Below are 57671 nucleotides of genomic sequence, written 5' to 3' on the forward strand. Positions count from 1 at the left end.
AGAGCATTGTTTTGGTGTGCCGTCAAGGGTGGCGTACGCTGCCGAAAGCTAACATATCTGCAATTTTCAAGGTTCCGATGGAGCCTTTTTTTCAGCTCCATTTTTTCATAGGCTACTTTACACTACCAATTTAATAAAAAGAATACTCCTTGATGGAATATATTATATAAAAAATAGAGATACCTGTTTTTTACAAGTATCCCTATATTCTATCAATTATCTGATAGCTCTCTATTCATTTTCATATTTAAGATTCTTTGTGTCCCTCGTACCGAGGTCTAACGCTACAATAACAGTTATCTTGTTCACAATCTCTTTTTTTCTGTGATTTTCATTAACTGTATTGAAATTATAATATTCTGCAAAGTGTGTAAATTCAAGGATTTCTACATATGATCGTCTTGTATCTCTTCCATCGGGTCGATGTGACTTACCGCCCCATACATATCTCTTCCGACTACCTTTTTATCTTCTCTTTCCTTCTCAATAAGATCACTCAGCACTCTCTTTACCTGCGTAGACTTCGCAATATTCTCCAGACGGATAACTGGGGTGGAACGGTCTTTTGTGTGAAGCTCAATCGTTCCTGTTCCAAAAATACGCTGTGGAAGACTGCGGTATAATGTAATATCTGTAATACGATATAACAGACACTCATCTTCTCTTGAAGAAAGAAATCCGCTATTTACATATAATCTTCCATTCCCCACTGTATATTTTGTAAAACTAATCGGGAACCATAAATGATGCTTTCTGTCCTCCCAGATATTTGCTGTAACTTCTCTGATTTCTCCATTTTCTGCTTTTCCCATAATATGCCTCCTTCTATATTTTCGTTCTTTTATCCAACATATCACATTCTCATTTTCCATGCAAGTATGCCTGACGTTTTGACATTCCCTTCTTATCTATGGTATCATGAAAAGGTTGCAAATCCTACTATTTTTCAGATATTTTTGCCGCAATATCATTCTATACTTTTATATTTTTCATGCAAAGCAGATACATTTCTTTTGCATGGATTATTTAAAAGTATAAATATTATTTCAGGAGGAATTTTACTATGGCTTTTGATGGCGTTGTAATAGCCAATATTGTATATGATATGAACCGCCTGCTTACCGGCGGACGCATCTACAAAATCTATCAGCCGGAAGCGGACGAACTGCTTCTTGTTGTAAAAAATAATAAAGAAACCTATCGACTACTGATTTCTGCTGGAGCAAGTCTTCCACTTATCTATTTTACTACAAAGACAAAGGCAAATCCTATGACCGCCCCAAACTTCTGTATGCTGCTTCGAAAATATATCAGCAACGGAAGAATTATCGAAATCACACAACCTGGTATGGAACGAATCGTTGAGATCACAATCGAACATTTAAATGAACTTGGTGATACCTGCCGTAAAAAAATGGTTATCGAAATCATGGGAAAACACAGTAATATTATTTTTATTGATGAAAAAAACATGATTATCGACAGTATCAAACATATTTCCAATCAGGTAAGTTCTGTAAGAGAAGTTCTACCAGGAAGAACTTATATCGCCCCTCCAGGAAAAGGTAAGATTTCTCTTAATGATCTATCTGTTGAATGGATGGAAAATACACTGCTTGTCAAACCAGTTTCTGTACAAAAAGCAGTCTATGGCAGTATTTCCGGTATCAGTCCTGTGCTTGCCAATGAAATCTGCTACCGTGCCGACATCGATGGAGATTCTGCTGTTGCTTCTCTTACCCCAGTGCAGCAAAGTTCCCTTTACGGTGAACTCGTCCGTCTGAAAAATCAGATAGAAACACACGCTTTTTCTCCAAATATTATTTACGAAGGAAAAGCTCCAAAGGAATTCGGTGCGTTTACATTTTCCATGTTCAGTGATTTAACTACGGAAGAATATCCTTCCATCTCTGAAGTATTAGAAACCTTTTACGCACAAAAAGAAGTTGTGACCCGTATCCGCCAAAAGTCCGTTGACCTACGCCATATCGTGCAAAATGCGTTAGAGCGTACTGCGAAAAAATATGACCTGCAGCTAAAACAGTTAAAAGATACAGACAAAAAAGAAAAATATAAAATATACGGAGAGCTTCTTCACACTTACGGCTATGAAGCAGCCCCTCATCAAAAAGAATTAAAATGTATAAACTATTATGATGGCAAAGAAATCACCATTCCACTTGATCCCGACTTAAATGCAATGGAAAATGCCAAAAAATATTTTGACCGCTATGGAAAGTTAAAACGTACTTATGAAGCATTAAGCACTCTTACAAAAGAAACCTTTGCCGAACTATCACATTTGGAATCTGTAAGTAACGCTTTAGAAATCGCCCGCGATGAAAATGACCTTGCTATGATCAAAGAAGAATTAATCGAGTGCGGTTACATGAAACGCCATGGCAGAAATCAAAAAAAACATCAGGGCAAAAGTAAACCGCTTCACTATATTTCTTCTGATGGATTCCATATGTATGTCGGAAAAAACAACTTCCAGAACGACGAATTATCTTTTAAATTCGCTAACGGAAAAGATATGTGGTTTCATGCTAAGAAAATGGCAGGTTCTCACGTCATCGTAAAGCTCGGAACCGTAAATGAACTTCCTGACCGTACCTACGAAGAGGCCGCAAGACTTGCCGCTCACTACTCTAAAGGGAAAAACGCTCCGAAGGTTGAGGTCGATTACACTGAACGACGAAACTTAAAGAAACCACCTCAGTCAAAACCAGGATACGTCATTTATCATACGAATTACTCCATGCTCATTGATCCGGATATCAGCGGTATCAAAGAAATTTCTGACCTGTAGATTTGATGTAGACGAAAAAAGAAAAAATACCTTATCCCATCTGCTCTGTAGTCGCTGTATTTAAGATGCTCATCCGCATCTTAAATACGCTCCCAAGCCGCATCTGGGATAAGGTATTTTTTCTTTTTTCTGACTATGCTAAATCCACAGTTGGGCAACGTGGAATGTACCAGAAGAATATGACTTTCCAGGAAATTAAATTCTAAAGGATTGACGCATTTCTTCTGGAGATTTTATCTGAATAAGAATCGTAGATTTCTGGACAAACCCCTCTCTCTTATTTTTTAACTGATTTGTAGAATGAGGTTAGACAGCTGCTGTACATAGAACTTTTTGCTGAATTGTAAGGAAAATATAGCAAAGAAAGGAAGATTAAATACAATTCAATCACATACAACAATTTGAATGTCAATCCTTTAGCATTTAATTCCCCGATAATCCTTAACCTTCTGGAGAATCCCCATTCTCACTAACTGTGGATTTAGAGTAGTCAGAAAAAAGAAAGAATACCATATCCCAGATGCGGCTTCGGAGCCTATTTAAGATGCGGACGAGCATCTTAAATATAGCGACTACAGAGCAGATGGGATATGGTATTCTTTCTTTTTTCGTCTACATCAAATCTACAAATCAGAATATAATTTTTCGTATTTTCTGGAAGATGCTTTCCATGAATAGTTTTTCCTCATTCCTTTTGCAGTAAGGTTTTTCCATTCTTCTGGATTCTTTTTATAAACATCTAAGGCTGCAAGAATTGCATCTAAAAAGGCTTCCGCATTATAATCTGTAAATCCAAAACCTGTTCCTGTTTTGCTCTTTGGATTATAGATGCTTACGGTATCTTTAAGACCTCCTGTCTTTCTTATGATCGGAACTGCTCCGTAACGAAGGGACATAAGCTGACAAAGTCCACATGGTTCAAAGCGTGATGGCATTAATATCGCATCACAGCCAGCATAGATGTATTTTGCCATTTCATCGGTATAGTCTAATTGTACATATACTTTATCCGGATACTGTTCCTGATAGGAAAGAAACATATTTCGATATTCCTCTTCCCCATCGCCTAATACGTAAAGCTGTACCGGCTTCTTCATGAGACGTTCCATCATATAAGAAAAGAGTGCAAAGCCTTTCTGTTCAGTCAATCTTGAAACAATTCCTAATGTAAATGCTGTTCTCTTCTTTGGAAGACCTGTTTTTGCCTGAAGAGATGCTTTATTCTTTTTCTTTCCTTTATCAAAGGTTTTATCATCATAATGGCAAGGAATGTATTCATCTGTAGAAGGATTATAGATATCATAATCAATTCCGTTGACAATTCCGCAAAGATCATCACTTCTATGCTGTAGCACACTATCTAATCCTTCTCCATATTCTGGCTGTTTAATCTCCTCCGCATATGTTTTACTTACTGTTGTGATCTTATCTGCAAAAACAAGTCCACCTTTTAAAAGATTTGCCGAATTATTATATTCTAGTTTGTCGTAAGTAAACATATCGTCAGGAAGACCGGTTATATCTTTTAAACGGTCGATTTCCGTAATTCCCTGAAACTTTAAATTATGTATTGTCATCACAGTTTTAATATTACGATAAAATGGGTCGGCACAATAAAATGCTTTTAAAAATACCGGCACTAAAGAAGACTGCCAGTCGTGGCAATGAATAATATCCGGTTCAAAATCAAGATAGGATAACATCTCAAGTACTGCTTTAGAAAAATAACTGAACTTCTCTATATCTACCCACATGTCATAATATGGGGAATCTCCGCAAAAATAAAAGTTATTTTCAATGAAATAATAAATAATTCCTTCATAACTTAATGTTTTTACGGTCACTGTCTGCATTCTCCAGCCAAGATACATAGGAAAAGTCACAACCGTTTCCATCTGATCACGCCACTTTTTATCAATACAATGATACCCCGGTAAAACAACCCTTACATCATATTTTTTATGATTTAACTGCTTTGGCAGAGAGCCGACTACTGCACCTAATCCTCCTGTCTTTACAAACGGATCACATTCTGCACTGGCAAATAGTATCTTCTTCATAGTTTTCTCCATCCTGTTTTTTATTTTTAGTAAGGCAAAATACCTTTTGACCCTAACATCATAACATAAAAGAAATAGCTATACAATTACGATTTCTTTCGTTAAAGAACAGGAAAGAGAATTCTTCTTTTTTTGTCTCCCCTAGTTTAATTATGCATTCATTCTATATTCTAATCGTAGTTTATCTGCGATAAGTGCAATAAATTCCGAGTTTGTTGGTTTTCCTTTTCCTGCACTAATCGTATAGCCAAACATATCTTCAAGAACATCAATCTGCCCCTTGTTCCATGCTACCTCGATTGCATGACGGATTGCTCTCTCTACGCTGCTTGAAGTTGTTTTATACTTTTTAGCAATTGTTGGATAGAGAAGCTTTGTAATATAATTCAATAGATTGATATCATTTACTGTCATCATAATCGCTTCTCTTATATATTGGTATCCTTTGATGTGAGCCGGTATACCGATTTCTCTTATAATATGTGTCACATCATTTTCCAATGTATTTTCCGTATATTGATTCATGCCATATTTCTGCATCGCATATCTTCTCTCTTTTTCCTTTATTTGCAGCTCTGCTTTTCTTCGTACAAGCATTGCCTGAAAAATACGGTGTATCACACTGTCTAAATTATAAGGCTTCATTATATAATAATGTACTCCTAATTTACAGGCATATTCTACCATTGATTGATTTCCCATAGAGGAAATGACGATAAATATCGGTTTTTTCTTAATACTTCTGTTTCCATTTGTTTTTTCAATAACAGTAAATCCGTCCATAACTGGTAAGATAACATCAATAAGAACAATATCCGGAACTTCATCAATAATGACTCGGTAAGCATCTTTTCCGTTATCTGCAATATTTAACAACTGTATTTTTTCATTATTTTCTAAAAATTTTTTTAAATTATTTCGGGCAAATTCTGAATTATCTGCTACTAGCACTTTGATCTTTTTTTCGTTTTTCATATTCATTTTCCTCCCCATTCATCTAATGTACTCCAGCCATAAAAGCAAGTATAAGAAAGACTCCTAGAGTACATTCTAATCTTTCTATTATAATTTTTTATTTTACTTCCTTTATTTTAAATCACATGACAGCAGAACTTTTTATTTTTCCTTTATATTCCAAACGAATTTTGTCCGCAATTAACGCAATAAATTCTGAATTGGTTGGCTTTCCTTTTCCTGCCTGAATAGAATATCCAAATAATTCATTAATTGTATCCATCTTCCCTCTATTCCATGCCACTTCAATCGCATGGCGAATTGCCCTCTCTACTCTTGATGGTGTCGTATTATGCATTTTTGCGATTGTTGGATACAACTGTTTCGTAATAGAATTTAATATGTCCATATCATTTACTGACATAATGATAGAATCTCTTAAGTACTGATACCCTTTAATATGTGCCGGCACCCCTATTTCATGAATAACATTCGTTACAATAATTTCTAAACGGTATTTTTCATCCTGATGTTCTTCTTCTAGCTTAATAAACTTTTCCTGATCAGATAGGAGTTTTCCATTTTTTATCTGACGTATTTTTTTAATTAACGAAGTCCGTTCAAAAGGTTTCAGTATAACATACTCAGCGCCTAATCCTATTGCTTCTTCCATTACTTCTTCCTGCCCTAATGCTGTCAAAATAATAAATGCCGGTTTTTTTAAGCTGCTTTCATCTTTGTTTATTTCTTCAAGAACTTTCAACCCATCCATTTTAGGCATAATGATATCTAACAGTACAACATCCGGATGACTTGTCCTTATCATAGACAAAGTGTCAAGACCATCCGAGGCACTCCCCACAAGTGTCATATCCTTCTCTTTAGAAATAATCTCCTGTAAATTCTGACGAATTCGCTCATTATCATCCGCAATCGCTACATTAATATTTGACATATAACATCCTCCTGTAAATTACATTCAAGAATGCCTCGGCATTCTTGCTGCGAGATGCGCGTCATGCAAAGCATGACATATTTCTTTTGCGCATCTCTGCAATCCTGCCGGAGGCTATATCAGATGGGGGATTGACTCCCACCACTGATACTAATTTGCTCCTCGCCACCTGAAGAGGTGGGAGTCATCTCACATCTGATATATTACAGCAAGAATACCTGGGCATTCTTGAAAGTTAGATAACGCAAAAAACTATTTGTTTTTACCGCAATTACCTTGATTCTTTAATATATTATGATGTTATTTTTGCTATTATACCAAAAATAAAGGAGTTTACAGACGAATCAACGAAACGCAAAGATTCGATTGTTAATTTTTATTGACTTTTTAAATTTTATGTGTTAAAGTTTTTGTAGTTTACACAATTAAAGTATAAAAGTAAATCTATTATTCATGTACTCTTAGAATCTTCTTGTACTACTAATGAAAAATCACCCATAAAAGTACTGATACCATAAAGACTTCAAGCGTACATATTACAAAGAGAGGAAAAATGTATGAAGTTACTAATCTTAATCGCTTATTTTATTGTACTTATTACAATCGGTTTTGTCTGTCGGCAGAAGGCAACCGATGTAAATGGCTTTGTTCTTGGAGGACGTTCTGTTGGACCATGGCTTACTGCCTTTGCTTACGGAACTTCTTATTTTTCTGCTGTTGTTTTTGTCGGTTATGCCGGACAGTTTGGCTGGCGTTTCGGTATCGCAGCAACATGGGCCGGTATCGGTAATGCTCTTATAGGCTCCCTCCTTGCATGGGTGATTCTCGGACGGCGTACCCGAATCATGACACAGCACCTTGACTCTGCAACAATGCCGCAGTTCTTTGGAGAACGTTTCCAAAGTAATTCTCTGAAAATAGCCGCATCAATCATCATTTTTATTTTCCTGATTCCGTATACCGCTTCCCTTTATAACGGTCTTTCCCGTTTATTTGGAATGGCATTTCATATTGATTATTCTGTATGCATTGTCCTCATGGCAATTCTTACTGCGATTTATGTTATCGCAGGTGGATATATGGCAACAGCAATCAACGACTTTATTCAGGGAATTATCATGCTTGCCGGAATTGCAGCTATTATCATTGCTGTACTTAACAGCAAAGGTGGATTTATGGCAGCTTTAGATGGTCTTGGACATATAAGTGATCCGGCTGTATCCTCCACTCCTGGAATTTTTGGATCTTTCTTCGGACCTGATCCACTTAGTCTGCTTTCTGTTGTAATCCTCACTTCTCTTGGTACATGGGGACTTCCACAGATGGTTCAGAAATTTTATGCAATTGACAATGAAGATTCCATCAAAAAAGGAACCATCATCTCTACCTTTTTTGCATTAGTTGTTTCTGGAGGATGTTACTTCTTAGGTGGCTTTGGCCGTCTTTTCTCTGATAAAATCGATATTGCTGCTAACGGATATGACTCTATCATTCCGACAATGCTTGAAAACTTACATCCTTTATTGATTGCTCTTGTTGTTATTCTTGTATTATCCGCCTCAATGTCTACCTTATCTTCTTTGGTCATTGCCTCAAGTTCCACACTGACAATCGACCTGATCAAAGATAATATCGTAAAAGAAATGAGTGATAAAAAACAAGTATTTTGTATCCGCGTACTTATTGTCATCTTTATTGCAATTTCTGCAATCATCGCGATCATCCAGTACAAGAGCGCCGTTACATTTATCGCACAGTTAATGGGAATCTCCTGGGGTGCACTTGCAGGCTCTTTCCTTGCACCGTTCCTCTACTCCCTCTACTGGAAGAAAACAACAAAGGCAGCTTGCTGGACATCTTTCATATTCGGGTGTATAATCATGGTTCTGAATCTCGTTGCAGGATCTCATTTTCCAACATTATTGCAGTCCCCGATTAACTGTGGTGCATTTGCAATGCTCGCCGGATTAATCATTGTACCTGTTGTCAGTCTTTTTACAAAGAAACCAGACACTGCACTAATTGAAAATACCTTTGCCTGCTACGACAAGACCAATACAGTAACACAAAAAACCGCACTTGGAAAATAATCATACGAGAGGATGGAATCTTATGGCAGGTAAAAACATAAATATTGTATCTAAAACTTTAGCGGAGTCTTATATCCGTAAACAGATAAAAGCATTAAAACAAGATCCGGCACAGACCATCCATACTTTAACAAAACAGCTTTTAGAAAAACCAGACAGTCCTTTGGAAAAGTATCTTCTACATATCACGCCTGAAAAACTTCAGGATACACAAAGCGGATATTACCAGCTTTTCCATGATATCCTTCCTAAAATAAATACGGAACATCTGGTTACTTTAGCAATGAATATTGGATATAATAGTCTTTTTACCGCCTCAAAAAATACACAGCTACACTCCCCAGAGAGCATTTTTAATGCTCTCTGGGCTTTTAAGTTGTCAATTGATGGAATCTGTTATGAAAAAAAAGCAGCACAATATAAAGCACAGATTACCAGCGCAAAAAAGAACGGAACCCACTGTTTTATACTTTTTATCGAAAAAAATGCATGGAAACTACTTCCATTCATAAAAAAAGAAAAAGACTGTGCATTCTTCTTGTTTTGCCCCGCTTCCTGCTTAACAGAAAAATTCCTCGATGCCGCAAAGCTGACAAAAAATCTTTTTATTTCTGTTGCTTATAATAAAAATAATCATAAACACCCGACACCTTCCACCGATGTATTTAAGCAGCTTAGAATCCGAAAACTCCCCTATGCCGTACATTATTATTATTCTGCATCAGATATAGAGAACTTTAAATCTAGGGAAATCTTTAAAGAATTAAGTAAGGAAAGACCTCTGTTCTCCTTCTTTCTTTCAAAAAAATCTGACTCTGGTCAGGATACTGTAACAGAAGAAGACAAAAAGGCTGTTTATGAAATAATCATAAAAGAAAGATATTGGTTAACATATCCTTCAATTCCATTTGCTATTTGATTCATTGGGAAGAGAGCAGACGAAAATAAAAATAGTAGCCCATTGCAACTGTAAAGATATCACTGCGTAGAAAATGCCTGTCCGGCATTTTTACTTGCTCTCACATTACATTTGCAATGGGCTACTATTTTTATTTTCTGTTTGTTGGCTCCAGAAGGAATGTATTCAATAATTTTTAGGAGAGATGAGAATGATCGCTGGCGATGGCATCTTGACAGCATCGTGGAGACAGTATCATAATAAGCCACGACCTTCTGACCTCTCCCCCTTCATCTCCCCAAAGACTATTTCATTCATTCCATGTGGAGCCAAAACACAGAAAAAAAGAAACAATGTCATATCCCAGATGCGGCTTCGGAGCGTGTTTAAGATGCGGATAAGCATCTTAAACACAGCGACTACAGAGCAGATGGGATATGACATTGTTTCTTTTTTTCGTCTGTTTCCTCTAAATAAATGAAATAGTAACTAAGCTCTATTCTGTTGTGCTACGAGATATTCTGCTCCATATTTTTTACGGAGTGCAGGTTTCTCAATCTTTCCGGTTGCATTTCTAGGTACATCTGCAAAAATAATCTTCTTTGGACGTTTATAACGTGGAAGCTTCATGCAATATTCTTCAATCTCCTCTTCTGTACATTCCATACCGTCTTTTACAGAGATGATTGCTCCGGTAATCTCTCCTAAACGCTTATCCGGAAGACCAATTACCGCTACGTCTTTCACTTTATCATAAGCACTTAAAAAGTTCTCAATCTGTACTGGATAAATATTCTCTCCTCCACTTACGATAACATCCTTCTTACGATCTACAAGAAAATAAAAGCCGTCTTCATCCTGCATTGCCATATCTCCGGTAAAAAGCCATCCATCTTTAAGTGTCTCTGCAGTCGCCTTTGGATCATTATAATAACAGGTCATCATTCCAGGACCCTGCACGCAAAGTTCTCCAACCTCCCCTTGTGAAAGTGCTGTACCATTTTCATCTACAATCTTACAGGACCAGCGATATCCTGGAATTCCAATTGCTCCAACCTTATTAATATTCTCTATTCCAAGATGTACACAACCTGGACCTGTAGATTCTGAAAGTCCATAATTCGTATCATATAAATGATTTGGGAAATATTCTTTCCAATGCTTAATTAATGATGGTGGTACCGGCTGTGCACCAATATGCATTAAGCGCCACTGCGAAAGTTCATAATTCTCCAGCTTCAGATCTCCTCTGTCAAGACTGTCTAAAATATCCTGTGCCCAAGGAACTAAAAGCCATACGATCGTACAATGTTCTTTTGACACTGCATCAAGAATGATCTCCGGTGTTGTACCCTTTAATAATACCGCCTTACTTCCTGCACAAAGACTGCCCATCCAGTGGAACTTTGCTCCGGTATGATATAACGGAGGAATACACAAAAATACATCGTCTCTGTTCGTCAAATGATGCTTCTGCTCCATCTGGGCAGCCTGTAGAAGACTTTCATGATTATGAAGAATTGCCTTCGGAAATCCTGTTGTTCCTGATGAAAAATAAATCGCTGCATCATCTTCATCCTCTAAAAGAACTAACGGAGCCTGACTTGAACAATCTGCTACAAGTTCTCGATAACTTTCTGCGAATGTCGGACAGCCATCTCCTACATAAATCAAAAGACGCCCTTTGCTAAGTTCTTCCTCAATTGCTTCAATTCGACCAATAAACTCCGGTCCAAAGAAAAGCACATGAACTTCTGCCAAATCTGCACAGTACTTAATCTCATCAGAGGCAAAACGGAAATTAAACGGTACGGCAATCGCTCCTGTTTTTAAAATACCAAAATAAATTGGCAGCCATTCCAGGCAGTTAAACATTAAGATTGCTACGCGATCCCCTTTCTGAACGCCTCGGCTTAATAACATATTCGCCACACGATTCGCCTTTTCATCAAAAACACTCCATGTAATCTCACGACGATATGGAACAGAAGAGGTCTGCTGTACAAGGTCATATTCCTTCCATGTTGTCTTTCTTGTATCCTTCATCGTAGGATTCAACTCTACTAAAGCAACCTCATCTCCGTAAAGCTTATGATTTCTCTCAAGTAAATCTGTAACTGGCATAACGCTACCATCCTTTTCTTAAAAAATTTAAATATTTAAAATACAGACACCCCTTTCTCTGCGTCTGTATCTCTTAATTTTCCTAATTCTTTTTCACTTTTATTTATTAAAGTGTTGCACTATGATAAAGTATCATATTTTGTGAAAAAAGTCAACGCTATCTCGCCATTCCAGCTCTTTTTTTACCAGTTCAAAAAAATATTTTATATGCAGATTGTATACAAGATTTTTCTATAAATCATCCAGTTGATTTACGATGCTTCGTTGACAGATTTCCTTTTTTGCACTATCATTATATGGTAAAAATAAACAGAAACGAGGATAAAATTATGTTAAATGAAAAAATGGTTGCTCTCGGCACCCAGCGTTCTGTTATTCGTGAATTATTCGAGTATGGCAAACAGCGTGCTGCCGAAGTAGGCGCAGAGAATGTCTTTGATTTTTCCATTGGAAATCCTAGTGTTCCTGCTCCTGACTGTGTAAATGAAACTGCAATAAAACTGCTGAAAGAGATGGATTCCGTTATTCTTCATGGATATACAAGTGCACAAGGTGATGCCGGTGTTCGTAAGATGATTGCAGACTCCCTTAACTCCCGCTTCCAGACATCCTTTACTGCAGATAATCTTTACATGACTGTTGGTGCTGCTGCTGCTTTATGCTGTTGCTTAAACGGTCTTGCCTGCCCTGGAGATGAATTTATCGTATTTGCTCCATACTTCCCTGAATACAAGGTATTCATTGAAGCGACTGGTGCATCTATGAAGCTAATCCCTGCAGATATCGAGGCATTCCAGATTGACTTTAAAGCGTTTGAAGAAGCGATCAATGAACATACAAAAGGGGTTCTTGTAAACTCTCCTAATAATCCTTCCGGAGCAGTCTACTCTGAGGAAACAATCAAGAAACTTGCTGAAATCCTTGAAGCAAAGTCAGCAGAGTATCATCATCCAATTTATTTAATCGCTGATGAACCGTATCGTGAGATTGCATTTGAAGGTACCTTTGTTCCTTATCTTCCAAAGTACTATAATAATACTTTAGTATGTTATTCCTGGTCAAAATCTTTATCTCTTCCTGGAGAACGTATGGGATATGTTGTTGTGCCAGATGAAATGGACGATCACGAACTGGTTTATGCTGCGATTGCAGGTGCCGGCCGTTCTCTTGGCTATGTAAATGCTCCTGGATTATTCCAGAGAGTCTGTGCCCTTTGTGCAAATGAAACTTCTGACATCTCCGTCTACGAGACAAATAAAAACATTCTCACAAAAGGACTTCGTGACATGGGATATCACGTTGTAGAACCAGGCGGAACCTTCTATATGTTCCCTCGTACGTTAATTGATGACGATATTGCCTTTTGCGAAAAAGCAAAATTAGAGCATAATCTTTTAATCGTACCAGGAACCGGCTTCGGATGTCCTGGACACGCAAGAATCTCTTACTGTGTCCCTACCGAGCAGGTTGAACGCTCTCTCGCTGCATTCGAAAAACTTGCCAAATCATATAAATAAATGTGTACTGTTGGAGGCAGATTATGATTATCGATTTTCACACCCACACTTTTCCGAATAAATCTTCCGAAAAGATTGTGAATCACCTTGCACATACTGGATGCATCCCTCCACATACAGACGGCTCCGTTATCGGCCTCTTTTCTTCCATGAAAGAGGCCGATATTGACTATTCTGTAAATCTGCCTGTCATGACAAAACCCGGACAGGTAGAGAAGGTTAATTCCTCATTGATCATGCAAAAAGAATATCTTCTTGATATGAAGATCATTACTTTTGGAGGAATGCATCCTGATTATGTAAACTATAAAGAAGAACTCCTGCGATTGAAGCAGGCTGGCATTCCCGGTATCAAATTACACCCTGCATATCAAAATGTAGATCTTGATGATATTCGTATGATGCGTATCATTGATGAGGCTTCTTCACAGGGGCTTATTACATTAGTCCATGCTGGCATTGATATTGGTATTTATGACCACAATTATTCTTCTGTTGCTCATATTTTAAAATTATTAAAAGAAGTTGCTCCAGAAAAGCTGGTTCTTGCACATATGGGAAACTGGGGCTGCTGGAACGAAGTCGAGAGTGATCTTGCCGGAGCGCCTGTCTATTTTGACACTGCTTTTTCTTATGGCCCGGTAACTCCACTCCCCGATGCCCCAAGAGCTCCGTATATTTCCTATAATCTTCATCCAAAGGACTTTGTACGTCTTGTGAGAAAACATGGTACAGACAAGATTCTTTTTGGCACTGATTCTCCGTGGGAAGACCAGAAAGATTATGTAAAAAGAATCTCCCATATGGCTTTTACAAAAAAAGAACTCGAACAGATTCTTTCTCAGAATGCAAAAAATCTTTTACAATCCTGATTTGATGGACTAAAGAAACGAAAAGCAGAAATTTAATATAGAATAAAATGTGAAGATAGTCGCAGCGTAGAAAATGCCTGACCGGCATTTTTACTTGCTCCGACATCACATTTTATTCTATATTAAATTTCTGCTTTTCTGTCCTTTGGCACCAGATGAAATCAGGATTTTGTGTGAAAAAAGGGGGTTCCCCAGAAGTCTATGGTTTTTATTTGGAATGAAAATCTCCAGAAGAATGTGTCAATCCTTTAGAAATTAATTTCCTGGAAAGTCATATCCTGCTGGTACATTCCACTTTGCCCAACTGTAGATTTATATTAGCCAGAAAAAAGAAAAAAATAACACATCCCAGATGCGGCTTCGGAGCGTGTTTAAGATGCGGGCGAGCATCTTAAACACAGCGACTACAGAGCAGATGGGATGTATTATTTTTTCTTTTTTCGTCTATACGAAATTTACTAAGATTATTTATTATAGAGATCTCTCTTATCGACTACTCGAACCGCTTTTCCTTCGCTTCTTGTAATAGTCTTTGGCTCTAAGATGCTGACATCTACTTTGATTCCAAGCATATTCTTTAAACCATGTACGATTTTCTTTTCTCTAGCTGCGATAGCAACATCTTCCTGTTGCATTTCCGGTGTCATCTCTACCTGAACTTCGATTGTATCGTTATTACCAATACGATCTACTAAAATCTGATAGTTTGCCTGATATCCCTGTTTTAATAAAACAGCTTCAATCTGAGATGGCCATACATTAACACCTTTTACTACCATCATATCATCGCTTCTGCCCATTGGTTTATGCATACGGATATGGGTACGTCCACAGGAACATTTCTTTCTTGTAAGATAACATAAATCTCTTGTGCGGTAACGGAGTAATGGATAGGCTTTCTTTGTAATACAGGTAAATACTAACTCTCCTATTTCTCCTTCTGGAAGAACTTCTCCTGTATCTGGATTAATAATCTCAGGAATGAAGTGATCTTCCTGTATATGCATTCCTTTCTGCTCTTCACATTCAAAGGATACACCCGGACCGGAAATCTCGGTCAGTCCATAAATATCATATGCTTTGATACCAAGAGATTCTTCGATATTATGACGCATTTCCTCTGTCCATGGCTCTGCTCCAAAAATACCTGCCTTTAACTTGATATTCTCTCTATGTCCGCCTTCATTAATTGATTCTCCAAGGCTTGCAGCATAAGAAGGAGTACAGCAAAGAATGGTAGATCCTAAATCTTCCATAAACTGAATTTGTCTTTCTGTATTACCTGAAGACATTGGAAGTGTCATACAGCCCACTCGATGAGAGCCTCCATGCAGACCTGCTCCGCCGGTAAAGAGTCCATAACCGTAGGCTACATGGCATACATCATCTTTTGTTCCACCAGCTGCCATGATTGCACGCGCACAGCAATCCTCCCAAATATTAATATCTTCCTGTGTATAGAAAGCAACTACTCGACGACCTGTTGTACCACTTGTAGACTGCATTCTCACACATTCAGATAATGGTACCCCAAGAAAACCGTATGGATACTGATCTCTCAAATCATCTTTAGTAACGAAAGGAAGTTTATGAAGATCTTCGATTCCTTTTATATCTTCTGGTTCTACTCCTGCTTCTTTCATTTTATTGCGATAAAATTCTACATGATCATATACATACTTTACCTGCTTTACAAGTCTTTCACTCTGTAAAGCCTGCAGTTTCTCTACCGGCATCGTTTCAATCTCTGGTTGATAATAATTTCCCATTCTTCTCTTTCTCCTGTTGTCACTTAATTTATAATGATTTCATTTTCTTCTATTCTTCGCCTCTTCCAAGTGCAAATGCCTTGTGATTGAGTTCAACAAACTTTGCCGGAACACATTCCTCGATTGCTTTCTGCCACTTTTCTACTGGAATATCAAAGTATTTAGACAGTCTGCCCATTAAAACAATATTTACTGCTTTTGATGAACCTGCTTCTTCTGCTAAGGACAGACAATCCATCGCATCTACTTTAATTCCTAAAGCTTCCATCTTTTCGATAAGATTTTCAGGGTACTGTGCCGCACCGGTAATAACCGGCATTGGATCAATTTCCTGTGTATTTACAACAATTCTTCCCTCTGGTCTCAAATATTCTACATAACGGGCAGCCTCTAACTTTTCAAAAGAAACAATGAAATCTGCCTCTCCTTTATCAATAATCGGAGAATATACTTTATCTCCAAATCTTACATATGTAACAACGCTTCCACCTCTCTGGCTCATTCCATGAACTTCAGAAACCTTTACGTCATAACCTTCTGATAAAAGCAAATGTCCTAATAACTTGCTGGCAAGAAGGGAACCCTGTCCTCCTACACCGACAATCATAATATTCTTTGTCATTTCGCCTGTCCTCCTATGCCTGTAATGCATCAAACTTACATAACTGCTGGCATACGCCGCAGCCTACACATAATGTTGTATCGATGACTGCTTTCTTATCCTTTATACTGATAGCAGGGCAGCCAAGTCGCATACATGATTTACATCCTACGCAGTTTTCTTTTTCAACCTTTAATGGTGGATTATGTTTTACATATTTTAAGAGCGCACAAGGACGACGGCTAATAATTACAGATGGTTCTTCTGCAGCTAATTCTTCTTTGATCACTGTGTCACAAGCAGTAAGATCATATGGATCTACCACGCGAACCCTGTTAAATCCCATGGAACGACACAGACTTTCTAAATCAATCTTTCCTGCTGGGTCTCCTTTAATATTGTAACCTGTTGTCGGATTCTGCTGATGACCTGTCATTCCGGTAATAGAGTTATCAAGAATAATTACAGTGGAATTACTCTGATTATAAGCAATATTAGCAAGTCCTGTCATTCCGGAATGCATAAATGTAGAATCTCCGATAACGGCTACAGTCTTTCCTTCACTTTCTTTGCCAAGTGCTTTGTTAAAACCATGAATAGAACTAATCGAAGCACCCATACAAAGAGTCATTTCCATCGCACTAAGCGGCGCAACAGCTCCAAGTGTGTAGCATCCAATATCACCGAGAACTGTACATTTATTCTTGGACAATGTATAGAACAGCCCTCTGTGTGGACAGCCTGCACACATAACCGGCGGTCTTCCCGGAAGAGTTTCGCCAAGTTCTTTATGTGCCGGAATCTCTACTCCTAACTTCTCAGCAATCAGATTCTGTGAGAACTCCCCTTCCATTGGAAGAGTATCTTTTCCTGTAACAGTCAGTCCAAGTTCTTTACAGTGATTCTCTAAAATCGGATCCAATTCTTCAATAATCGCAAGTTTTTCTACCTTTGCTGCAAAATCTAAAATAAGCTGATCCGGTAATGGATTTACAAGACCAATCTTTAAAATACTTGCCTGTTCTCCAAATACTTCTTTTGCATACTGATAACATGTGGAAGAAGTAATAATTCCAAGCTTGGTATCAGCCATCTCCACACGATTAAAATCACAATGATTTCCGTATTCGATGAGTTTTCTTGTTCTCTCTTCTACAACTGGATGACGGCGAATTGCATTACCTGGCATCATAACGTATTTTGCGATATTCTTCTCATAAGGAATTGTTTCTGGTACAACATGTTCACCCGGTTCTACAATACTCTGAGAATGTGCAACACGAGTACACATCTTAATAATAACCGGTGTATCAAACTCTTCAGAAAGCTCAAATGCTTTCTTGGCAAATTCATAAGCTTCCCTGGAATCAGATGGCTCTAACATAGGGATCTTTGATGCGATCGCATGATGTCTTGAATCCTGCTCATTCTGTGAAGAATGCATTCCCGGATCATCTGCAACACAAATAACCATACCACCATTCACACCTGTATAAGAACAGGTAAATAATGGATCGGCAGCTACGTTTAAACCAACGTGCTTCATTCCACAAAAACTTCTCTTTCCAGCAAGAGAAGCACCAAAAGCTACTTCCATCGCTACTTTCTCATTCGGTGCCCACTCACAGTAAATCTCATCATATTTCGCAGCTTCCTCTGTTACTTCTGTACTAGGAGTTCCAGGATAGCTGGATACTACACTACAACCTGCTTCATATAAGCCTCTTGCCAGTGCCTTATTACCTAACATTAATTGTTTCATGGTAAATATCCTTTCTATAATTGTTTATTTGTTCCTTTGTATAAAAAGATACGGCTGTCCTGCACAGCCGCATCTAGCTATATCTGACTTTGTAGCACATTTAAAAATCAGGATTCTTCTGTTCCCTCTTTGTCCTCTTTCTTATCCAGTCTGTCAATTACCTCTCCAAGACAGCCTGTTCCATAATTAAGCATACGATTCACACGACTGATTGTAGCAGAACTTGCGTTTGTCTCACTCATAATCTCCGTATAAACTTTTTCCTTCTTCAACATACTTGCAACTTCAAAACGCTGCTCCATAGACCGAAGCTCAGTCATTGCACAAATGTCTTCAAAAAAATCAAAACATTCTTCTAAACTTTTTAACTCCAGAATAGCTTTATACATGCCTTCTTTACGTTCTTTTGGAATATTTTTTCCCATAAGATGTTCCTTCCTTTACGAATTCAAGAATGCCCCGGCATTCTTGCTGCGAGATGCGCGTCATGCAATGCATGACATCCTTCTTCTGCGCATCTCTGCAATCCTGCCGGAGGCTATATCAGATGGGGGGATTGACTCCCCCACTGATACTGATTTGCTGCTCGCCACCTACAGAGGTGGGAGTCATCTCACATCTGATATAATCTTATGATACCATCTTTTTTCGATTTCGTAAATAAAAAGTTTAATGTGTTAAAGAGTTTTTCCTTTAAACAACAAAAACACTATAATAATTCCCTTGATTCATTTTTTATGCTATACTTAATCTATCTTTTTGATAATGAGGTTTATTTATGAATTTAGAACAATATAACAGAATTCACGATTTTTTCATCACACATTCATCGGCTTTTTCTTTACTACTAATGGCTAACCGTTTTTTGACCGCCTGTGGTTTTTTTCTTTACCCGCTGTTATTGTTATTTCTTCTATTAAAAGGAGAATTTCTTACGTTATGTTCTTTTATTTTTATTCCTGCAATTTGTTTTTTAATCATAACAATTTTTAGAAAAGTTATAAACAAGCAGCGCCCATATGAAAAACTTCCAATTCAGTCACTAATTAAAAAAGAGAAAAAGGGACAGTCTTTCCCAAGCCGCCATGTATTTTCTATCTTTTTAATTGCAACATTATGGTTTTATTTTTGGAAACCAATAGGCATCTTTCTTCTTATTGCTGGCATTTTTCTCGCAATTGTCAGAGTAATTGGAGGCGTACATTTTATAAGCGACGTATGTGCCGGAGCGTTTCTTGGTATCATCGCAGGGTGGATTTCTAACTATATCTTTTTGATTTGCTAAAAAACAGACAAAAAAAGCCTCCGCATGCCTTTCTGGAGAATCCTCAAATCCCTCACAAGCGAAATTACCTCAAAGGCAGAAAATAAAAAGACTAATAATAGCAGATGTGACCTCGGAGCAAATGTTGGATGTGAGCGCAAAAGCGAACATTCAACACGCCGCGACTAAAGTCACAGGTGCTATTATTAGTCTTTTTTATTTTCGTCTATTCAGCCAATTATGCTAAATTATTCGTTATCTAAAGCTTTGATGCTTAAGCTGATCTTACGATCATCTTTCTTGAAGTCTACAACTTTAGCTGTAACTTCCTGACCTACTTTTAATACATCAGATGGTTTCTCGATATGTTCTTTAGCGATCTGAGAAACATGAAGTAAAGCATCTACACCTGGCTCTAATTCAACGAATGCACCGAAGTCTGTCATACGAGCAACTTTACCAGTTACTTCGTTACCTACTGCGTATTTTTCGTCAGCGTGAAGCCATGGATTTGTCTCAGGGAACTTTAAGGATAATGCAATCTTCTCACCCTGAATATCTTTAATAAGAACGTTTAATTTCTCACCTACTGTGAAAACTTTCTTAGGATTTTCAACACGTCCCCAGCTCATTTCGGAGATGTGAAGAAGTCCGTCTGCTCCACCTAAATCGATGAATGCACCAAAATCTGTTACGTTCTTTACAGTTCCTTCTACAGTCATACCAGCTTCGATTCTTTCAAACAGTGCTTCCTGTTTTGCTTTCTTCTCTGCTACTAAAAGCTGTTTACGGTCACCGATGATTCTTCTCTTGCGAGGGTTGAACTCAGTGATAACGAACTCGATTTCCTGTCCGTCATATTTCTTTAAGTTCTTCTCATAAGTATCGGATACAAGGCTTGCAGGGATGAATACTCTTGTATCTTCCACTACAACACTTAAACCACCGTCAAGAACCTTAGCTACAGGAGCTTTTAATACTTCATGGTTGTTAAATGCCTCTTCTAATCTCTTGTTACCTTTTTCTGCTTTAAGTCTCTTATATGTTAAGAGAACCTGTCCTTCGCCATCATTCACATTCAGAACTTTAGCTTCCATCTCGTCACCAACTTTAGCGACTGTTGTTAAATCTAAATTCTGGTCGTTGGAATATTCGTTTCTTGAAATGATACCGTCGGCTTTATATCCAATATTTAAGATGATCTCATCCTCTTTTACATCGATAATAGTACCCTGAACTACCTCTCCATTTCTAATTGTCTTAAAACTTTCTTCCAGCATCTGGTCAAAACTCATTTCTGCCATGCTTTCATGAACCTCCTTGATAATATTATTTGGGGTTGAAGCCCCTGCAGTAATACCGAGCATCCCGATATTAGAAAAATCCTCCATATTCAAATCATTTTTTGTTTGTATATAAAAAGTATTACTACATTCTTTTTTACTTATCTCAAAAAGCTTTTGAGTATTCGAACTGTGTCTGCCACCGATCACTATCATCGCATCAGACTTCTTCGCCAGTTCTCTGGTCTCCGTCTGCCGCTCCTCAGTTGCATTACAAATCGTGTTAAAAACATTTATATCATAACCCTTTTCTGAGATAATTTCAACTAAATCTTGAAACTTATTGTAGTTAAATGTCGTCTGTGACACGATGGATATCTTCGCATCGGCATCTAACTCAACTCCTTCTGCCTGCTCTCGATTCTCAATTACAATCGGATGCGTCTGGCACCAACCCATGATCCCTTCTACTTCGGGATGATGGTTATTGCCTATAATAATGATTACTCTGCCATCCCCACTCTCCCGCTCAACGATCTTATGAATCTTTCTCACGAAAGGGCAGGTCGCATCCACTAAATCAAGACCCGCATTAAGGATCTCCTCATAAATTGCTTTTGACACGCCATGAGAACGAATAATAATCGTTCCTTCTGAAAGAGACTTAAACTCCTTGCTGTCATTAATAACATGAACTCCCTGTCTCTCCAGATCTGCGACAACTTCATCATTGTGAATGATCGGCCCAAATGTATAAACGTTCTTCTTAGAAGACTCTTTATACACCGTATCTACAGCTCGCTTTACTCCAAAACAAAAGCCAGCAGATTTTGCTATGTTAATCTTCATCATTTACTCCGGCAATATTATTTTATTTTTTTAAATTCGGAGATAATCGTATCAATCACCTGTGGAATGGACATATCTGAGGAATCTACCAGTATGGCATCTTCTGCCTTACATAGTGGAGCAATCTCCCTCTCCATATCCTGCTTGTCTCTTGCCATGATATCACTCTTAATCTGCGCAATATCACACTCTGTTCCTTTCTCCTGTAATTCATCATAACGTCTCTTCGCTCTTACATCAGCGGAAGCCGTCAGATAAATCTTAAGAGAAGCATCCGGCAGGACATTCGTTCCAATGTCTCTTCCATCCATGAGGATATCTGAAGTCTTCGCCATATTGCGCTGTAAATCTAACAGTGCAGCTCTTACTTCCGGTACAGCAGAGGTAACTGATGCCATCTTCCCGACCTCTTCTTTACGAATAAATCCGGTAACATTCTCACCATTTAAAATAACCTGCTGTTTTCCTTCCTCATCATATTCTAAAGTTACATGAATGTTCGGACATTCCGCTGCAACGAGCTTCCTGTCATGTCCATCAATACCTTTACGCAAAAAATATAAAGCGATTGCCCGGTACATGGCTCCGGTATCTACATATATAAATCCTATATCCTCTGCGATTGCCTTTGCAATCGTACTCTTTCCAGCTCCTGCCGGACCATCAATTGCTATACTGTACATGGACACTTCCTCCCATTTCTTTGAAACCTGACTGCTCACACAGTGATTTCACTTTTACCTACACTTGATTAGTGTAACATATCTTCGCGAAAAAAAAAACATTTTTTTATATTTTTTTTGAAATTCACGTAGTTTTTACGCATTTTTTCCTGCTGCATAGCCTGTTGTCCATGCAATCTGCAGATTATATCCACCTGTAACGGCATCTAAATCCATAATCTCTCCGGCAAAAAAGAGATGTTTTACCTTCTTTGATTCCATCGTTGCCGGATTAATTTCTTTTACATTCACACCGCCTCTTGTGACGATCGCTTCATTAAATCCTCTTACACCGCTGATATGCATCTCAAAATTCTTCATAAGTTCAATCATGCGTCTTCTTTCTTTTTTGCTGATATCCCTTATCTTTTTATCCTCTGGAATCTGTGCCGTATCAAGAAAGACTGGAATCATCTTTTTAGGGAGCAGACGTTCCATTACATTTGAAATATTTTTATTACGATACGTATCAAATTCTCTTAAAAAACGTTTGTCTAACTGCTCCGGTGTAAGAGAAGCCTTTAAGTCAAGAAACAGTTTCAATTCTCCTGCTTCTAATTCCTTTTGATACTTGCCAAGGCAGGTGCTTGCAGTAAGAACAAGCGGACCACTCACTCCAAAATGTGTAAACAAAAATTCTCCAAATCCTTCATAGATTGTTTTCTTCTTTGTTTTTATGCGAACCATAACATTCTTTAATGTAAGTCCCATCAACTCTTTGCACCAGTTCTCCTTCATTTCAAACGGAACAAGGGATGGCTCGATGGATTTAATTTTATGTCCTGCCTGTTTTGCAAGGATATATCCTGCCCCATCAGAACCAGTAGATGCATAAGAAAATCCTCCACAGGCAAGAATCACTGAATCTCCTTCCATCTTTCTGCCATCAGACAAAAGTACACCTACACACTGATCTTTCTCTTCATTAAAAAGCAGTTCTTTTACCTCTGTATGATAATAAATCTTTACTCTGCCTTTCTCACACTCTCTTTTTAATGCCTGTATTACATCAGAAGATCGATCTGACTGCGGAAAGACTCTCTGTCCTCGTTCTGTTTTTACAGGAAGACCGATTTTCTCCAGATATTCTATCATATCCTCATTATTAAATTGTGAAAATGTACTATATAAAAAACGAGGATTTGTTACTACATGCGTAAGAAATTCCTCCGCCGGACAAGCATTTGTAATATTACATCTGCCTTTTCCTGTAATGAAAAGCTTCTTGCCAAGCTTCTCATTTTTTTCAAGAATACATACCTTCTTTCCTGCTTTAGACGCAGAAATGGCAGCCATCATACCGGCTGCCCCTCCACCTACAATAATTACTTTGTTCATTATAGTAAACTCCTGTTATAAACATCATATTCGTTCCAGAGTTCCTCAAGAGCCATCAGGCGCTTCTCAACATCTTCTTTACGAAGCAGTGCGATTGCTGTAACCATCGCATTCACAACGCTTAACGGACATACAAGAGAATCAACGATTGTCATCACATCACTCTTTGCGATTAGTTTACAGTCCGCATACTCTATAATAGGAGACTGCATATTATCGGTAAGTGCGATTGTCTTTGCTCCATGATTCTTTGCATACTGAAGAGCGCAGATCGTTCTTTTGGAATATCTTGGAAAAGTAATGCCCATCATAACATCATTCTCACTGATATCATAAATCTGCTCTAATGTCTCAGAGGTACTGTTAGCATCCACAATAATTACATTGTCAAATAACATCTTAAAGTAATATCCCATCAACCCTGCAAGATATGCAGCACTGCGCGCGCCTAAAATATATAATCTTCTTGCATCGTTAATAAGCATTACCGACCTGTTAAATTCCTTTTCATCCACCCCACTCTGAATCGTATCTCTAAGTCGTTCCGCATCTGTATAAAGAATGCTCTTTAAGACACCTTTTTCCTGATATCTCTTAGAGGAAAGAGACATCCTCTGAATAGAGTTTGAGTTCGTCTTTACGATAACCTGAATTGCCTTCTGTAACTCCGGATATCCTTCATAATCAAGCTGATAAGCAAAACGAACTACTGTTGATTCACTGACTCCCGCTTCCTTTCCAAGCTTGGATGCAGTAAGATATGCCGCAATATCATAATTCTCTGTAATATACTGAGCCAGCCTTCTCTGTCCTTTACTAAACTCAGAAGACTTCTGCTCAATCCTCTGTAATAAATTTAAATGTTCCACTCTATTACTCCACCTATTCTGTAAAATTAAGTATATTTCATAATACTCCATTTTTCTGTTTTTGTAAAGCAAAATGAAGGATTTAAACAAAAAAATTGCAAACAGGAATCGTTTTTTCTGTTTTTGTAATTTAGCAAAAAGTTTTCCAAAAAGAAAAACTGTGTTTCCGAAAAACTTCGGTTGCACAGTTTTCATTTCTTAATGATTCATTACTGATTACTTTCCAGGATAAGTGATAACAGCTTCTACATCATAGCCTTTTAAAGCATCTCGTCCATGCAGTCCCTGCAGTTCCATAACAAAAAGAACCTTTACAACAACACCGCCAAGCTGTTCGATCAAATCAATCGCTGCTTTTGCCGTTCCGCCTGTTGCCAGCAGATCATCGACAAATACAACTCTCTGACCCGGACGGATATCTTCTTTATGAATCTCTATTTCTGCTGTTCCATATTCCAAAGCATACTCCCTGCTTACTGTCTCTCTTGGCAGCTTGCCCTTTTTACGTACAGGTACAAACCCTTTACTCTTATTATATGCAAGAGGCATACCAAATAAGAATCCACGAGATTCCGCTCCGACAACAACATCAAATTCTGTTCCCTCAAGGCAGTGCATCAATTCATGTACACTAAGTTTCAATCCTTCTGGATCACGTAAGATTGATGTAATATCCCTAAAAATAATTCCTGGTTTTGGGAAATCCGGAATATTGATGACATAATCTTCAAGTTTCTTCACTTTGTCCACCCTTTCTGCCCGAAAACAGGCATAAAACTACTACTTTTTTCTTATGTTAATTATAGCAGATTTTTCACACAAAAAACAACAAAATCTGCATATTTCTATTATCTTTCTATAAAACTTATGACAACAAGATCATTTGCGTCCTGATACAATTTATATTTGTCATTTGCCTTCGTAATTTCATTTTTATTTTAGATGTCAGGATCAACATTTTACTTTAAATCACAAAAATATTCGATGGCATATGCCACCCCTTCCTCATCATTTGTCTTTGTGACAAAGTCTGCAACTTCTTTTAAAGACTCTTCTCCATTCTCCATGGCAACACCGACACCCGCCATCTTTACCATTTCAAAATCATTGTTTCCGTCTCCACATGCCATAATACTTTCTACCGGAATATCAAGAATCTTCCCAAGATGTAACATCGCATCTCCCTTATTGCATGTTGCCCCGTTAATCTCAAGATTATTTCCAAGAGAGCAGGTCACTGCCAGATCTTTTATCTCTCTAAGATCCTTAAACGCTCTTTGTCTGTCTTCTTCTCTGGCAAAAAACATATTAATTTTTTCGACCGGAGCCTTATTCTCTTTCATCCACACTCTCAGATCATCAATTCGGTTACGTGTTGTTCTTACTAGGTTTTCAATATGCTTTTCAATTCCATAATTGCCTACATTATCATAAAAACGCGCTTCACACCATCCTGTTCCCAAAGCATATACATCATAAAATGTATGATAAGTTTCCAGCACATCAAATAGCTCTAAAGCTCTTTTCCATGGAATACAATTTTGATAAAGTACTTTATCTTCTTTCAAATCCAAAACACTTGCACCATTTGATAAAATGACATATCGCATTCCTTCAATCTGTGTTAAATACTCTGGAATACCTGTTTTCACTCTGCCTGTCGCCGGAAGGACCTGAATACCTTCGGCTAAGCATTTTTCTAGAACTTCCTTTGTATGTGGGGTTAATACCTTTTCTGAAGTAAGCGTAGTTCCATCTAAATCTAATCCTATCAATCTGACATTTTTATTCTTCTGTTCCATACATCTTTACTCCTTTACTGGTGTTTAAAACGATAATTCTGAATAACAATCTGAATACTTTTCTGACCTCTCCACTCATTAATCTGTGGATAATAGGTTACATCCATCCATATATGATGTGGCAATCCTCTTTGAACTCTTTGTGCTTCTTCTTTTCCGCAAAAACAAGAAAGTTCTTCTAAAAAACCATCCGATTCTCCAAAATACATTGCTTCTATGTTCGTTTGACTTCCGTCAGAAAGAAACAACTTCAAACACCGACCAGTTGTTCCAAGAACACGTATCCCCTTTATGTACAAATCTTTTTGTGCAAACAATGGTTTTGTATTTTCATTCCCAAACGGTTCGAGCAATTCAAATTCTTTAATCAGGCTTTCTGACAGATACGAAATCGGTAATGCTACATCAATATGTACCTTTTCTACAAAATCCTCTTCTGTAAGCGTAGTATTCGTATTTAATTTCTCCCGGAATTCCTCTAACCTGTCTTCCTGCATAGAAAGACCGGCCGCCATCGGATGACCACCAAATTTATCAAAACATTCTTTGATTTTATTCATTTCCTGATACATATGATATGCTTCAATTGATCTTCCGGAGCCTTTTAACCCCTCTTTTGTTCTTGTAATGACAAAAACCGGTTTGTGATAATATTCCTTCATTCTGCCAGCAATAATTCCTGCGATACTTTCATGACAATCCGGCAGATATACAACTAACACTTTATCTTTTGCATGGCCTGTACTTTCCAGATATGCTTTTGCTGCTTTCACTCCATCTGCGGTCATCTCTTTTCTTTCTGCATTTAAAGCAGTAAGTGCCTCTGCTTTCTGTCTGCAGATTTCCTTGTCCTTGCAAAGAAGAAGCTCTAATGCCTCCTTTGCCGAAGTAAGTCGTCCGGAGGCATTAATACATGGTCCAAGGATAAATCCAAAATGATAGGAAGATAACTTCTTATCTTCAAGATGATTCGCCTCTATCAAAGCCTGCAGACCCACAATCTCTGTCTGCCTGATTCGGCGCAGCCCTTCCTTTACAAGAATCCGATTTTCATCAAATAGAGGCATCACATCACAAACCGTTGCCATTGCTGCGATTTCAAGAAATGCCTCGCTTTCTTTTTGATCAATCTGAAACAGATCATAAAGCACCTGAATAAACTTATAGACAACCACTGCTCCACATATACTTTTAAATGGATAGGAACAATCTTTCTGTTTGGGATTAATCACAGCAGCAGCTGGCGGAAGTAGATAGGTTATTTCATCATTTTCTTTTTGAAACGGAATATCATGATGATCCGTTACAACAATCGTCAAACCTAAAGAATTACCATAAGCAATCTGAGCCGATGCAGCAATTCCATTATCACAGGTAATAATCGTATCAATCCCATCCTCTGCCGCCTGCTCTATCAGATGCTCATTAATACCATAACCGTCTTCTACACGATCTGGAATCTTATAATCCACATCTGCACCACAGCGTTTCAATCCCTGGTATAAAATATAGTTTGAAGAAACACCATCGACATCATAATCTGAAATAATACGAATCTTTTTCCCTGCTTCTATCTTTTCTTTTATGATTTCCGCCCCTTTATCTGCATCTTTTAAAAGATGAGGATCATAAAGATCCGACAGGGAACCATACAAATAACGCTGCATTTCTTCTATTGTTGTTAAGTCCCTATTCCGCATCAGACGCGCCGTCACTGGACTGATATGAAATACTTCTCCAATCTTATTAAAATCTGCTCTTTTTGAAGCGACAAACCACTTTTCCATTTATTCCTCTTCGCCCTCTGTATCTGCTAATGCTGCCTTAATCATAATTGCGCACTCTACTCGTTTACGTTCCATATCACAGCTCAGATCATAAGAATCATCGATTGTTCCATGGAAATTATAAGAATTTGCAGGACATCCGCCACTACAGTAGAATCTTGCAAAACACTCTTTACATTTCTTCTTGGTGTATACGTTACAGGAACGGAATTCATCACAAATATCTGTACGTTTAATTCCATCAAAAACATTACCAAGAAGGAACTTATCTTCCCCTACAAACTGATGACATGGGTATAAGTCTCCCCAAGGTGTTACTGCTAAATACTCTGTTCCACTTCCACAGCCGGAAAGTCTCTTTGCCACACATGGTCCGCCTGTAAGATCAATCATAAAATGAAAGAAATTAAATCCTCTTCCCTCTTTTTCTCTCTGAATCATTTCTTTTGCAAGTCTGTCATACTCATCAAAAATCTGCGGAAGATCCTTTTCCTGAATTGCATATGGCTCTTCTGGCTGTCCAACAACCGGCTCCATGGAAATCTGTTCAAATCCCAAATCCGCAAGATGAAGAACATCCTTAGAAAAATCAAGATTTCTATTTGTAAATGTTCCTCTTACATAATATTTCTGCTGATGTCTCGATTCTGCAAAGCGAATAAACTTTGGCATGATCAGATCATAGCTTGGCTTGCCATTTCTTGTAGGACGCATATAGTCATGGACTTCTTTTCGTCCATCTACACTTAAAACGACATTATCCATCTCTTTATTAGCAAATTCCATCATTTCATCATTTAAAAGAACACCATTTGTTGTGAAAGTAAAACGGAAATGTTTATCATAATCTTTTTCAAGAGAACGTCCGTACTCTACAACTTCTTTTACAACATCAAAATTCATCGTTGGCTCGCCGCCAAAGAAATCCACCTCAAGATTGTGACGATTACCAGAATTTTTCACAAGGAAATCAAGAGCAGCTTTTCCTACTTTAGCGCTCATAAGCTCACGATGTCCCTTATATTCTCCCTCTTCTGCAAAACAATAGCGGCAGGCAAGGTTACAATCATGAGCGATATGCAGACAAAGAGCCTTTACTACAGTCTTTCTACTCTTAACTTCGTTAATGTACTCTTCATAAATATCTTCTGTAAATAATAAACCTTCTTCTTTTAAAGAAGTCACTTCTTTATATGCCTCTTCAATCTCTTCCTTATTATAAGTATCAGACAATTCCTTTTTAATTTCCTCTAAATTCTTTTCTTCATATAAAGCAATTACATCATATGTCACATCATCAACTACATGGATCGCACCACTGCACACATCCATAACAATATTATATCCATTATTTTTATACTGGTGAATCACGTTAATTATCCCTTTCTACTCTCTTACTTCTCTTCTATATGTGATATCCTCCCACCTGTAATGGTAGGAGAATTCTTACGATATTTATCAAATTATCATAAAGTGATCTTAGGAAAATACTTTTCCATACAAGATTTCATACAAAATTTTTATATAAAATTTATATTATAAAATTTCTATACAAGAGATAAGGTGAACTGACCGCAAAGACAGTTCACCCTACTTCAAGCATATGTCAGGAAGCAATCTTCCTGTTGTGCTTTTTAATTATTTATTACTCTCGCAAGTCTGGTTACCTACTGTACAAGATGTCTTGCAGGCAGACTGGCAGGATGTCTGGCATTCACCGCATCCACCTTTACACATGGTAGTACCGTATGTCTTGTTTCCGGTCAGTGTCTTTACACGTTTCATTAATAACGCCTCCTCACTTCATAATCTAGTATGCAAAGCATCTAAGATGACACTTTGTAGGTTATTATAACACAAACCCTCCCGTAAGAAAAGACCTTTTTAAAGAGACCTCTACTTAACTCAACATTCCTCCAAGCATCCCTCCGGCTGCACAATATAAAAGTGTCGTAAAAAATGCTGTTTTATCTGCCATAAAAGGCTGCCCCATTCCCACACGTATCACTGAAAAAAACAAACAATATAAAGCACCAACCCCCAGTCCCCATAAATACCTTTTCTTCGTATTTTTCTTTCCGCAAAAAAATCCACCGACAAAGCAGGCAATAACGCTCATTACAATCAGGCCAATCTTTTCTACAGAAGCAGATAAGCTTCCCTTTAACATAGCAAATGCAAATACAGCCAGAAAGAGCATTGTTAGCAAAACAGCAATTATAACAGACACTAACACTCTTCCTATCCTATCCATCCATTTTTTATAAGAAATCCCGTCCATGTATCTCCGTACCTGAATATTTTTATACAGTGTATGAATTCTATTTTTATTTAGAACAAATCATAATAACAAATACTGTGTCTTCGCACATTCTCTTACTCTACGTAGGAGCGATTTTCTATAAAACAAAAAGAGCTGAAGACTTATCATCTTCAGCTCTTATGCAGTTGACGGGACTTGAACCCGTACCCAGTCAGCCCGGACTAGATCCTTAGTCTAGCGCGTATGCCAATTCCGCCACAACTGCTTATCAGTGAATCTCTTGCTCACCAACGAAAATTAGTATACCATAACATTACTTCTAATGCAAGTATTTTTTTATTAAATTTCATATCATATTTTTATGATAAAAACAAAGAGCTGAAAACTTTATGTCTTCAGCTCTCATGCAGTTGACGGGACTTGAACCCGTACCCAGTCAGCCCGGACTAGATCCTTAGTCTAGCGCGTATGCCAATTCCGCCACAACTGCTTATCAGTAATTATCTCTCACTGACAAAAATTATTATAACACAGTTTTTTTAAATTGCAAGCACTTTTTTAAATTTTTTTAATTTTTTCAAAATTTTTAACTATAAGTAAAATAAACTTACCCTTTTCATCTTCTATTTCTGGCAAATTCAAGTCGAGCCGCTGTCACTCACCACCTGAAAGAAGTGGGAGTCTTCTCGACTGAGATAAAAATCCCCTGTAGCAGATATGATATTCATACAATTAAAATGTACTTAAACTTTTAACTGTATCTAATTTCCCATCTGCTACAGAAGACTTTTTATTTTTCATTTTCTGATGAGTCTGCTTCCGTTGTATAGTCGTTTAAATACTGAATGTCTGTCGTAAGATAAAGTCCTTTATCTGTAATATAAGCAGATTCTCCGTTCTTTCGTGTAACCTTGCCTTTTACCTGTACTTTATCACCAACATAAACAGACTTTACTACATTATCCGCCTGAAAATCCGCCCATTTACGAAGTCTTACTCCAGTGGAACTAATATATGTAATAGCTACATATCCTTCCAGTTTCTCATAAGAAGCAAGTTCTTCCATGTACTTTTCGCTGGCATACAAATACATTCCATTTTTCAGATGATAATATGTTTTATCTTTATATGTTCCCTTTTTGCTTGCCCAAAGAATCTGCCCACTTTTTAAATAAGTAGAACTATTTTCTTTCTTTCCCGGTAATTCTGATATATATAACCCTTTTGCAGGCAAATTCTTTATCATAATATAGCCGGCCTTAAATGACTTATCTGTTTCCAGATATTCTTTATGTGCATCATAATCATTCTTTCGTTCTTCTTTTTGAACATTCGCACCTTTATACTCTCTTCCGCTCAAAAAATATCGAAACCCAAAAATAAATAGAAGCACTGCTGCTACCAATACCAACGAAAATGACATCGAAAGAATCGTCTTCTTTACTGATAGCAATTCCTGATCATTTTCTTTTTTTACCATAAACCATTAATTATCCCACTTTGTCAGATTATATTTTTTAATAAGCGTTGTCAGCTCTGATACATATCCCGACCATGTACAATATCCGCCTTTTTGAAGAATTGTAAGCTGAGAAGAATAACTCTTTGTGTCTGTAAGTCCATTATATCGTCTTCTCGCACCATTCATAGCGTTAGAAAGATATGCGGAATGATCAGCGATAGACTGTGCTACAGAAGGATATTTACGGAACTTCGCAGTAATAGTCACTTTCTTTCCGTTATACTCTTCTCTTGTCTTCACTTCTACATAACTTCTTCCATCCCACACTGATCCTGACCAGCTATTACCGGAAAGAGAAGTTTTCATACCGAACATATTGTTGGAATTCTGTGTAAGCCCTGACTTACCCCAGCCACTCTCATTAATTGCCTGCGCCAAAGTAACAGAGGCAAGCACACCTGTTTTTCTGTAATCTTCTCTTGCAATCGGTCCTACTGCATTAATAAATTCCTGTGTACTCATATTCTTAAAAGCTGTTGCCTGAAGACCTGTATTCACCGCCGGTTCATTCACAATCGGTGTTGAGGCCGGTGCATTTGTTGTCGTTGTATTTCCTGTCACATAGATTGCCTTTTTAGATTTGTTATATATATAATGAAATCCCAGCTCCTCAAAAGCAACTCTTGCTGGAAGCATTATAAGACTAGTTCCCCCTATCTTTGCTTTAACAGGAGCAGTACGAATATTCTCTTTTTTTCCATTTACTTTTATGTACTTTTTATTTAGATAAAACCTTACTTGATTTCCATTCGCAGAAAGCGTTATTGTCTTTCCTTTATTCGCTTTTGATACAGATACTTTTGGTCCTCTTTTTACCATTGTATAATGATATGGAATCATAATATTTCCGTTAATCATCAAAGATGGTCTTGTTACACTATTCACTCTCTTACTATTATAATATACTTTATAATTTGCACCTCTGTAGCGAACAGTACGATTACCTGTTTTATAAGTAACTGCTGCTGCTGCACTTAACGAGCTGAATGCCAGAACAAACACCATTAAAAAAATTGCAGCCTTTTTAATAACCTTTACATTTTTCATAACTATCTCCTCCCTTTTAGAAATAAAAATTAATGTTATTTAATAAATGGACAACTTTTTTGTAAATAAAAAAGCCAGCAGATAATATCTGCTGGCCTTAACCTTCATTATGCTAATTTGCTCTTTGCTAATTCTGCAAGAGCTGCGAAACCTGCCGGATCAGCGATTGCCATCTCGGAAAGCATCTTTCTGTTAACTTCTACACCTGCTAACTTTAAGCCGTACATGAACTTGCTGTAAGAAAGTCCGTTCATTCTTGCTGCAGCGTTGATACGTGCGATCCATAACTGTCTGAACTGTCTCTTTCTCTGCTTTCTTCCTGCGTAAGCGCTTGTTAAAGCTCTCATTACGGACTGTTTAGCTACTCTATACTGTTTAGATCTTGCTCCTCTGTAACCTTTTGCAAGCTTCAGTGTTCTGTTATGTCTTTTCTTTGCGCCAATTGCGCCTTTTACTCTAGCCATTAATTACTTCCTCCTATATACGATTAAAGATATGGTAAAATCTTCTTCATGTTCTTTACGTTAGTTGCATCTGTCATTGCAGCTTTTCTTAAATTTCTTTTTCTCTTCTGAGATTTCTTTGTTAAGATATGGCTCTTGTAAGCTTTATTTCTTTTTAACTTTCCACTACCTGTCTTTTTAAAACGTTTTGCAGCTGCTCTGCTTGTTTTCATTTTTGGCATAATATTAGTCCTCCTAATTTCTAATCTTAATTAACGTTTTTCAGTTAAAAACATTATCATACTTCTTCCTTCAAATTTAGGCTGTTTATCAACAACAGCTATATCTGAAAGCTGCTGTGCAAAATCCTCAAGAATTCCCTTACTGGAATTCACATGAGCAAGTTCTCTTCCTCTGAAACGAAGAGTTACCTTTACTTTATCGCCTTTAGAAAGGAACTTTCTTGCCTGATTGATCTTGGTATTCAGGTCATTCTTATCGATATTCGGTGAAAGTCTTACTTCCTTCACATCAATCGTCTTCTGCTTTTTCTTAGCTTCCTTCTCTTTACGGGCAAGCTCATATCTATATTTTCCATAATCAATAATCTTGCACACAGGCGGCTTTGCATTCGGAGCAATCTTTACAAGGTCAAGTTCTGCCTCTCTTGCAAGCTTCATAGCTTCCTTTGAAGACATAATTCCAAGCTGCTCTCCATCACTGCTGATAACTCTAACCTCTCTGTCACGTACCTGTTCATTAATCATTAATTCGTTAATAGTAGTACACCTCCATAAAAAATAAACATTAGTCCGGCAATTCAAGTACACCTTGTGCCCAAACACCCATGAAAAACATAGAAAAAATGGACAGTCACAAGACCATCCACAAAATATCTCATAATCCCTGTCAAAACAGTTCATTATATATACGATATTAACCCGAGTCACCATACGTGCTAAGGTGAGAGTGGATACTCTGCTTTTCTGTTACTCAATAACCTTAATTACTATAGCATTACCCAGACAACATGTCAAGTCTTTTTTGTCACTTTTTTAAATTCTATTCATCTATCAAGACATTTATGTCTTTTACAAATCCAGAACCAGCTCTTTTTCTTCTTTCTGGTACTGCCTGTAAGTAATTCCTACCATATCAAACATTCTTTTCGCTGCAATCGTAGAATCTGTATCCGCATACTTATCAGAATAGTAGATTACTTCTGTAATTCCCGCCTGGATAATCGCCTTAGTACACTCATTACATGGAAATAAAGTAGTATAAATACGCGCTCCTCTTAAAGAACCGCCACTATAATTAAGTATAGAATTCAGTTCCGCATGGCACACATATAAATACTTTGTATCAAGCGGAGTTCCCTTCCGTTCCCATGGCATTCTGTCATCACTGCATCCTGTCGGCATTCCATTATACCCCATAGAGAGAATCTTATTATGCGGATCAACAATGCAGGAGCCAACCTGCGTATTATTATCCTTACTTCTCTGCGCAGAAAGAAGGGCTACACCCATAAAATAGGCATCCCACGATAAGTAGTCTTGTCTTTTCATCGCTTACTCTCCTGTCCTCGATATTTTCTTTAATCATAACACATAAAGATTTATAAAACAATCCTGATCTGTAGATTTCAGGTAGATTTCAGATAGACGAAAAAAGAAATCATCCCCTATCCCATCTTCTCTGTAGTCGCTGTATTTAAGATGCTCATCCGCATCTTAAATACGCTCCCAAGCCGCATCTGGGATAGGGGATGATTTCTTTTTTCTGATTACTGTAAATCCACAGTTGGTGAGAATGGGGAATCTCCAGAAGGTTATAGATTATCGGGGAATTAAATTTTAAAGGATTGACATTCAAATTGTTGTATATACTTGGAATTTAGTTATATCAGATGCGTGCTAACTTCACTTCTATATAGCATCCCACAACAAGAAATTTTTCTCTTTTGGAGATTTTATCTGAATAAAAATCGTAGATTTCTGAACAAACCCGTTTATTTTTTAACTGATTTGCTGAATAAGAGCAGACAGGCACTATAAATAGATCTTTTTTGCTAAATTGTAAGGAAAACATCCCCCATTCTTGCAAACTATGGATTTACAGTAGACAGAAAAAAGAAAAACTGGCATATCCCAGATACGGCTTCGGAGCGTGATTAAGATGCGGTTTAGCATTTTAATCACAGCGACTACAGAGCAGATGGGATATGCCAGCTTTTCTTTTTTCGTCTATACGAAATCTACAGTTCAGAATTAGTCGCCTAATGCAAACTTGTCATGTACTGCATTTAACGCTCTTTCTGTATATTTCTCGTCAATGAGAACTGTAACACGAATCTCAGAAGTACTGATCATCTTAATGTTAACTCCTGCATCATATAATGCTTCAAACATAGAAGCTGCAACACCTGGATGTGTCATCATTCCGGCACCTACGATAGAAATCTTTGCAACATCTTTTTCTTCGTCAATCTTGTTATACTCGCTCTTTGGAAAGCTCTTCTGGATGATCGCTACTGCCTCATCTGCTTCATCTTCTGCTACAGTAAAGGAAATATCCTTTGTTCCGTTACGTCCTACAGACTGTAAGATAATATCAACGTTAATGTTGTATTTTGCAAGGGCATTAAAGAGATGGAATGCGATTCCCGGTTCATCCTTTAATCCAATTACTGCAATTCTTGTGGCATTCTTATCGGCTGCAACACCGCTTACAAGCATCTTTTCCATGTTTACTTCCTCCCTGACGATTGTTCCTTCGTTATTATTTAAACTTGATCTAACTACTAACTGTACTCCATATTTCTTTGCCATCTCTACGGAACGATTGTGAAGTACTCCCGCTCCAAGAGAAGCCAAATCAAGCATCTCATCATAAGTAATCTCATCAAGCTTTCTTGCTTTCTTCACGTAACGTGGATCTGCTGTATAAACACCATCTACGTCTGTGTAGATTTCGCAGGCATCTGCATTAAGAGCCGCTGCCAGTGCTACTGCTGTTGTATCAGAACCACCTCTTCCAAGTGTTGTTACGTTATCAAACTTATCAATTCCCTGGAATCCGGTAACAAGAACGATCTTTCTCTGTTCTAATTCATTACGGATACGATCTGTATCAATTCTCTTTAACTGTGCATTACCATAACGGTGTGTTGTATGCATCGCTACCTGAAATGCATTCAATGAAATCGCCGGCACGCCTAAAGAACCCATTGCCATTGCCATGAGGGATACAGAAACCTGTTCTCCTGTTGTAACAAGCATGTCCAGCTCTCTTTTTGATGGTGTCGGATTGATATCTTTTGCCATATTGATCAGTTCATCTGTTGATTTACCCATAGCGGATAAAACAACAACAACATCATTACCCTTTTGATAATCTTCGATACATCTCTTGGCAACATTTAAAATTCTTTCTTTGTTTCCTACAGATGTTCCTCCGAATTTTTTAACGATTAACATTCTGTTCCTCCCTAAGTCTTTCAATATTCTCATCTATTATTTTAATTTAAAGTCAGTGTATTCCAGATGTAATACAGGAAAACCAACTATTAAAATTACTCTTTGATTGTATGCAGACTATTCTACATATTTTTTATAATCAGTCAAGACGAATACGGTTAATAATATTTCCTGCTTTTTCTGCTGCCGCATTAAAGGCACTTTCTTTCATAAGCCCTGTGATAAATGCTTTTTCATCAATTCCATCCACTGAAATCATCTCTACTGTTCCAAATATATTCTGTATTGTTTCTTCGGCAGTGTCTGCTGGCATTCTTACAAAATATTTTCTCTCAAAGTTTCCAAGATCGCTTAATGTAAGTTTTTCCGGTTCCCAAAGAATTTTAATATTCTTTCCAATATGTTTCGCACAATCTATAACATCCGCTGCCACTGCACTGGCTGTAGGAAGCTTTCCAGCTCCTTTACCATAAAACATTGTCTCATCTACCATATTTCCACGTACAAAAATTGCGTTAAATACATCTTTTACTCCTGCAAGTGGATGTTCATTATCTAAAAGCATCGGACATACCATAGCATAAAACTTGTCATCTGTTCTCCAGCTGCTTCCAAGAAGTTTGATACTCTTTTTCATCTTTGCAGCATAACAAAAATCTTCTGCAGTAATTTTTGTAATACCTTCTGTATAAATATCTTCAAAATCAACCTGCTGTCCAAATGCGAGAGAAGATAATATCGCAACCTTACGACAGGCATCATAACCTTCTACATCTGCTTCCGGATGAAGTTCTGCATATCCTTTTTCCTGTGCTTCCTTTAAAGCTTCCTCAAAGGAAAGTCCTTCTTCTCCCATTCTTGTAAGCATATAATTTGTTGTACCATTCAAAATACCACTGACTTCTTCAATCACATCTGCTGTGAGGCAGCGCAGTAACGGACGGACAATCGGGATACCGCCGCCAACGCTTGCTTCAAATAAAAAGTTTATGTTCTTTTCTCGAGCGATCGCAATGAGTTCTGCCCCATGTTTTGCAACCAGTTCTTTATTCGAAGTTGCAACACTTTTTCCATTAAGCAATGCTTTTTTTACAAAAGTATAAGCCGGCTCCACGCCGCCCATACACTCTACAACAACCTGAATATCGCTATCTTTATCGATAATATCGTAATCATGAACAACTTTATCCGCATTCGGATCTCCCGGAAAATCTCTCAAATCCAAAATATATTTTACGGCAATGTCCTCTCCTACTCTCTTTGCAATGACTGCGGCATTGGTCTGCAGTACTTCTACTACACCTGAACCAATCGTGCCATGTCCTAACACCGCTACATTTATCATCTTTATCCTCCTTATTCTTCTGAAACAATCTTCAGATTATTAATTCCATCTGCATTTTCAATTCTATCAAAAAGTTCTGCCACATCATCTGTAATTGGTAAAATCATTACACTTAACGTTATAAGAGCAATATGATTAACCGGTATACTCTGATGTATTGACAAAATATTTGCCTTACAATCTGCTACAATCTTTAATATGCTGGAAAGCAGACCCGGCCGGTCTTCCATTTCCATTACAAAGGTAATCGTTTTCCCCTGTATCTTCTCATGAATAGGAAAGATATCATCTTTATATTTGTAATAAGAACTCCGACTGATACCGACAGCATCTATCGCTTCTTTAATTGTCCTTGCTTTCCCCCTGTTTAGCAAAGCATTCGCTTCTGCCACTTTTAATAATATTTCGGGCAAAGCTTTCTTTTTTACCATATAAAATTTAGAACTGTTCTCCATATTCTTATCTCCTGCCTGTAACAGTCAGGATTCCCTTCTCGTATTTGTTCGTCTATGAAATACAAATGTTTTCACCTCAAAGATATTATCATACTATTTTCATCCTTGCAACTGCTTTTTTTTAAAATAATCTTAAAAAAACAACTTCTGTTACATTCTTTTTCAAAAATAATATCGTTTTTGCATTATTTTCTTCATTTATTCACCGCAAAAAAGAACAGGTATCCCGACCATTCCATCGATGATACCTGCTCTTTTATTATATTACTCTTTTTTGTTAAAAACAGATATTATAAACTACTCTACAACTACACCGCGAAACACATAAGCAATCAATTCACAAAATTCCCAATATTCTGGAAACTTCTCCATATCTTTTAACGAATCACATAACCCCCTGTAATACCAGGCCTGCTGCGCTTTGTCTTTCATATTAAAACGCTGCCATAGCTTATCACCAACTATTTGATAATCTCGTTTTAAGGAACGTGCATTTGAAAGCTTATCTGCCAAAGCAACCAGCTTCACATCAGAAACTTTCTCTTCTTTTAATCTTCTTACTGTATTAGCCTTTCGCTCGTTCCAGGTCCCCCCCTTTTCCTCACTCTCGGCTCTTACAATCTCTGCCACCCTTTCTCCAAATTCCTGACAGAGTACAGAAAACGTTACTTCTTTACAATCTTCCAATGTGTCATGAAGAATTGCTGCTGCAATCACTTCCTTGTCCTGTGTCATTCGTGAGACAATAACCCCCACCTCTAACGGATGCACAATATACGGAAGCTTTGTTCCTTTTCGAAATTGACCTTCATGCGCCTTCGTAGCAAATGTAATCGCTTTATCAACCATAGTTTATTTAATATTCTCCTTTTCAGCCGCTGCTTCTTTTAATACTTTTTCCTGAGCATCTGCCGGCATCTGCTCATATCTGCTAAATTCATAGGAGAATTCTCCACTTCCACCTGTCATGGAACGTAAATCTGTAGAATATCCAATCAGGCTTGCCAAAGGAATATCTGCTACTAATTCCTGTCTTCCGCCTTCTAATGGATTCATTCCAAGAATACGACCGCGGCGCTTATTCAGGTCACCCATAACATCACCGGTATTCTTATCAAGAACATCTACTTTAAGATTTACAATCGGTTCAAGAAGAACTGGTTTTGCATCCATCACACCATTCTTAAATGCTGTGATCGCTGCCATCTTGAATGCCATCTCGGATGAGTCAACCGGATGATAAGAACCATCTGTCAAGGTTGCTTTAATTCCAACAACCGGATATCCAGCTAAAGGTCCCTTCAGACAGCTTTCTGCAATACCCTTCTCTACTGCCGGGAAGTAGTTCTTTGGAACAGCTCCACCGAAAATCTTCTCATCAAATACATATGGTGTTTCTAAATCGCCAGATGGTTCAAATTCCATAAGAACATCACCATACTGACCATGTCCACCAGACTGTTTCTTATACTTACCACGAACTTCTACTTTACCTCGGATCGTCTCTTTAAATGCTACCTTTGGCTTTACAAGTTCGATTTCTACTTTATATCGATCGGCAAGCTTACTCTTTACAATTTCAAGATGCTGATCTCCTAAACCATATAATAACATCTGACGGTTCGCTTTGTCATTAACTTCTTTTAACGTAAGATCTTCATCCATCAGCTTCTTAAGAGCAGCAGAAACTTTATCTTCATCACCTTTTGTCTTTGTGACATAACGGACAAATGTATATGGTTCTGGCATCTCCGCTTTCTCAAAGATGATAGGGTTAGCCTTCGGTGATAAAGTATCCCCTGTCTTTGTAACAGAAAGTTTTGCGATTGCTCCGATATCACCTGCATAAAGAGCATTCACTTCAATCTGTTCCTTACCTCTTAAAACATAGAGCTTGCCGATACGCTCTTCTGCATCTCTGTTTGCATTATATACAGCACTATCTGCCTTTAAAATACCATCTGTAACCTTTACTAAAGAAAAACGGCCTACAAATGGATCTGCGATTGTCTTAAATACATAAGCACTTACCGGCTGGCTTACATCGTAAGCTGCACTCACCGGTTCATCCGTCTTTACTTTAATTCCAACAAACTGATCTGTAACGGTACCTGGTGCGGAGAAATACTTCACCATATCATGAAGAAGAATATTAGCACCATAATCTGTATTGATTGCTCCACAGATAACAGGCATAAGATCTCTCTTTGCAATAGAAGAAACAATCGCTGTCTTAATCTCTTCTTCTGTAAATGGCTCTTCTGCAAAGAACTTCTCCATAAGTTCTTCGCTTGTCTCAGCAACACCTTCCATCAACTGCTGGCGATACTCATCAAGCTCTTCATTCACACCTTCTTCTACTTCTTTTTCGTAGTAAGTTCCATTCGGCTGTAAACGACACTCTAACATCTTCGCTGCATTGATAAATCCTTTAAATTCTGTTCCTTCCTTCATTGGCATATGGAACGGTACAATCTTGTTACCATAACTTTCTCGAAGTTCATCAATAATCGCAGAAGCATCTACATGTTCATCTTCTACGCATGTAATATATACGATAACCGGAATACCTCTCTTCGCACAAAATTCAAAACTCTTTCTTGTTCCAACTTCTACTCCGGACTTACCATTAATAACGATGATCGCACCATCTGCTACACTTAATGCTTCGTACACTTCACCTGAAAAATCAAAGAAACCTGGTGTATCTAAAAGATTCACCTTAACTCCATCTACCTCCAGAGGAATAACTGAGGACTGAATAGAAAACTTTCTTTTAACCTCTTCTTTATCGTAATCACTTACTGTACCGCCTTCTGTTACTGTACGAACCCTCTTAATAATCCCCGTTGTAAAAGCCATAGATTCAATTAAAGAAGTCTTGCCACAGCCACCATGTCCAAGTAATACGACATTTCTAATACTTTCGGTTGCATATACGTTCATAATCAGTTCCTCCCATGTTGTTTAATCATATTTGCGAGATTTTCAGCTTTATTTTTGTAAAATTAATGAATAATTATTCTTGCATCAAGAATCTCACATGACTATTTTACTAAAAAACTCATCATTTTACAAGAGCATTTTTGGCATTTTGACACATTTTTTTGAATTCATTTAAATTCATAGAAAATCTTACTACTATATTCCTCTCTCCAACACATCTTATCCTCCTCTTCTAGAATAAAACATAGAAAAATCAACCTGTTTTCTAAATAGTTCAAACAATTTTCCCTTCTTTTCCCGATTTTGCTTTAACGCTGAAAAGTGTTGACACGTTTCCTTTTTCCATGTACAATAAATACCGTTGAGAGCATCGTATTATTTACTATTCTACGGTATCAGATGTTCAAAAATGCCCCGGCATTCTTGAACATTCGTGATGCTCTAAAACTTACATTAACTTACATCACTTGGAGGCTTCAATTATGAACGCAAATCATATGACAATCGGCTTTATCGGCCTTGGACTAATCGGTGGCTCTATCGCCAAAACAATACGAAGAATACATCCAGATAGCATTATTTATGGATTCGATACAAATACCGACTCTCTTAAAGCAGCTAAAGAAGATGGTACTTTAAATCAATACTTTGAAACACTTGATTCAACATTTTCTTCCTGTGACATTATCTTTCTCTGTGCACCGGTTTCAAATAATATTGAATATTTAAAAGAATTAAAAGATATTGTTTCCGAAAACTGTCTGCTTACCGATGTCGGAAGTGTAAAGGAACCAATTCAGACTGCCATCAAAGAACTTGATATGGAAACAAACTTTATTGGTGGCCATCCGATGGTTGGCTCTGAAAAATCCGGATATGCTTATGCCAATGATCATCTTCTTGAAAATGCATACTATTTTCTGACACCAAGTGAGCGTACACTGTTTCAACTTACAACAAAGTTTTCTTCCTTTATTCAGGGATTAGGCGCATTAGCCGTTTCTTTAAAACCGGAAGAACACGATTTTATCACAGCCGCAATCAGCCATGTACCGCATATTGTTGCCGCAGAACTCGTACATCTTGTCCGGCGTGCAGACCGGAACAATGGTATGTTAAAGCAGCTTGCTGCCGGAGGTTTTAAGGATATCACACGAATTGCTTCTTCTTCCCCGGTTATGTGGGAACAGATTTGTGAAAATAATTCTTCCAATATAAGAACTTTACTTACCTCTATGATTCATGATCTTCAGGAAGTTATTGATCAGCTTGACAATAAGAATGGCGCATATGTCAATGAATATTTTAAAGAAGCCGGTGAATATCGAAATTCTGTACCCGACCATTCCATTGGTTTGTTTGATAAAGTACATAAACTTTATGTACATATTCCAGACCAGCCAGGTACGATCGCTACGGTTGCTTCTCTGCTTGCTTTCAACAGCATCAGCCTAAAAAATATCGGTATCATATACAATCGAGAATTTGAAGAAGGTGTTTTAGAAATTGTTCTTTACGATGAGGAATCCTGCCAAAAAGGAGCGCAGGTGTTAGAAGAAAGAAATTATATTGTACATATTCGCTGATTTATATTACATATTTTTATTACAAAACATGTACATGACTATTTTTCAAGTCGAGTCGCTGTCACTCACCACCTGAAATAGGTGGGAGCCTTCTCGACTGAGATAAATTTACATAAAGTGAGGATTTATTTATGAAAAAAATAACAAGAATTACCGGCCTTAAAGGAACTCTTCGTGTTCCCGGAGATAAATCCATCAGCCACAGAGCCATTATGTTTGGCTCACTTGCAGAAGGAACAACTACCATCCATGGATTTTTAAAAGGAGCTGATTGTCTTTCTACTATTGACTGTTTTCGCAAAATGGGAATTTCTATTGAAGAAAAAGAAGACACGATTTATGTTCATGGAAAGGGGCTTCATGGTCTTCACAAACCGGAAGAAACTTTAGATGTCGGAAATAGCGGCACAACAACCCGTCTTATTTCCGGAATCCTTGCCGGTCAGAACTTTGATACTGTTTTAAGCGGCGATGCTTCTTTAAATTCCCGCCCTATGGGACGGATCATGAAACCTCTTTCTATGATGGGCGCTGATATTACAAGTATTCACGATACTGGCTGTGCACCACTTTCCATCAAAGGCCGTTCTCTAAACGCCATTCACTATGATTCACCTGTTGCTTCTGCTCAGGTAAAATCCTGTGTACTGCTTGCTGGACTGTATGCTAATGGAAAAACAAGCGTGACTGAGCCGGCACTTTCCAGAGATCACACAGAACGTATGCTTCGTTCTTTTGGAGCCAATATCGTATCAGATAAAAACACTTGCACCATTACTCCACCTGAAACTTTGCATGGACAGCATATCGAAGTTCCCGGCGATATTTCTTCTGCCGCTTTCTTTATTGTAGCCGCCCTGATTACGCCAAATTCTGAAATCACAATAAATAATGTCGGTATCAATGACACGCGTGCTGGAATTTTGAAAGTATGCCAGGATATGGGCGCTGATATCACATTATTAAATGCCAGAGAAGAGGGCGGGGAACCAGTTGCTGATCTTCTTGTAAAAACAAGCAGCCTTCGAGGAACAATTGTAGAAGGAGATATTATCCCTGCTCTTATCGACGAACTTCCTGTCATTGCCCTTATGGCATGTTTTGCAAAGGGGCAGACCATTATCAAAGATGCACACGAACTTCGTGTAAAAGAATCTGACCGTATCGCTATTATGACGGAAAACTTAGGTGCTATGGGTGCTGATATCATAGATACAGAAGATGGCTTTATTATCAATAGCCGCAGTAATAATACAATCCCTGTACTTTACGGCACAAACATTAATTGTTCTATGGATCACCGTATCGCAATGACGTTTGCCGTTGCAGGACTTAACGCAGACGGAGAAACTATCATCACTGATTCCGATTGTGTCGATGTGTCCTATCCGGGATTTTTCACACAATTAGAACAGCTTTTTTCACAAAATTAATCACAGAAAGATTTTGAGAATACGTTATAAAATATGGAGAAATTTATGAAAAAAATTAAACAACTATTATTTATCACTTTCACTCTTACTATCATTACAGGATTATTTTGTTTCTGTGGAAACACTGCTTATGCCAAAAATGCAAAAAAAGCTTCTCGAAAAAAAATAACTTACCAGCATAAGGTAATCGCTTATCAAGACTCTCCTGCAATTTATGATTTCATTCCAACAGGAAGTGCTGCCGGAAATCGCCGGGCTTTAAATCATTTAATCAGCAACGATAAACCTAAAATAATTAATATCAACAATGATATTTCCATCGATACCTATTTACGCCCGGGCAACAACACAACAATCAATGCCGGAAACCATACGATCACATCCGGAAGCGGCGTAATTATAAACGACCCAACTGCAGCATCCTATAATAATTTTAAAAACCTTACCATTAACGGAGGTGTATGGAAAAATTCATCTTCCTCTGGATTAAAAGGAACAATGATGCGAATTTCCTATGCTTCTGATATTTCTATCAATGATGCTACCGTCTATTGCAATTACACCGGACATGGTATTGAATTGATCGCATGCAACGGTGTTTCTATTAATGGATGTAAATTAATCCCACAGGGTAAATGTCCAAAAAAATGTGTAGAAGAACAGCTCCAGATTGACCTTGCCACACCAAAAACAGCTCCCGGTCTTTACCGTTTAAGCCCAAAACTCTGTAACGGCACCCCAAGCAAAAATATCAGCGTAACGAACTGTACTGTTAGCGGAGCAAGGGGCATCTGCGCAAGTTTTCCAGGTAGTGAATCAAAATATCGAAAAGCTGGAAACTATCACTCTAATATCACAATAGAGAATTGCAATATTACTGGAAAGTCTGCAGAAGCACTCGCACTTTTTAATACAAAAAGCGCCACAGTAAAAAATTGCCGCGTAACAACAAAAACACCTTTAAAACGTAATTCCTACTCCGTAGGACTCGCTGTTGCTTATCAGAAAGGTTCTTCTCCAAAAACAAGCATTAAAAATAAAGTTGTCATTGAAAACAATATCGTAAAAGGCGGCAGACAGGGAATCTTTATATTCTCCCATACATCAAAAAAATTCGGAAAAGTAATCGTTAAGAAAAATAGAGCCTATGCCAGAAGCGGTAAAAGAAATGCTATCCGCGTGATTTCTGCAAAGAAAAAGCAGGTTTCAAAAAACAAAACAAAAAAATGGTAACAACTCCTGATTTGTAGATTTCGTGTAGACGAAAAAAGAAAAACCAGCCTATCCCATCTGCTCTGTAGTCGCTGTATTTAAGATGCTCGTCCGCATCTTAAACACGCTCCCAAGCCACATCTGGGATAGGCTGATTTTTCTTTTTTCTGATTACTCTAAATCTACAGTTGATGAGAATGGGGATTCTCCAAAAGGTTATAACTTTCCGAGAAATCAAATTCAAAAGGATTGACATTCAAATTGTAAGAAATGTACAGTAAAGAAAAGAGAATTTTTATAAGCTTGATTTTACTCCGTCGTGCTAAACGCTCTATTTTCCCTCAAAACACAAGGGGATTCTCCAAAAATCTACACTTTCTATTCAAATGGAAACCTCCAGAAGAAATGCGTCAACCCTTTAGACTTTAACTCCCCAAGAATCCATAACCTTCTGGAGATTCCCCACCCTTACAAACTGTGGATTTAGATAGCCAGAAAAAAGAAATACTGCCATATCCCAGATGCGGCTTCGGAGCGTGTTTAAGATGCAGTTGAGCATCTTAAACGCAGCGACTACAGAGCAGATGGGATATGGCAGTATTTCTTTTTTCGTCTGTACGAAATCTACAGATTCATATTTTAGTGGTGGAATAAGCGAATTCCTGTGAATGACATTTCGATTCCGTATTTATCACATGTTTCGATTACATTGTCATCGCGGATAGATCCTCCTGGCTGTGCAATGTATTTTACACCACTCTTATGTGCACGTTCGATATTATCACCAAACGGGAAGAAAGCATCAGAGCCTAATGCTACATCTGTAAGTTTATCAAGCCATGCTCTCTTTTCTTCTCTTGTAAATACTTCCGGTTTTACTTTGAAAGTATTTTCCCATACACCGTCTGCGAGTACATCCATGTATTCATCTCCCATGTAGATGTCGATCGCATTGTCTCTATCTGCACGACGAATCTCATCTTTGAACTGAAGTCCCATTACCTGAGGGGACTGTCTAAGCCACCAGTTATCTGCTTTCTGTCCTGCAAGACGTGTACAGTGGATTCTGGACTGCTGACCTGCTCCAATACCAATCGCCTGTCCATCTTTTACATAACATACAGAGTTAGACTGTGTATATTTTAAAGTAATCATGGAAATAGCCAAATCTCTCTTCGCTTCTTCTGTCAGTTCTTTATTCTCTGTAACGATATTATCAAAGAACTTATCATCGATATTTAATTCATTTCTTCCCTGCTCGAAAGTGATTCCAAATACCTGTTTTTTCTCGATCGGTGCCGGAATGTAGGCTGGATCGATCTGAATTACATTGTAGTTCCCTCTTTTTTTAGATTTTAAAATCTCAAGTGCTTCTGGTTCATATCCTGGAGCGATCACACCGTCAGATACTTCTCTTTTGATCATGTTGGCTGTAGAAACATCACATACATCGGATAATGCGATAAAATCACCGTAGGAAGACATACGGTCCGCTCCTCTGGCTCTTGCATAAGCACAGGCAAGAGGAGATAATTCTCCAAGGTCATCTACCCAGTAGATTTTAGCCAGTGTATCGCTAAGAGGAAGACCTACTGCTGCTCCGGCTGGAGATACATGTTTAAAAGAAGTTGCAGCAGGAAGCCCCGTTGCTTTTTTTAATTCGCTTACAAGCTGCCAGCCATTAAAAGCATCTAAAAAGTTAATATAACCTGGTTTTCCGTTCAGTACCTGAATAGGGAGTTCCCCCTCTTCCATATAAATCCGGGATGGTTTCTGATTTGGGTTACATCCATATTTTAACTCTAATTCTTTCATTCTTATTTTACCTCTTTTAGTTTATGTTCTGACTTTGTGATTTCGGTTATTCTTATTGCATATTTAGAGCGTGTTTGAAATATCAAAAAGTAACCTGCACGCCTCCATTTGCATATTTTAAAATTTTTCTATATTTTAGTCCAGAATTGCAAATGCGTATCTGTATAATTTTAATCTGCAACTTTGCAATATGTTTTTAAATAATTACTTTTTATTCGCACTAATTACTTGTCTTCAATAATTACTTGTCTTCAATAATTACTTATTTTTATTAATAATTTTAGATTCATATTTTCCTGTTGCAATGTCAATATAACGTACAAATAAAGAAACTTTATTCTCTTCATTCAAACTGTTCCAGAGAGTATCTGCAAATGCATCCATATCATCTGGAATTGCCATCCACTTTGGCTCTCCTTCAAAGCTTGGTAAAGGATTACCATCATGCATATAAGTGGAAATGAAATGACCCTCTCCTGCCGGAACATCACTATATGCAAATGTGTAGCGATTACAGCTTTCCGGATTACCGTTATTGCTCTTTAAAATAGACATTGCATAATTGAATTTGCCCTTTTCCAAATGAAGAACTGCTGAAATTCTAGGAGTATAGTTTGGTCCGTCCGGCTCAAATTCTCTGGAACGTAAAGACTGCTCGAATGTAAGCTGTTTATCCATTCCTTCATAAATGGTGTCTGTCTGATCCCCGTTTGTCACGATTGTTTTATTACCAAGCACTCTCACTGGCGCATAGATAATAAGGCTTGGATCTTCTAACTTTGACGGATCAAATGCCTGTGTACGAATACCTTCCCCGTCTTCCACAAAAATACGGTTACGGCTGTTCGAACTTCTTCCCATAATAAAATAAGCAATTGCTGCCTTTTTTCCGTCTTCGGAACGTCCGACAATAATTCCTCTTCCCGGATAAGAATTCTCTTTCAGTTCTTTTTCGATTGAAATCATTTTCATGAATCAAGCTCCTCCTTTGAATCTAAAACATTTTTAATAAAATCTATTTATAAAATATAATACAATAAGATACTGACAAACGCAACTGTCAGACCTTTCGAATTATAAGAAAGATATTAAAAAAGATTTAGATATTTTCCCTACTTGTGCCTGATATGTGGTAGAATAAAGTACGTCTTTTTTACAAAAGCTAAGACGTATCACATAAATGTGTGTCTACTACGCACAGAAAGGACCTATTATGAAGAAAAATTTTTTATTACTTTTCACCACCTTTTTACTTTTTGCACTTACTGCTACAGGCTGTAGCAATAAGGTTTCGGGGAACCTCGGTAAAGATGGCATCAAACTGGTTGGAACGTGGAATGGAGTTGGGAATGCTTTAGGAAGAGACGATAGTTATAACTGTGATTATCTGAGCTTTTCCATAGATAAAGAGGGACAGTTTACGCTGAAAGATATCACACAGAATAAAACCTGCCTAAGTGGAGGTCTTTCTGCTGATTCATCAAAGTTTTCTTTAAATACCGGAAGTGAAACTGCTGTAGGATTGCCTTCCGGATGGGATGATCTTGGTTCAGGCAGTACGCTTTCTTATACGATGCCTTCTGAAAATATCCTTGTATTAACCTATGATAATGTCAGCTATCTTTTTAAAAAATATAAGGAAGGGACACAGTCTGATTCTGCAAATACTACGGGACCACTCTTAAATCTTACAGAAAATGACGTATGGTACAGCAAAGAAGACTTTACAACCGATACAAACCGATACAAATTAAGTTTATATGATAATTACATGGAACTTCATTCTCTTGATGAGAAAGCTGCTACTGAAAATGAACCTGCTTTTGTTACTAATTTTTTCTATCTTTCAAGCAGGGATAATGAATTTACTTTTTATACGTACAAAGATGATTCTATGAATCTTCCTGCTGTTTTTAAAGATTTACCGAATGGTTTTTCAAAATGCACCATGAAAATTCATGCAGAAAACAACTCTCTTACTCTGTCTTATAAAGGACAGAACCTTCTTTTTACAAATAAATAAAACAAAGAAGGAATAGAACTAACAAAGAATCTTTTTATTCACATTTAATAACCTGTGTACGCCTGGAATTTTTCTGTACTATTTTTAAGATTTTTAAGAAAAACAAGAAGGATACATCACAAACCATGGAGTAACATTTATGATTGAAGTAGAAATTAAACTTCCTCTGTTCCGAAGATCTGTAACGGAACGGACGTTAACAGAGTTTGGATTTAAACCCGGCAATCTGGTGAAAGAATCGGATTTTTATTTTACCAGCGATTTTCATGATTTTATGAAAACAGACGAAGCACTTCGCATACGAACATGCGATAACTTTAACACAAGAGAAACAGCTTCTTTCCTCACCTATAAAGGGGCGAAGCTTGATACTGTTTCCACAACAAGAAAAGAATTGGAAACCCGCATAGACGATGCAGAAACTACAAGGGAGATTCTTATCTCCCTTGGTTACAAAAGACTCTATCCGGTTACGAAGCTCCGTCAGTATTACCATAAAGGAATGATGACTGCCTGCGTAGACCAGGTAGAGGGGCTTGGTTCTTTTTTGGAACTGGAAATTCTCGTAAACACTCTGGAAGAAAAAGAAAATGCCCTGCAAAGCATCGAGGCACTTCTCTTAGATATGGGCAGCAGCCTGAGAGAAACTACGCGGAAATCTTATCTGGCGATGCTTCTTTCAAAGGGTTCTCCCGATTAACAATATAAATTCCTATACATACAAGAACTAATGAGGTCAGGCCAGCTAATGAAAATGCCTGGCCTTTTTCTTTTAATAAAAGAGCTGATAGCATTACACCAAACACCGGATTCATAAAGCCAAATACTGCAATTCTTGAGGGCGGATTATATTTCAAAAGTAAAGACCAGATTGTATAAGCTACCGCTGAAATACAAGCCATATACAGCAACAGGAACAATGGTTCGATTCCCTCAAAACGAAGTTTTCCACCCATTATTTTTCCCATAACGATAAGCACTGTACCACCCATCATAAACTGCCAGCCGCTAAGGAGAACCGGGTTTGCTTTTGTAGAAAACTTTTTAATAAATGCAGAAGAACACGCAGCGGACACTGTGGAAACAAGTATGAAAAATTCTCCATTCCAGTGAAAGCTCATATCTAATCCTCCGCCACCAAGATTAACAAGAATCACTCCGGCAAAACCAATAACACAGCCAATAATTTTCGGTCCGGTCAGCTTTTCCTGATGAAATATAAGGCTGGCAATTAAAATAACCAGAAAGGAATTCGCTCCGTTAATAATTGAAGACTTTACTCCTGTTGCATGAGCCAGTCCCATATAAAAGAATACATATTGTAATATTGTCTGAAAAACTGCCAGTATCATTGCCATGGGAATTTCCATCTTTTTTAATTTATACTTTCCGGAAGTCCCAAGCAAAAGCACAAGAAAACCGGCAAGAAAAAATCGGCATCCTGCAAACAAAAGCTGTGATGAAGCATCTGCTGATGCAATATGAAACATCTTGTATCCTATTTTTATACAGGGAAATGCACTTCCCCAAAGCAGACAGCATATCATAGCTAAAAACCATACAACGCCTGTCTTTTGCATCCATTGTTCTTTCAAATTACTTTCCTCCTGTTTTATCACATATTTTACAAAATTATCGCAATCCTTTAACATTTGATTTTGCTGTTCTATTCTATACTAGCTATCCATCGTCTGTCAAATTCATTTCTCCTAAGAAACTTTGTTCTGTATTCTTGCATTTAAAAATAAGATACTATACAATGATGTCAGGGTCAAAAGGTCAAAACTCCGTTCGTGCCTGTACGATAGGGGGTGTTTGACTTTGAAACCCGCGGAACATGATAAAGGAGGTGATTAACTTATGAAGTTAATCCACACTGCCGACTGGCATCTTGGAAAAAATATCGAAGGTTACACCCGCTTAGAGGAACAACGGCAGTTTTTAAAAGACTTTATAAAAATATGTGAAGATGAACAAGCAGATATGATTATTATTGCCGGAGATATTTATGATAATTATAATCCGTCTGCCATAGCGGAACAGCTTTTTTATGATACATTAAAACAACTTTCAAGAAATGGCAGCTGTATGACGGTTGTGATTTCCGGAAATCATGATAATCCTGACCGCCTGACTGCCTCTGGACCACTCGCACGAGATCATGGCATTGTTATGGCCGGCACCCCAAATTCCATAATCACTCCCGGGATATATGGCCAACACGAAATTACAGAAAGTGCCCCGGGATATTTTCACGCAATTATAAATAATGAAGAAGTTGATATGCTTCTTGTTCCTTTTCCAAGTGAAAAAAGATTGAATGAAGTATATCTTAATGAAACAGACGATGAAACACAGAAAGCCTCTTCATATGGAGAAAAAATGTCTGCACTCTTCTCTTCTCTTAAAGAACATTTTCATAAAGATTCCATACATCTTATCGCAAGCCATCTCTTTGTAATGGACAGCATTGAAGATGGTTCCGAACGAAGTATACAGCTTGGCGGAAGCTATATGGTCGGAGGAGATATCTTTCCTGAGACAGCAGACTATATCGCTCTTGGACACGTCCATAAACCACAGAAGGTTCCCGGCTGTCCAAATGCAAGATACAGCGGCTCTCCACTTCCTTTTAATATTAAGGAAACTTCTTTTCATAAACAGGTTATCTCCGTAGAACTTCGTGCCGGTTCTCCCTGCGTTATTCATGAACTGCCGCTTCCTGTATATAAACCAATCGAAATATGGCATTGTGAAAACATTGAAGAAGCGATTGAAAAATGCGAAGAAAATAAAGAGCGGGACTGCTGGGTATACCTTGAGATTAAGACCGACCACTATATTCACGAAGAAGATATCAAAAAAATGAAGACATTAAAAACAGACATTCTATCGATTACTCCTGTTTTACCAGAGAATGCCTCTGATGACTTTTCCGCCTCTGATATTAGAGAACAGCCATTTGATGAACTTGTTAAAAATTTTTACCGGAAAAGATTTCAGGTTGATATCGGAGAAGAGACACTCGCTCTTTTGATGCAGATTATGGAGGAGAACTAAATGAGACCACTTCAATTAAAACTGACTGGTATTAATAGTTACCGAGAAGAACAGATCATTGATTTTGAAACACTGACTTCGCAGGGACTTTTCGGAATTTTTGGTCCTACCGGAAGCGGAAAGTCCAGCATTTTAGATGCGATGACTCTTGCCTTATATGCGAAACTCCCCCGCGATACTAAAAACTTTATCAATACCAACGAAAAAAAGGCTAACGTTTCCTTTCTTTTTTCCATCACAACAGACAAGACACGCAAATACTTAGCAGAACGTTCTTTTCGCTATCACACAGGAAATAGCGCTTCTACAGTAAGAAATACAACCGGACGTCTTATCTTGTATGAGGGAGATACTGAAACTGTTTTAGCTGACAAACCTACAGAAGTTACAAATGAATGTATCCGTCTTCTTGGACTTACAAGCGAAGACTTTATGAGGACGGTCGTTCTTCCGCAAGGACAGTTCAGTGAATTTCTCCGTCTGAAAAACAAAGAACGACGCATTATGCTTCAGCGTATTTTTCACCTTGAAAAATATGGAATAGAACTTACCGGTAAAATTGCCCGCGCAAGGCAAAAACAAGATTTACTTTTAAGTACTCTTTCCGGAGAAAAAAAGGGATATGAAGATATCTCTTCCCAGAAGCTTTCTTCATTGAAAAAAGAAAAAAAAGAAAATACCAAACAGTGCGCCACTCTCTCTGAACAGCTCACTGTTTTAGAAAAAAACTTTGAAGAAACAAATGAACTTTTCTCCTTACAGCAGGAACTCTCTCCCCTAGAAGAACAAAAAAAAGAAAATGAAAAGAAACTTTCTTCCATAAAACAAAAGGAAAAGCAGCTTGATACTGCAAAAAAAGCCAATCAGCTTCGTTCTTTTTCTGATCAGGTCTCACAGACAAAAAGCATTTGTGAAGAAGCAGAAAAAAGATTGCAGCATATTCAAAAAGAAGTAGATTCTCTTCACATTGCTTTTGAAGCAGCAAAAAAAGCATATGATGAAGTCCATCTATCACAAAAAGAAACTCTCCCTGCCCTTCAAAAAGAAGAGCAATTATTAGAAAACTCTCTATCCACTATCAACACAATACAATCCTGGTCTAAATCACAAAAAGATTACGAAAGACAAAACCAGGAACTTTTAAAAACATTGTCTCCTTTAAAAGAAAAGCAGCAAAGCCAATTAAAAAAAGAAGAAGACATGCGAAAACAGATTGAAAACATAGAAGCGGAACTAGATGCAGACAAAGTTACTGCTGAAAAAAAAGCTCTTTTAGAAAAGGGCAATATCATGGAAGAAAACTATCGGGAAAAGCATCAGAATTATACAACAAATTCAGAGGTTTTATCTGACTTAAAAGCAAAGATTATAACAGAAAAAGAAGCCTTTACTCTAAAAAAAAGGCAATTAGAATACAGCTATATACAACTTTCCCACCGACTTTCTTATTTAGAAAAACAACATTCTGATCTTACTGAAAAATTAACTGATTTTAGAGAGAAAGAAACTCAAAACAAGCAGCAGCAAAAATTATTGCAGCAAAATCATATGGCTCAGCTTTTACGTGAAGAATTACAAGAAGGTGTGGTCTGTCCCGTCTGCGGTATTCCTTATGAAAAACATGATCTGCCAACAGAATCCTCCCCATTTTCGTTGAAAGATCTAGAAGAAACGCAAAAAAATCTAGAAAAAAATATACAGCAATTGCAGAATAGAATCATGCAGATTGAAAAAGAATTTGCCTCTCTAAATACACAACTCCCAAATCTAAAAGAGGCTCTGGAAATCACTACCCAAAACGATCTCTCTGATATGATTTCTGCCCCTGATCTACAGAAAAAAACTCCGAATAATCCCCCTATCGTACCGGATTATTCTGCCATTTCCAGACAGCATGCTGAATATTTACAGGCAAAAGGACACCTTCAACAGCAGGAAAACCAGTATACAGAGCAGAACACACTCCTGAAAGAACAGCACGCTACCCTCCAAAACTATGTAGAAAAAATATTTTCTCTTCGAAAAGAAAATAACATCGAAAATTTTTCTATTGCTCTTAAAAACCTTCGAAATAGGGAAGAACATCATCAAAAACAAGAAAAAGCTTTAAAAGAAAAACGCCTTTCTTTAGAAATCCTCCTTTCTGAGAAAGATAGTCTTTCTTCCCAGATTATATCTTTAGAAAATGAAAGTTCATCCCTCACTGCAACCATTGATAACTGCAAAAAAGTAATTGCAGAACAAACCGAAAAAATTCCAAAACAGTTCTCTTTCGATATGGATTTTCCTCTGGCATTAAATAAGGTCAAAGAAAAACAGGAAAATATCAAAACTTGTTTTTCCAAAGCAGAAAAAGTCTACCAAAACAAACAAAAAGAACTGCAGCAAAAACGAGAAGAACTTGGCTCCTGCGAAAGCACTGCCGCTTCTTCACATACACATTTAAAGCAAATGACGCAGCTTTATCAAAACCAAAAAAATATGCTCGGTTTTAAAGAAGAGGAACAGCCTGAATGTTACTACATGGAAGAAATACAAATAAATCAACTTCACAACGAAATTGACACCTACTATACTTCTGCAAGAAAAACCGAAGAACAAATTCTTTATTTAAAAAATAAGCTTGGAAATCGTCATATTGAAGAAGAAGACTGGCGCAGACAAAAAGAAGAACGGGACTCTGCCAGAAACCAAATTAATACTCTAACTTCTTCCCTTCTCCTTTTAGACCATCAGATTCAGGAGATGACAGAAAGACTCACTGAAAAGCAAAAATTAGAAGAACAATGGGAAAAAGAAACACATAAAAAAGATATGATAAAAGAATTAGAACAGCTTTTCAAGGGAAACGCTTTCATTGAATATGTGGCCCAGGCAAAGCTTGCCTATATCGCCAGAGAAGCTTCCGTCATTCTCTCAAAGATATCTGGTGGAAACTACACTCTCGAAATTAACGAATCCGCTGAATTTATTATACGGGATAATAAGAACGGCGGTGCCATACGCCCTTCCGATACTCTTTCCGGCGGAGAAATGTTTATTACATCCCTCGCATTAGCATTAGCGCTTTCTTCCTCCATCCAGCTTAATGGAGCTGCACCACTTGAATTTTTCTTCTTAGATGAGGGATTCGGAAGTTTAGATGACGATCTGTTAGACACTGTTATGAATAGTTTAGAACAGCTTCAATCCAAAAAGAGAAGTATTGGCATCATCAGTCATGTAGAGGCCATTCAGACAAGAGTTCCCGTAAAGCTCCTTGTCACTCCATCAGATCTATCACAAAAAGGCAGCCAGATTACATTAGAATATTCCTAATCCTGATTTAATGGACTAAAGAAACGAAAACCAAAACTTTATATAAAATAAAATGTGAAGATAGTCGCGGCGTAGAAAATGCCTGACTGGCATTTTTACTTGCTCCGACATCATATTTTATTTTATATAAAGTTTCTGGTTTTCTGTTCTTTGGCCACAGAGGAAATCAGGATTTTGTGTAAAAAAATAAGGGGGTTCCCCAAAATTCTACGCTTTCTATATCAAATGGAAACACCCAGAAGAAATGAGTCAATCCTTTAAACTTTAATTTCCCAAGAATCCATAGCCTTCTGGGCAATCCCCCGTCTCACCAACTACGGATTTAGAGTAGACAGAAAAAAGAAACAATACCATATCCCAGATGCGGCTTCGGAGCGTGTTTAAGATGCGGATAAGCATCTTAAACACAGCGACTACAGAGCAGATGGGATATGGTATTGTTTCTTTTTTCGTAAACTATAAATCAGTAATTAAAAACCTTTGTAGTATCTTCCTAAGGCATCTGCTGCAACCATTGCTGCGTATACCTTCTCTGGTGTAACTTCAAATGGTTCATTACCTAATGTGTCATCTGGGGAAGCTGCTAATGTTGCTGCTTCCATAAGAGCATCCTTATCTGGATTCTCGATTCCAAGATCTGCAAATGTAGTAGGAAGTCCAACATCCATGCAGAAAGTAATTACTTCATCTAATAAATCTTCATCGGCATTCTCAAGTACAAGCTGTGTTAATGTACCAAATGCAACTTTTTCTCCATGATATAAATGGTGACATTCTTTAATACATGTCAGGCCGTTATGGATGGCATGTGCGCCAGCTAATCCGCCACTTTCAAATCCCATACCAGATAACAGTGTGTTTGCTTCAATTACTTTTTCTACTGCTGTAGTACATACATCAGCTTCTACTGCAAGTTTTGCTTTTACACCTTCTTCTATTAATGTCTGATAGCAAACTTTTGCCAAAGTAATCGCTGCAATTGTAATATGACCACCTGCACAGCTAGTTGCATTGCTTGCCTGACAGGCTTTTGCTTCAAAATATGTTGCAAGTGCATCACCCATACCGGAAACTAACAGTCTCGCCGGAGCCTTTGCGATAATATCGGTATCTACTAAAACAAGATTTGGATTTGCCGGTAACCATAAGTATTCTTCAAATACGCCATCATCTGTATAAACTACAGTAAGGGCAGAACAAGGTGCATCTGTTGCGGCAATGGTAGGACATACGATAACCGGACTGTTCACATAATAAGCAACGGCTTTTGCTGTATCAAAAATCTTTCCGCCGCCGACACCGATAACCATATCGCAGCCTTTTTCTTTTACGATAGCAACCAGGCGGTTAATCTCGTTTTTAGAACATTCCCCATGAAATGCTTCAAAAACAA

Annotated in this window: 47 protein-coding genes and 2 tRNA genes (1 of these 49 running past the window's edge); 13 read left to right on the plus strand and 36 right to left on the minus strand. The window is 37.7% G+C overall.

All coding sequences use genetic code 11. From position 1 onward, the window contains the following. Positions 1–386 precede the first annotated feature (386 nt). Positions 387–812 carry a PH domain-containing protein gene (locus FYJ25_RS08500; protein WP_154581057.1) on the minus strand — a complete coding sequence of 142 codons (426 nt, stop codon included), beginning with the start codon at positions 810–812 and terminating at the stop codon, positions 387–389. Between the two features lie 251 nt (positions 813–1063). On the opposite strand from FYJ25_RS08500, the gene FYJ25_RS08505 reads away from it, so the two are divergent. Then, positions 1064–2812, plus strand: a complete 1749-nt coding sequence (locus tag FYJ25_RS08505; RefSeq protein WP_154581058.1) for an Rqc2 family fibronectin-binding protein — start codon at positions 1064–1066, stop codon at positions 2810–2812. Positions 2813–3435: 623 nt separating this feature from the next. Here FYJ25_RS08505 and glgA read toward each other — a convergent pair. The 3 genes from glgA to spo0A (FYJ25_RS08520) form a co-directional block, all read right to left on the minus strand. Further along, positions 3436–4872 (minus strand): glycogen synthase GlgA, encoded by a 1437-nt coding sequence (gene glgA / locus FYJ25_RS08510; RefSeq protein WP_096239590.1) that lies wholly within the window; start codon positions 4870–4872, stop codon positions 3436–3438. 150 nt (positions 4873–5022) lie between these two features. Next, entirely contained in the window at positions 5023–5847 is an 825-nt protein-coding gene (gene spo0A, locus FYJ25_RS08515; protein ID WP_167513797.1) for a sporulation transcription factor Spo0A, read from the minus strand. Positions 5848–5968: 121 nt separating this feature from the next. Further along, positions 5969–6781, minus strand: coding sequence for a sporulation transcription factor Spo0A (spo0A, locus tag FYJ25_RS08520; protein ID WP_021908195.1), 813 nt, complete (start codon positions 6779–6781; stop codon positions 5969–5971). A 557-nt stretch (positions 6782–7338) separates the two neighbouring features. Between spo0A (FYJ25_RS08520) and FYJ25_RS08525 the strand changes: the two genes are divergently transcribed. Further along, complete coding sequence (locus FYJ25_RS08525) at positions 7339–8871, plus strand: sodium:solute symporter family protein (RefSeq protein ID WP_096239588.1); 1533 nt, start codon at positions 7339–7341, stop codon at positions 8869–8871. Between the two features lie 22 nt (positions 8872–8893). Continuing rightward, on the plus strand, positions 8894–9790 hold the full coding sequence (locus tag FYJ25_RS08530) for a hypothetical protein (protein WP_096239587.1): 897 nt from the start codon (positions 8894–8896) through the stop codon (positions 9788–9790). Positions 9791–10258: 468 nt separating this feature from the next. Here the strand turns inward: FYJ25_RS08530 and FYJ25_RS08535 are convergent, their stop codons facing one another. Beyond that, the gene (locus tag FYJ25_RS08535) at positions 10259–11893 is read right to left on the minus strand and encodes a class I adenylate-forming enzyme family protein (RefSeq protein WP_096239585.1); all 1635 of its coding nucleotides are present in this window, start codon (positions 11891–11893) and stop codon (positions 10259–10261) included. A 329-nt stretch (positions 11894–12222) separates the two neighbouring features. Here FYJ25_RS08535 and FYJ25_RS08540 point away from each other — a divergent pair, with 329 nt between their 5' ends. Together FYJ25_RS08540 and FYJ25_RS08545 are read left to right on the plus strand one after the other, a co-directional pair. Next, the gene (locus FYJ25_RS08540; protein ID WP_021908186.1) at positions 12223–13410 is read left to right on the plus strand and encodes a pyridoxal phosphate-dependent aminotransferase; all 1188 of its coding nucleotides are present in this window, start codon (positions 12223–12225) and stop codon (positions 13408–13410) included. 23 nt (positions 13411–13433) lie between these two features. Further along, positions 13434–14282: an amidohydrolase family protein gene (locus FYJ25_RS08545; RefSeq protein ID WP_154581059.1), complete on the plus strand. Its 849-nt coding sequence runs from the start codon at positions 13434–13436 to the stop codon at positions 14280–14282. A gap of 464 nt (positions 14283–14746) precedes the next feature. On the opposite strand, the gene FYJ25_RS08550 is transcribed toward FYJ25_RS08545, so the two are convergent. The 4 genes from FYJ25_RS08550 to FYJ25_RS08565 form a co-directional block, all read right to left on the minus strand. Further along, complete coding sequence (locus FYJ25_RS08550) at positions 14747–16051, minus strand: phenylacetate--CoA ligase family protein (protein ID WP_147607554.1); 1305 nt, start codon at positions 16049–16051, stop codon at positions 14747–14749. A gap of 49 nt (positions 16052–16100) precedes the next feature. Further along, positions 16101–16673 (minus strand): indolepyruvate oxidoreductase subunit beta, encoded by a 573-nt coding sequence (locus tag FYJ25_RS08555; protein ID WP_021908183.1) that lies wholly within the window; start codon positions 16671–16673, stop codon positions 16101–16103. Between the two features lie 13 nt (positions 16674–16686). Next, positions 16687–18414 carry an indolepyruvate ferredoxin oxidoreductase subunit alpha gene (gene iorA, locus FYJ25_RS08560; protein WP_154581060.1) on the minus strand — a complete coding sequence of 576 codons (1728 nt, stop codon included), beginning with the start codon at positions 18412–18414 and terminating at the stop codon, positions 16687–16689. 107 nt (positions 18415–18521) lie between these two features. Beyond that, a complete protein-coding gene (locus tag FYJ25_RS08565; RefSeq protein ID WP_021908181.1) occupies positions 18522–18839 on the minus strand; it encodes a YerC/YecD family TrpR-related protein in 318 nt (105 codons plus the stop codon). A gap of 353 nt (positions 18840–19192) precedes the next feature. On the opposite strand from FYJ25_RS08565, the gene FYJ25_RS08570 reads away from it, so the two are divergent. Then, on the plus strand, positions 19193–19699 hold the full coding sequence (locus tag FYJ25_RS08570; RefSeq protein WP_096239575.1) for a phosphatase PAP2 family protein: 507 nt from the start codon (positions 19193–19195) through the stop codon (positions 19697–19699). Between the two features lie 227 nt (positions 19700–19926). On the opposite strand, the gene FYJ25_RS08575 is transcribed toward FYJ25_RS08570, so the two are convergent. From FYJ25_RS08575 to FYJ25_RS08685, 23 genes are all read right to left on the minus strand, one after another. Next, positions 19927–21810 carry a bifunctional 4-hydroxy-3-methylbut-2-enyl diphosphate reductase/30S ribosomal protein S1 gene (locus FYJ25_RS08575; RefSeq protein WP_154581061.1) on the minus strand — a complete coding sequence of 628 codons (1884 nt, stop codon included), beginning with the start codon at positions 21808–21810 and terminating at the stop codon, positions 19927–19929. A 17-nt stretch (positions 21811–21827) separates the two neighbouring features. Continuing rightward, complete coding sequence (gene cmk / locus FYJ25_RS08580) at positions 21828–22493, minus strand: (d)CMP kinase (protein ID WP_021908178.1); 666 nt, start codon at positions 22491–22493, stop codon at positions 21828–21830. Between the two features lie 135 nt (positions 22494–22628). After that, positions 22629–23870, minus strand: a complete 1242-nt coding sequence (locus tag FYJ25_RS08585; protein WP_096239573.1) for a BaiN/RdsA family NAD(P)/FAD-dependent oxidoreductase — start codon at positions 23868–23870, stop codon at positions 22629–22631. Beyond that, positions 23870–24739, minus strand: coding sequence for a MurR/RpiR family transcriptional regulator (locus FYJ25_RS08590; RefSeq protein WP_021908176.1), 870 nt, complete (start codon positions 24737–24739; stop codon positions 23870–23872). The genes FYJ25_RS08585 and FYJ25_RS08590 overlap by 1 nt, the downstream gene beginning before the upstream one ends. Before the next feature lie 216 nt (positions 24740–24955). Beyond that, entirely contained in the window at positions 24956–25480 is a 525-nt protein-coding gene (locus FYJ25_RS08595; RefSeq protein WP_021908175.1) for an adenine phosphoribosyltransferase, read from the minus strand. 218 nt (positions 25481–25698) lie between these two features. Further along, on the minus strand, positions 25699–26541 hold the full coding sequence (locus FYJ25_RS08600; protein WP_147607557.1) for a Cof-type HAD-IIB family hydrolase: 843 nt from the start codon (positions 26539–26541) through the stop codon (positions 25699–25701). Positions 26542–26555: 14 nt separating this feature from the next. After that, a complete protein-coding gene (gene recJ, locus FYJ25_RS08605) occupies positions 26556–28328 on the minus strand; it encodes a single-stranded-DNA-specific exonuclease RecJ (protein ID WP_096239571.1) in 1773 nt (590 codons plus the stop codon). Next, positions 28329–29699: a thioether cross-link-forming SCIFF peptide maturase gene (scfB, locus tag FYJ25_RS08610; protein ID WP_096239570.1), complete on the minus strand. Its 1371-nt coding sequence runs from the start codon at positions 29697–29699 to the stop codon at positions 28329–28331. A gap of 267 nt (positions 29700–29966) precedes the next feature. After that, on the minus strand, positions 29967–30113 hold the full coding sequence (gene scfA, locus FYJ25_RS08615; RefSeq protein WP_005347340.1) for a six-cysteine ranthipeptide SCIFF: 147 nt from the start codon (positions 30111–30113) through the stop codon (positions 29967–29969). Positions 30114–30228: 115 nt separating this feature from the next. Next, the gene (locus tag FYJ25_RS08620; RefSeq protein ID WP_157908551.1) at positions 30229–30558 is read right to left on the minus strand and encodes a TIGR04086 family membrane protein; all 330 of its coding nucleotides are present in this window, start codon (positions 30556–30558) and stop codon (positions 30229–30231) included. A gap of 213 nt (positions 30559–30771) precedes the next feature. Continuing rightward, positions 30772–30856: transfer RNA gene (locus FYJ25_RS08625), tRNA-Leu, on the minus strand. Positions 30857–30996: 140 nt separating this feature from the next. Continuing rightward, positions 30997–31081: transfer RNA gene (locus tag FYJ25_RS08630), tRNA-Leu, on the minus strand. Between the two features lie 300 nt (positions 31082–31381). Further along, positions 31382–32071, minus strand: coding sequence for a hypothetical protein (locus FYJ25_RS08635; RefSeq protein ID WP_096239568.1), 690 nt, complete (start codon positions 32069–32071; stop codon positions 31382–31384). 6 nt (positions 32072–32077) lie between these two features. Further along, positions 32078–33160, minus strand: coding sequence for a glucosaminidase domain-containing protein (locus FYJ25_RS08640; protein ID WP_154581062.1), 1083 nt, complete (start codon positions 33158–33160; stop codon positions 32078–32080). Positions 33161–33267: 107 nt separating this feature from the next. Next, positions 33268–33624, minus strand: coding sequence for a 50S ribosomal protein L20 (gene rplT, locus FYJ25_RS08645; RefSeq protein ID WP_021908168.1), 357 nt, complete (start codon positions 33622–33624; stop codon positions 33268–33270). Positions 33625–33647: 23 nt separating this feature from the next. Next, entirely contained in the window at positions 33648–33845 is a 198-nt protein-coding gene (rpmI, locus tag FYJ25_RS08650; RefSeq protein ID WP_005350182.1) for a 50S ribosomal protein L35, read from the minus strand. Between the two features lie 30 nt (positions 33846–33875). After that, positions 33876–34370, minus strand: coding sequence for a translation initiation factor IF-3 (gene infC / locus FYJ25_RS08655; RefSeq protein ID WP_021908167.1), 495 nt, complete (start codon positions 34368–34370; stop codon positions 33876–33878). A 324-nt stretch (positions 34371–34694) separates the two neighbouring features. Then, the gene (locus FYJ25_RS08660) at positions 34695–35174 is read right to left on the minus strand and encodes a deoxycytidylate deaminase (protein WP_021908166.1); all 480 of its coding nucleotides are present in this window, start codon (positions 35172–35174) and stop codon (positions 34695–34697) included. Positions 35175–35876: 702 nt separating this feature from the next. Beyond that, positions 35877–37085: an aspartate kinase gene (locus FYJ25_RS08665; RefSeq protein ID WP_021908165.1), complete on the minus strand. Its 1209-nt coding sequence runs from the start codon at positions 37083–37085 to the stop codon at positions 35877–35879. A 139-nt stretch (positions 37086–37224) separates the two neighbouring features. Continuing rightward, the gene (locus FYJ25_RS08670) at positions 37225–38430 is read right to left on the minus strand and encodes a homoserine dehydrogenase (RefSeq protein ID WP_154581063.1); all 1206 of its coding nucleotides are present in this window, start codon (positions 38428–38430) and stop codon (positions 37225–37227) included. Between the two features lie 11 nt (positions 38431–38441). Then, a complete protein-coding gene (locus FYJ25_RS08675) occupies positions 38442–38885 on the minus strand; it encodes an ACT domain-containing protein (protein WP_154581064.1) in 444 nt (147 codons plus the stop codon). 297 nt (positions 38886–39182) lie between these two features. Continuing rightward, positions 39183–39734 carry an HD domain-containing protein gene (locus FYJ25_RS08680; protein ID WP_154581065.1) on the minus strand — a complete coding sequence of 184 codons (552 nt, stop codon included), beginning with the start codon at positions 39732–39734 and terminating at the stop codon, positions 39183–39185. A 3-nt stretch (positions 39735–39737) separates the two neighbouring features. Next, positions 39738–41831, minus strand: a complete 2094-nt coding sequence (locus tag FYJ25_RS08685; RefSeq protein WP_154581066.1) for an elongation factor G — start codon at positions 41829–41831, stop codon at positions 39738–39740. 482 nt (positions 41832–42313) lie between these two features. On the opposite strand from FYJ25_RS08685, the gene FYJ25_RS08690 reads away from it, so the two are divergent. The 3 genes from FYJ25_RS08690 (at position 42314) to FYJ25_RS08700 (ending at position 46083) form a co-directional block, all read left to right on the plus strand. Beyond that, positions 42314–43417, plus strand: a complete 1104-nt coding sequence (locus FYJ25_RS08690; RefSeq protein ID WP_021908160.1) for a prephenate dehydrogenase — start codon at positions 42314–42316, stop codon at positions 43415–43417. Positions 43418–43548: 131 nt separating this feature from the next. Further along, positions 43549–44850: a 3-phosphoshikimate 1-carboxyvinyltransferase gene (gene aroA, locus FYJ25_RS08695; RefSeq protein WP_154581067.1), complete on the plus strand. Its 1302-nt coding sequence runs from the start codon at positions 43549–43551 to the stop codon at positions 44848–44850. A 45-nt stretch (positions 44851–44895) separates the two neighbouring features. Continuing rightward, a complete protein-coding gene (locus FYJ25_RS08700; RefSeq protein WP_167513798.1) occupies positions 44896–46083 on the plus strand; it encodes a right-handed parallel beta-helix repeat-containing protein in 1188 nt (395 codons plus the stop codon). A gap of 618 nt (positions 46084–46701) precedes the next feature. Here FYJ25_RS08700 and FYJ25_RS08705 read toward each other — a convergent pair. Continuing rightward, positions 46702–47877 (minus strand): phosphoribosylaminoimidazolecarboxamide formyltransferase, encoded by a 1176-nt coding sequence (locus FYJ25_RS08705; RefSeq protein WP_021908157.1) that lies wholly within the window; start codon positions 47875–47877, stop codon positions 46702–46704. 258 nt (positions 47878–48135) lie between these two features. Beyond that, a complete protein-coding gene (locus FYJ25_RS08710; protein WP_021908156.1) occupies positions 48136–48849 on the minus strand; it encodes an IMP cyclohydrolase in 714 nt (237 codons plus the stop codon). A gap of 241 nt (positions 48850–49090) precedes the next feature. Here FYJ25_RS08710 and FYJ25_RS08715 point away from each other — a divergent pair, with 241 nt between their 5' ends. Together FYJ25_RS08715 and cyaB are read left to right on the plus strand one after the other, a co-directional pair. Continuing rightward, complete coding sequence (locus FYJ25_RS08715) at positions 49091–49900, plus strand: hypothetical protein (protein ID WP_096239560.1); 810 nt, start codon at positions 49091–49093, stop codon at positions 49898–49900. Positions 49901–50039: 139 nt separating this feature from the next. Next, complete coding sequence (gene cyaB / locus FYJ25_RS08720; protein WP_096239559.1) at positions 50040–50600, plus strand: class IV adenylate cyclase; 561 nt, start codon at positions 50040–50042, stop codon at positions 50598–50600. Here cyaB and FYJ25_RS08725 read toward each other — a convergent pair. Beyond that, positions 50548–51495, minus strand: coding sequence for a DMT family transporter (locus FYJ25_RS08725; RefSeq protein ID WP_330578320.1), 948 nt, complete (start codon positions 51493–51495; stop codon positions 50548–50550). The two genes, cyaB and FYJ25_RS08725, sit on opposite strands and share 53 nt — an antisense overlap. Positions 51496–51760: 265 nt before the next feature. Here FYJ25_RS08725 and FYJ25_RS08730 point away from each other — a divergent pair, with 265 nt between their 5' ends. After that, the gene (locus FYJ25_RS08730; protein WP_154581069.1) at positions 51761–52960 is read left to right on the plus strand and encodes a metallophosphoesterase family protein; all 1200 of its coding nucleotides are present in this window, start codon (positions 51761–51763) and stop codon (positions 52958–52960) included. Then, entirely contained in the window at positions 52961–56278 is a 3318-nt protein-coding gene (locus FYJ25_RS08735; RefSeq protein ID WP_154581070.1) for an AAA family ATPase, read from the plus strand. A gap of 470 nt (positions 56279–56748) precedes the next feature. Here FYJ25_RS08735 and FYJ25_RS08740 read toward each other — a convergent pair whose 3' ends face one another. Further along, positions 56749–57671, minus strand: the 3' portion of a protein-coding gene (locus tag FYJ25_RS08740) for a glycerol dehydrogenase (protein ID WP_021908150.1). 175 nt of this gene lie beyond the right edge of the window; 923 of the gene's 1098 nt are visible here — the last part of the coding sequence; its start codon lies beyond the right edge, outside the window; the stop codon is at positions 56749–56751.

It is taken from the genome of Anaerobutyricum soehngenii, assembly GCF_009697165.1.
GTDB lineage: Bacteria > Bacillota > Clostridia > Lachnospirales > Lachnospiraceae > Anaerobutyricum > Anaerobutyricum soehngenii.

Excerpts from the sequence above, each read along its gene's own strand:
- FYJ25_RS08500 (WP_154581057.1), bottom strand. The coding sequence starts at position 812 with ATGGGAAAAGCAGAAAATGGAGAAATCAGAGAAGTTACAGCAAATATC.
- FYJ25_RS08505 (WP_154581058.1), top strand. The coding sequence starts at position 1,064 with ATGGCTTTTGATGGCGTTGTAATAGCCAATATTGTATATGATATGAAC.
- glgA (WP_096239590.1), bottom strand. The coding sequence starts at position 4,872 with ATGAAGAAGATACTATTTGCCAGTGCAGAATGTGATCCGTTTGTAAAG.
- spo0A (WP_167513797.1), bottom strand. The coding sequence starts at position 5,847 with ATGAAAAACGAAAAAAAGATCAAAGTGCTAGTAGCAGATAATTCAGAA.
- spo0A (WP_021908195.1), bottom strand. The coding sequence starts at position 6,781 with ATGTCAAATATTAATGTAGCGATTGCGGATGATAATGAGCGAATTCGT.
- FYJ25_RS08525 (WP_096239588.1), top strand. The coding sequence starts at position 7,339 with ATGAAGTTACTAATCTTAATCGCTTATTTTATTGTACTTATTACAATC.
- FYJ25_RS08530 (WP_096239587.1), top strand. The coding sequence starts at position 8,894 with ATGGCAGGTAAAAACATAAATATTGTATCTAAAACTTTAGCGGAGTCT.
- FYJ25_RS08535 (WP_096239585.1), bottom strand. The coding sequence starts at position 11,893 with ATGCCAGTTACAGATTTACTTGAGAGAAATCATAAGCTTTACGGAGAT.
- FYJ25_RS08540 (WP_021908186.1), top strand. The coding sequence starts at position 12,223 with ATGTTAAATGAAAAAATGGTTGCTCTCGGCACCCAGCGTTCTGTTATT.
- FYJ25_RS08545 (WP_154581059.1), top strand. The coding sequence starts at position 13,434 with ATGATTATCGATTTTCACACCCACACTTTTCCGAATAAATCTTCCGAA.
- FYJ25_RS08550 (WP_147607554.1), bottom strand. The coding sequence starts at position 16,051 with ATGGGAAATTATTATCAACCAGAGATTGAAACGATGCCGGTAGAGAAA.
- FYJ25_RS08555 (WP_021908183.1), bottom strand. The coding sequence starts at position 16,673 with ATGACAAAGAATATTATGATTGTCGGTGTAGGAGGACAGGGTTCCCTT.
- iorA (WP_154581060.1), bottom strand. The coding sequence starts at position 18,414 with ATGAAACAATTAATGTTAGGTAATAAGGCACTGGCAAGAGGCTTATAT.
- FYJ25_RS08565 (WP_021908181.1), bottom strand. The coding sequence starts at position 18,839 with ATGGGAAAAAATATTCCAAAAGAACGTAAAGAAGGCATGTATAAAGCT.
- FYJ25_RS08570 (WP_096239575.1), top strand. The coding sequence starts at position 19,193 with ATGAATTTAGAACAATATAACAGAATTCACGATTTTTTCATCACACAT.
- FYJ25_RS08575 (WP_154581061.1), bottom strand. The coding sequence starts at position 21,810 with ATGAAGATTAACATAGCAAAATCTGCTGGCTTTTGTTTTGGAGTAAAG.
- cmk (WP_021908178.1), bottom strand. The coding sequence starts at position 22,493 with ATGTACAGTATAGCAATTGATGGTCCGGCAGGAGCTGGAAAGAGTACG.
- FYJ25_RS08585 (WP_096239573.1), bottom strand. The coding sequence starts at position 23,870 with ATGAACAAAGTAATTATTGTAGGTGGAGGGGCAGCCGGTATGATGGCT.
- FYJ25_RS08600 (WP_147607557.1), bottom strand. The coding sequence starts at position 26,541 with ATGGAACAGAAGAATAAAAATGTCAGATTGATAGGATTAGATTTAGAT.
- recJ (WP_096239571.1), bottom strand. The coding sequence starts at position 28,328 with ATGGAAAAGTGGTTTGTCGCTTCAAAAAGAGCAGATTTTAATAAGATT.
- scfA (WP_005347340.1), bottom strand. The coding sequence starts at position 30,113 with ATGAAACGTGTAAAGACACTGACCGGAAACAAGACATACGGTACTACC.
- FYJ25_RS08635 (WP_096239568.1), bottom strand. The coding sequence starts at position 32,071 with ATGGTAAAAAAAGAAAATGATCAGGAATTGCTATCAGTAAAGAAGACG.
- FYJ25_RS08640 (WP_154581062.1), bottom strand. The coding sequence starts at position 33,160 with ATGAAAAATGTAAAGGTTATTAAAAAGGCTGCAATTTTTTTAATGGTG.
- rplT (WP_021908168.1), bottom strand. The coding sequence starts at position 33,624 with ATGGCTAGAGTAAAAGGCGCAATTGGCGCAAAGAAAAGACATAACAGA.
- rpmI (WP_005350182.1), bottom strand. The coding sequence starts at position 33,845 with ATGCCAAAAATGAAAACAAGCAGAGCAGCTGCAAAACGTTTTAAAAAG.
- infC (WP_021908167.1), bottom strand. The coding sequence starts at position 34,370 with ATGATTAATGAACAGGTACGTGACAGAGAGGTTAGAGTTATCAGCAGT.
- FYJ25_RS08660 (WP_021908166.1), bottom strand. The coding sequence starts at position 35,174 with ATGAAAAGACAAGACTACTTATCGTGGGATGCCTATTTTATGGGTGTA.
- FYJ25_RS08665 (WP_021908165.1), bottom strand. The coding sequence starts at position 37,085 with ATGTTAATCGTTAAAAAATTCGGAGGAACATCTGTAGGAAACAAAGAA.
- FYJ25_RS08670 (WP_154581063.1), bottom strand. The coding sequence starts at position 38,430 with ATGATAAATGTAGCGGTGTTAGGACATGGCACGATTGGTTCAGGTGTA.
- FYJ25_RS08675 (WP_154581064.1), bottom strand. The coding sequence starts at position 38,885 with ATGGAGAACAGTTCTAAATTTTATATGGTAAAAAAGAAAGCTTTGCCC.
- FYJ25_RS08680 (WP_154581065.1), bottom strand. The coding sequence starts at position 39,734 with ATGGTTGATAAAGCGATTACATTTGCTACGAAGGCGCATGAAGGTCAA.
- FYJ25_RS08685 (WP_154581066.1), bottom strand. The coding sequence starts at position 41,831 with ATGAACGTATATGCAACCGAAAGTATTAGAAATGTCGTATTACTTGGA.
- FYJ25_RS08690 (WP_021908160.1), top strand. The coding sequence starts at position 42,314 with ATGAACGCAAATCATATGACAATCGGCTTTATCGGCCTTGGACTAATC.
- aroA (WP_154581067.1), top strand. The coding sequence starts at position 43,549 with ATGAAAAAAATAACAAGAATTACCGGCCTTAAAGGAACTCTTCGTGTT.
- FYJ25_RS08700 (WP_167513798.1), top strand. The coding sequence starts at position 44,896 with ATGAAAAAAATTAAACAACTATTATTTATCACTTTCACTCTTACTATC.
- FYJ25_RS08705 (WP_021908157.1), bottom strand. The coding sequence starts at position 47,877 with ATGAAAGAATTAGAGTTAAAATATGGATGTAACCCAAATCAGAAACCA.
- FYJ25_RS08710 (WP_021908156.1), bottom strand. The coding sequence starts at position 48,849 with ATGAAAATGATTTCAATCGAAAAAGAACTGAAAGAGAATTCTTATCCG.
- FYJ25_RS08715 (WP_096239560.1), top strand. The coding sequence starts at position 49,091 with ATGAAGAAAAATTTTTTATTACTTTTCACCACCTTTTTACTTTTTGCA.
- cyaB (WP_096239559.1), top strand. The coding sequence starts at position 50,040 with ATGATTGAAGTAGAAATTAAACTTCCTCTGTTCCGAAGATCTGTAACG.
- FYJ25_RS08730 (WP_154581069.1), top strand. The coding sequence starts at position 51,761 with ATGAAGTTAATCCACACTGCCGACTGGCATCTTGGAAAAAATATCGAA.
- FYJ25_RS08735 (WP_154581070.1), top strand. The coding sequence starts at position 52,961 with ATGAGACCACTTCAATTAAAACTGACTGGTATTAATAGTTACCGAGAA.